This is a genomic window from Micromonospora sp. NPDC000089 (assembly GCF_042899365.1).
Lineage (GTDB): Bacteria > Actinomycetota > Actinomycetes > Mycobacteriales > Micromonosporaceae > Micromonospora.
The window spans coordinates 224,769-268,264 of sequence record NZ_JBIAZT010000008.1 but is presented as its reverse complement, the minus strand read 5'-3'; the positions used below and the strand labels follow the sequence as shown (position 1 = coordinate 268,264).

Annotated in this window: 43 protein-coding genes (1 of these 43 only partly in view); 11 read left to right on the top strand and 32 right to left on the bottom strand. The window is 73.9% G+C overall.

The genetic code is table 11. The features are described from left to right. Positions 1-121: 121 nt before the first annotated feature. The 20 genes from ACFY3U_RS17645 to mfd all read right to left on the bottom strand — a co-directional run bounded on the left by ACFY3U_RS17645 (position 122) and on the right by mfd (position 21,522). Positions 122-1,477, bottom strand: coding sequence for an NAD(P)/FAD-dependent oxidoreductase (locus tag ACFY3U_RS17645; RefSeq protein ID WP_387202244.1), 1,356 nt, complete (start codon positions 1,475-1,477; stop codon positions 122-124). Positions 1,478-1,580: 103 nt separating this feature from the next. Next, the gene (locus ACFY3U_RS17640) at positions 1,581-2,141 is read right to left on the bottom strand and encodes a hypothetical protein (protein WP_387202241.1); all 561 of its coding nucleotides are present in this window, start codon (positions 2,139-2,141) and stop codon (positions 1,581-1,583) included. Further along, complete coding sequence (locus tag ACFY3U_RS17635) at positions 2,138-3,511, bottom strand: DUF58 domain-containing protein (RefSeq protein ID WP_387202297.1); 1,374 nt, start codon at positions 3,509-3,511, stop codon at positions 2,138-2,140. Before ACFY3U_RS17635 ends, ACFY3U_RS17640 begins: the two co-directional genes overlap by 4 nt. Continuing rightward, complete coding sequence (locus tag ACFY3U_RS17630; protein WP_387202238.1) at positions 3,508-4,515, bottom strand: AAA family ATPase; 1,008 nt, start codon at positions 4,513-4,515, stop codon at positions 3,508-3,510. The genes ACFY3U_RS17635 and ACFY3U_RS17630 overlap by 4 nt, the downstream gene beginning before the upstream one ends. After that, complete coding sequence (locus ACFY3U_RS17625; RefSeq protein WP_387202235.1) at positions 4,515-5,102, bottom strand: hypothetical protein; 588 nt, start codon at positions 5,100-5,102, stop codon at positions 4,515-4,517. Before ACFY3U_RS17625 ends, ACFY3U_RS17630 begins: the two co-directional genes overlap by 1 nt. 43 nt (positions 5,103-5,145) lie before the next feature. Beyond that, positions 5,146-5,886: a DUF4129 domain-containing protein gene (locus ACFY3U_RS17620; protein WP_387202294.1), complete on the bottom strand. Its 741-nt coding sequence runs from the start codon at positions 5,884-5,886 to the stop codon at positions 5,146-5,148. A 20-nt stretch (positions 5,887-5,906) separates the two neighbouring features. Beyond that, positions 5,907-6,620, bottom strand: a complete 714-nt coding sequence (locus tag ACFY3U_RS17615; protein WP_387202291.1) for a uracil-DNA glycosylase — start codon at positions 6,618-6,620, stop codon at positions 5,907-5,909. 19 nt (positions 6,621-6,639) lie between these two features. Then, entirely contained in the window at positions 6,640-7,326 is a 687-nt protein-coding gene (locus ACFY3U_RS17610) for a dienelactone hydrolase family protein (protein ID WP_387202232.1), read from the bottom strand. A gap of 191 nt (positions 7,327-7,517) precedes the next feature. After that, positions 7,518-8,054 carry a hypothetical protein gene (locus ACFY3U_RS17605; RefSeq protein WP_387202229.1) on the bottom strand — a complete coding sequence of 179 codons (537 nt, stop codon included), beginning with the start codon at positions 8,052-8,054 and terminating at the stop codon, positions 7,518-7,520. Positions 8,055-8,162: 108 nt separating this feature from the next. Continuing rightward, complete coding sequence (locus ACFY3U_RS17600; protein WP_387202226.1) at positions 8,163-9,167, bottom strand: HAAS signaling domain-containing protein; 1,005 nt, start codon at positions 9,165-9,167, stop codon at positions 8,163-8,165. Further along, a complete protein-coding gene (locus tag ACFY3U_RS17595; protein ID WP_387202223.1) occupies positions 9,164-9,496 on the bottom strand; it encodes a PadR family transcriptional regulator in 333 nt (110 codons plus the stop codon). The genes ACFY3U_RS17600 and ACFY3U_RS17595 overlap by 4 nt, the downstream gene beginning before the upstream one ends. Before the next feature lie 83 nt (positions 9,497-9,579). After that, positions 9,580-10,518, bottom strand: coding sequence for an exopolyphosphatase (locus ACFY3U_RS17590; RefSeq protein WP_387202288.1), 939 nt, complete (start codon positions 10,516-10,518; stop codon positions 9,580-9,582). Positions 10,519-10,877: 359 nt separating this feature from the next. After that, positions 10,878-11,387, bottom strand: coding sequence for an amino-acid N-acetyltransferase (locus ACFY3U_RS17585; protein ID WP_387202220.1), 510 nt, complete (start codon positions 11,385-11,387; stop codon positions 10,878-10,880). Beyond that, entirely contained in the window at positions 11,384-11,941 is a 558-nt protein-coding gene (locus ACFY3U_RS17580) for a DUF501 domain-containing protein (protein WP_387202217.1), read from the bottom strand. The genes ACFY3U_RS17585 and ACFY3U_RS17580 overlap by 4 nt, the downstream gene beginning before the upstream one ends. A gap of 34 nt (positions 11,942-11,975) precedes the next feature. After that, positions 11,976-12,602 carry a septum formation initiator family protein gene (locus ACFY3U_RS17575; RefSeq protein ID WP_387202214.1) on the bottom strand — a complete coding sequence of 209 codons (627 nt, stop codon included), beginning with the start codon at positions 12,600-12,602 and terminating at the stop codon, positions 11,976-11,978. Positions 12,603-12,634: 32 nt separating this feature from the next. Then, the gene (gene eno, locus ACFY3U_RS17570; RefSeq protein WP_387202211.1) at positions 12,635-13,918 is read right to left on the bottom strand and encodes a phosphopyruvate hydratase; all 1,284 of its coding nucleotides are present in this window, start codon (positions 13,916-13,918) and stop codon (positions 12,635-12,637) included. A 144-nt stretch (positions 13,919-14,062) separates the two neighbouring features. Beyond that, complete coding sequence (locus ACFY3U_RS17565; protein WP_387202208.1) at positions 14,063-15,682, bottom strand: DUF885 domain-containing protein; 1,620 nt, start codon at positions 15,680-15,682, stop codon at positions 14,063-14,065. A 358-nt stretch (positions 15,683-16,040) separates the two neighbouring features. Beyond that, positions 16,041-17,051 (bottom strand): nucleoside triphosphate pyrophosphohydrolase, encoded by a 1,011-nt coding sequence (locus ACFY3U_RS17560; protein WP_387202205.1) that lies wholly within the window; start codon positions 17,049-17,051, stop codon positions 16,041-16,043. A gap of 2 nt (positions 17,052-17,053) precedes the next feature. Continuing rightward, a complete protein-coding gene (locus ACFY3U_RS17555; protein WP_387202202.1) occupies positions 17,054-17,839 on the bottom strand; it encodes a hypothetical protein in 786 nt (261 codons plus the stop codon). A 53-nt stretch (positions 17,840-17,892) separates the two neighbouring features. Continuing rightward, positions 17,893-21,522 (bottom strand): transcription-repair coupling factor, encoded by a 3,630-nt coding sequence (mfd, locus tag ACFY3U_RS17550; RefSeq protein ID WP_387202199.1) that lies wholly within the window; start codon positions 21,520-21,522, stop codon positions 17,893-17,895. 130 nt (positions 21,523-21,652) lie between these two features. Between mfd and ACFY3U_RS17545 the strand changes: the two genes are divergently transcribed. Both ACFY3U_RS17545 and ACFY3U_RS17540 read left to right on the top strand, forming a co-directional pair. Further along, positions 21,653-22,558, top strand: coding sequence for a helix-turn-helix domain-containing protein (locus tag ACFY3U_RS17545; RefSeq protein ID WP_387202196.1), 906 nt, complete (start codon positions 21,653-21,655; stop codon positions 22,556-22,558). Positions 22,559-22,843: 285 nt separating this feature from the next. After that, positions 22,844-23,755 carry a cyclase family protein gene (locus ACFY3U_RS17540; protein ID WP_387202193.1) on the top strand — a complete coding sequence of 304 codons (912 nt, stop codon included), beginning with the start codon at positions 22,844-22,846 and terminating at the stop codon, positions 23,753-23,755. A 28-nt stretch (positions 23,756-23,783) separates the two neighbouring features. On the opposite strand, the gene ACFY3U_RS17535 is transcribed toward ACFY3U_RS17540, so the two are convergent. Continuing rightward, on the bottom strand, positions 23,784-24,092 hold the full coding sequence (locus tag ACFY3U_RS17535) for a hypothetical protein (RefSeq protein WP_387202190.1): 309 nt from the start codon (positions 24,090-24,092) through the stop codon (positions 23,784-23,786). 208 nt (positions 24,093-24,300) lie between these two features. On the opposite strand from ACFY3U_RS17535, the gene ACFY3U_RS17530 reads away from it, so the two are divergent. Beyond that, positions 24,301-24,528 carry a winged helix-turn-helix domain-containing protein gene (locus ACFY3U_RS17530; RefSeq protein WP_387202187.1) on the top strand — a complete coding sequence of 76 codons (228 nt, stop codon included), beginning with the start codon at positions 24,301-24,303 and terminating at the stop codon, positions 24,526-24,528. On the opposite strand, the gene ACFY3U_RS17525 is transcribed toward ACFY3U_RS17530, so the two are convergent. Further along, complete coding sequence (locus ACFY3U_RS17525) at positions 24,522-25,562, bottom strand: S66 peptidase family protein (protein ID WP_387202286.1); 1,041 nt, start codon at positions 25,560-25,562, stop codon at positions 24,522-24,524. The genes ACFY3U_RS17530 and ACFY3U_RS17525 overlap by 7 nt on opposite strands. A gap of 31 nt (positions 25,563-25,593) precedes the next feature. Beyond that, positions 25,594-26,001 carry a VOC family protein gene (locus tag ACFY3U_RS17520; protein WP_387202184.1) on the bottom strand — a complete coding sequence of 136 codons (408 nt, stop codon included), beginning with the start codon at positions 25,999-26,001 and terminating at the stop codon, positions 25,594-25,596. Between the two features lie 80 nt (positions 26,002-26,081). Here ACFY3U_RS17520 and ACFY3U_RS17515 point away from each other — a divergent pair, with 80 nt between their 5' ends. Next, positions 26,082-27,101 (top strand): hypothetical protein, encoded by a 1,020-nt coding sequence (locus ACFY3U_RS17515; protein WP_387202181.1) that lies wholly within the window; start codon positions 26,082-26,084, stop codon positions 27,099-27,101. Positions 27,102-27,224: 123 nt separating this feature from the next. Continuing rightward, a complete protein-coding gene (gene ppc / locus ACFY3U_RS17510) occupies positions 27,225-30,011 on the top strand; it encodes a phosphoenolpyruvate carboxylase (RefSeq protein ID WP_387202178.1) in 2,787 nt (928 codons plus the stop codon). A gap of 71 nt (positions 30,012-30,082) precedes the next feature. On the opposite strand, the gene ACFY3U_RS17505 is transcribed toward ppc, so the two are convergent. Further along, entirely contained in the window at positions 30,083-30,877 is a 795-nt protein-coding gene (locus ACFY3U_RS17505; RefSeq protein WP_387202175.1) for a hypothetical protein, read from the bottom strand. A gap of 54 nt (positions 30,878-30,931) precedes the next feature. Here ACFY3U_RS17505 and ACFY3U_RS17500 point away from each other — a divergent pair, with 54 nt between their 5' ends. Beyond that, the gene (locus ACFY3U_RS17500) at positions 30,932-32,089 is read left to right on the top strand and encodes a DNA recombination protein RmuC (RefSeq protein WP_387202172.1); all 1,158 of its coding nucleotides are present in this window, start codon (positions 30,932-30,934) and stop codon (positions 32,087-32,089) included. Positions 32,090-32,098: 9 nt separating this feature from the next. Here the strand turns inward: ACFY3U_RS17500 and ACFY3U_RS17495 are convergent, their stop codons facing one another. Further along, positions 32,099-33,085, bottom strand: a complete 987-nt coding sequence (locus ACFY3U_RS17495) for a 4-hydroxy-3-methylbut-2-enyl diphosphate reductase (protein ID WP_387202169.1) — start codon at positions 33,083-33,085, stop codon at positions 32,099-32,101. A 94-nt stretch (positions 33,086-33,179) separates the two neighbouring features. Here ACFY3U_RS17495 and xseA point away from each other — a divergent pair, with 94 nt between their 5' ends. Together xseA and ACFY3U_RS17485 are read left to right on the top strand one after the other, a co-directional pair. Further along, entirely contained in the window at positions 33,180-34,394 is a 1,215-nt protein-coding gene (gene xseA / locus ACFY3U_RS17490; protein WP_387202166.1) for an exodeoxyribonuclease VII large subunit, read from the top strand. A gap of 22 nt (positions 34,395-34,416) precedes the next feature. Continuing rightward, positions 34,417-34,629 carry an exodeoxyribonuclease VII small subunit gene (locus ACFY3U_RS17485; RefSeq protein ID WP_387202163.1) on the top strand — a complete coding sequence of 71 codons (213 nt, stop codon included), beginning with the start codon at positions 34,417-34,419 and terminating at the stop codon, positions 34,627-34,629. Between the two features lie 101 nt (positions 34,630-34,730). Here ACFY3U_RS17485 and ACFY3U_RS17480 read toward each other — a convergent pair whose 3' ends face one another. The 3 genes from ACFY3U_RS17480 to ACFY3U_RS17470 all read right to left on the bottom strand — a co-directional run bounded on the left by ACFY3U_RS17480 (position 34,731) and on the right by ACFY3U_RS17470 (position 37,505). Then, positions 34,731-35,573: a hypothetical protein gene (locus ACFY3U_RS17480; RefSeq protein ID WP_387202160.1), complete on the bottom strand. Its 843-nt coding sequence runs from the start codon at positions 35,571-35,573 to the stop codon at positions 34,731-34,733. A gap of 176 nt (positions 35,574-35,749) precedes the next feature. Further along, positions 35,750-36,559: a hypothetical protein gene (locus ACFY3U_RS17475; RefSeq protein ID WP_387202157.1), complete on the bottom strand. Its 810-nt coding sequence runs from the start codon at positions 36,557-36,559 to the stop codon at positions 35,750-35,752. Between the two features lie 118 nt (positions 36,560-36,677). Continuing rightward, positions 36,678-37,505: a DUF4245 family protein gene (locus ACFY3U_RS17470; RefSeq protein WP_387202154.1), complete on the bottom strand. Its 828-nt coding sequence runs from the start codon at positions 37,503-37,505 to the stop codon at positions 36,678-36,680. A 158-nt stretch (positions 37,506-37,663) separates the two neighbouring features. On the opposite strand from ACFY3U_RS17470, the gene glpX reads away from it, so the two are divergent. Both glpX and ACFY3U_RS17460 read left to right on the top strand, forming a co-directional pair. Beyond that, on the top strand, positions 37,664-38,695 hold the full coding sequence (gene glpX / locus ACFY3U_RS17465; RefSeq protein ID WP_387202150.1) for a class II fructose-bisphosphatase: 1,032 nt from the start codon (positions 37,664-37,666) through the stop codon (positions 38,693-38,695). Beyond that, positions 38,692-39,699, top strand: a complete 1,008-nt coding sequence (locus ACFY3U_RS17460) for a DMT family transporter (RefSeq protein WP_387202147.1) — start codon at positions 38,692-38,694, stop codon at positions 39,697-39,699. The genes glpX and ACFY3U_RS17460 overlap by 4 nt, the downstream gene beginning before the upstream one ends. Positions 39,700-39,786: 87 nt before the next feature. Here the strand turns inward: ACFY3U_RS17460 and ACFY3U_RS17455 are convergent, their stop codons facing one another. Next, positions 39,787-40,704, bottom strand: coding sequence for an NAD-dependent epimerase/dehydratase family protein (locus ACFY3U_RS17455; protein ID WP_387202144.1), 918 nt, complete (start codon positions 40,702-40,704; stop codon positions 39,787-39,789). 140 nt (positions 40,705-40,844) lie between these two features. On the opposite strand from ACFY3U_RS17455, the gene ACFY3U_RS17450 reads away from it, so the two are divergent. Beyond that, positions 40,845-41,543 (top strand): TetR/AcrR family transcriptional regulator, encoded by a 699-nt coding sequence (locus ACFY3U_RS17450; protein ID WP_387202142.1) that lies wholly within the window; start codon positions 40,845-40,847, stop codon positions 41,541-41,543. A 54-nt stretch (positions 41,544-41,597) separates the two neighbouring features. Here the strand turns inward: ACFY3U_RS17450 and ACFY3U_RS17445 are convergent, their stop codons facing one another. From ACFY3U_RS17445 to ACFY3U_RS17435, 3 genes are all read right to left on the bottom strand, one after another. Then, positions 41,598-42,566 (bottom strand): NAD(P)/FAD-dependent oxidoreductase, encoded by a 969-nt coding sequence (locus tag ACFY3U_RS17445; RefSeq protein WP_387202139.1) that lies wholly within the window; start codon positions 42,564-42,566, stop codon positions 41,598-41,600. Between the two features lie 111 nt (positions 42,567-42,677). After that, complete coding sequence (locus ACFY3U_RS17440) at positions 42,678-43,331, bottom strand: rhomboid family intramembrane serine protease (protein ID WP_387202136.1); 654 nt, start codon at positions 43,329-43,331, stop codon at positions 42,678-42,680. A 103-nt stretch (positions 43,332-43,434) separates the two neighbouring features. Then, positions 43,435-43,496 carry the end of a lytic transglycosylase domain-containing protein gene (locus tag ACFY3U_RS17435; RefSeq protein WP_387202133.1) on the bottom strand. It continues 670 nt past the right edge of the window, so 62 of the gene's 732 nt are visible here — the last part of the coding sequence; the start codon falls outside the window, past its right edge; the stop codon is at positions 43,435-43,437.

The window sequence follows — 43,496 nt, the reverse complement described above, 5'->3', positions numbered from 1 at the left end:
ACGCTCGGCTGGCGAACCCCAGCCGAGCGCCTGCGTGATCTACTGACGACCACCTAAGCCATCAGGTGTTGCGAGGACCCCGAGAATCCGCCGACGGGAGGGGCCCTTCGACGCGTACGACTCAGGCGGCGCGGCTCACGCCGACCGGCTGCTGCACCGGCTGCTGCGGCTGCGAGGCCTCGGCGAACTCCTCGCGCGGGTCGTGCAGCTGGCCCAGCGAGACCACCTCACGCTTGAGGAAGAACGCCAGCGACCAGTCCACCACGACCCGGACCTTGCGGTTGAACGACGGGATCCGGGACATGTGGTACGTCCGGTGCATGAACCACGCCGGCCAGCCGGTCATCTTCACGCCGTACACCTGGGCCACGCCCTTGTGCAGGCCGAGGCTGGCCACGCTGCCGGCGTGCTTGTGCTTGTAGTCGACCGGCTCACGGCCCCGGATCACCAGCGCGATGTTGTCCGCCATGCGGGCGGCCTGGCGCACCGCGTGCTGGGCGCTCGGCGAGCAGTAGTTGCCCGGCTCCTTGGTCAGGTCCGGCACGGCGGCGCAGTCACCGGCGCTCCAGGCGCCCTCGACGATCTGGTCGCCGTCGACGATCTGCAGGGTCGGCAGGCAGGTGACCCGCCGGCGCTCGTCCCGGGGGAAGTCCGTCCGGTCGAGCATCGGCGACGGCTTGACGCCGGCGGTCCAGACGATGGTGTCGGAACGGAACGAGTCGCCGTCGGAGAGCTTGACCACCCCGTCGACGCAGGACTCGAGCCGGGTGTCCAGCCGGATGTCCATGTTCCGCTTCAGCAGCTGCTGCACGGTGTAGGCGCCCATGTCCCGGTCGACCTCGGGCAGCACCCGCTGGGTGGCCTCGACCAGGACCCAGCGCATGTCGTCCGGCTTCAGCTCCGGGTAGTAGCGCAGCGCGTCCCGGGCCATGTCCTCCATCTCGGCGAGCGCCTCGATGCCGGCGTAACCGCCGCCGACGAAGGTGAAGGTCAGCGCCGAGCGTCGGACGTCCGGGTCGGTGGTGGCGGCCGCCACGTCCAACCGGTCGAGGACGTGGTTGCGCAGGTAGATGGCCTCACCGATGGTCTTGAACCCGATGCCCTGCTCGTGCAGGCCCGGGATCGGCAGCGTCCGGGATACCGACCCGGGCGCGACCACCACGTGGTCGTAGGAGATCTCCCGGGTCGGGCCGACGATCGGCTGGACCACGGCGGTCTTCCGATCGTGGTCGATCCGCGTCACCGTGCCGGCCACGACCTTGCACCGGCGCAACTCGCGCCGCAGCGGCACCACCGAGTGCCGGGGCGAGATGTTGCCCGCCGCCGCCTCGGGGAGGAACGGCTGGTAGGTCATGTGCGGCTGTGGGTCGACGACGACGACCTCGGCCTCACGGGAGCTCAGCTTCTTGGACAGGCGCAGAGCAGCGTACAGGCCGACGTGCCCGGCACCCACGACAAGGATCCGCTTCGGGTTCACGCCGTCTATCTTTCCCCGGGGGGCTTCGGTAATCCCACTCGCGACCCCCATATGTGACGGAACACAACGGGTGTGAGCTGCGCAACTGTGTTCCGCCGTCCCGCTATCTGCGACGCAGGAGCCAGCCCAGCAATCCGCTCAAACCCACCGCGACCAGCAGTCCCGCCACCGTCGCGGCACGGAACCCGCCACCGCCCCCGAAGTCGCCCAACCAGCTCAACAGGACACCGAGCACGGCGCTCGCCAGCACCACCGCGCCGGCCCGGGTGAGCCAGCGCACCACCAGGTCCGGGTCGACCACCGCGTCGTACGGCAGCACCGCGGCCAGCGCGCACAAGGTGTGCCCGAGGTAGAGCAGCGCGGCCACCGCGATCAGCCGCCACAGCGCGATCGGCCGGCCGAAACCGGCCGACGCGAGCAGCCAACCAGCCACCGTGACCAGTGCGGCGACGGTGGGCCAGAACCGGCGCGGGCCGAGGGCCGGGGCCGCCGCGACCAGCGCCAGCGCCAGCAGCGGCCGCGGGGAGAAGACCTCCGCCGGGTACGCCACCAGCAGCCCGACCAGCACGGTGAGGAACACGCCGACGCGGACCAGCAGCGGGGTGAGGCTCACCCGCCCCACCGCCGCCCGCAGCCGCAGCACCCGCTCCACCACCGCATTCATCGCGCACCAACTCTCGGGGCCGTGGCCAGGCGGGCCACGTCGCGCAGCACCTGGTCGAGGCTGCCGGCGCCGGCCCAGGCCACCACCGGCACGCCGTGCTCGCGCAGCTGCGCGACCATCGTGTCCCGGTCCAGCCGCCACAGCCGGTACGCCACCTCGGCCCAGCCCTCGCCCTTCGGCGCCGGCAGGTCGGTGGGCAGGGTGTCCACCGCCACCACGAACCGGCCGCCCCGGGCCAGCCGGGCCAGCATCTGCGCGGACCGCTCGTCCAGCAGCGGGGTGAGCACCACCACCAGGGCGTCCGAGGAGAGCACCTGCGGCCCGAAGACCTGGTCGTACGGCTCGTGCGCGGAGGACTCGGCGCGCACGTCCAGCAACCACTCCAGCACGGTCAGGTACTGCCGACGCCCGGTGGCCGGGCGCAGCCGGCGCGCCGACGGGCCGTACTCCAACATGGACACCCGGTCGCCCCGGTGCAGGTAGTGCTCGGCGATCGCGGCGGCGGCCCGGACGGTGGTGTCCAGCACCGAGGCCGCGCCGCCCACCCCGCCCGGCCGGCCGGCCTCGGCGAGCAGGTCGAGCAGCACCACCACCTCGGCGTCCCGGTCGGAGAGGGTGGCCGCCACGTGCAACTGCCGGGTGCGCAGCGAGACCCGCCAGTCGATCCGGCGCAGCCGGTCGCCCGGGCCGAAGACGCGTACCCCGGCCAGCTCGCCGCCCTCCCCCGGCCGGCGCGAGCGGTGCCCGCCGACCAGCCCGGCGGCCCGCGGCATCGCCTCCACCGCCTCGAACGGCTCGGTCTTCGGGTACACCCGCAGGCGCGCCGGCTCCTCGATCACCGCACGGGACAGCAGCAGTCCGTCGGCGGCCGCGGCCCGGGCGCCGGCCGGGCCGATCGGGTGCCGCCCCCAGCGCAGCGCGGTCCCGGTGAGCGTCAGGTCGACGGCGGCGCCGCGCGGCACCGAGGTCACGAAGGGCCGGCCCGTGCCGCCGACCCGACGGACGTCCACCGCGGCGCCGCCGAACCCGACCCGCTCCACCCGCAGCCAGGGCGACATCCGGGTACGCACCACCGCCACGTCGTAGCCGACGGCGTCCGGATTGCCCACGGTGACCCGGCCGGTGAGCGCAGCGCCCTCGACCAGGTGCGCGTCGTCGGCGCCGATCTCCAGCACCGGCACGGCGACCGGCCGGCGGCGCAACCCGTACGCGGTGCCCAGCGCGAACGGCACGGCCAGCACCACCAGGTCGACCCGGCCGAGCAGGACGGCGCCGATCACCAGCAGCCCGGTCAGCAGCACCGCCCGGCCCAGCGCCCAGGTCGGCGCCCAGCCCCCCGCCGCCTCCTCGCGGTCGGCCACGGCCGTCAGCGCCCGGCCCGGCCGGCCGCGTGGCTGGGCAGCGCGCCGCTGGCCGGGGCGGGGGTCTGCTCCAACACCTCGCCGACCACGAAGGACGGGTCGACCCGGCGCAGCCACATCTCCGGCCGCAGGGTGATCCGGTGCGCGAGCGCCGGCGCTGCGACCGACTTCACGTCCTCCGGCACCACGTAGTCCCGGCCGGCCAGGACGGCGCGTACCCGGGCCAGCAGCAGCAGCGCCAGCGAGCCGCGCGGCGACGCCCCGACCAGCACCGACGGGTGTTCCCGGGTGGCCGCGGTGAGGTCCACGATGTACCGGCCGACGGAGTCCTCCACCGCCACGTCCTCCAGCGCGGCCTGCATCGAGCGCAGGGTGGCGGCGTCCACGACCGGCTTGATCTCGGCCTCCTCGCGGCGGCGGGCCATCCGCCGGCGCAGCACCTCCCACTCCTCCTCGCGCTGCGGGTAGCCGAACGACACCCGCAGCAGGAACCGGTCCAGCTGCGCCTCCGGCAGCGGGTACGTCCCCTCGTACTCGATCGGGTTGGCGGTGGCGAGCACGTGGAACGGCTCGTCCAGGCGGTACGTCACGCCCTCGACCGAGACCTGCTTCTCCTGCATCGCCTCCAGCAACGCCGACTGGGTCTTCGGCGGGGTGCGGTTGATCTCGTCGGCGAGCAGCAGGTTGGTGAAGAGCGGCCCGGCCCGGAAGGAGAAGTCGCCGCTGCGCTGGTCGTACAGGAAGGAGCCGGTGACGTCGGCGGGCAGCAGGTCGGGGGTGAACTGCAGCCGGCGGAAGTCCAGCCCGAGCGCCTGGGCGAAGGAGCGGGCGGTGAGCGTCTTGCCGAGCCCGGGCAGGTCCTCCAGCAGCACGTGGCCGCCGGCCAGGATGCCGGCGAGGACCAGCTCCAGCGCCTCCCGCTTGCCGACCACGACCGAGCCGACCGCGTCCAGCACCGCCCGGGCCAGGTGGCCCACCTCCGTGGCGGGAATGCGGCGCTCCACGTCGTTCATCAGATCTTCTCCAGTTCGGCGACGATCGCCGCGAGGTCGCGCGGCGACGGATTGCGACGGGCGGGAACGGTGAGGAAGGTCCACACCTGCTCACCGAGCAGGCTGCGGGCGCGGTCCGGGTCGGACTCGCGGGTGACGCCGTGCCGCAGCCGCAGTCGCTCGTCGGCCAGCTCGCCGAGCCGGGGCAGCACCCGCTCGGCGAACCGCTCGCGGTTGCCGGACGACCAGTCCAGCGGCCGCTCCCAGCCGTTGACCGCGGCGCGCAGCGCGTCCTGCGACCGCCAGTTCCAGCTGCCGGGCTCCTCCCCGGCGGGGGCGCGGACGCCGGCCCGCGGCGGCGGTGGTGGGGAGAGCGCGGCGGTGACCCGCCGCACGGCGAGCACCGCCAGCACCCCGGCCACCACGATCCAGACGGTGACCTGGAGGCCGACCGCACGCAGGCCGACCAGCACGACGGCGGTGACCGCAGCGGCGACCGCGAGGAACCGCAGCACGCCGCGGGCCCGCCCGGCGCGCCGACGGTCATCGGTCGGGGCCGCCTCCTCCCCGAAGCTGAGCAGGTCGTCGATGCCGGTCCGCTCGCTCATCGGGGCACCTCCCCGACCCGGCCCGGCCGGTCACCCGGCCGGCTCACGCCGGCACCTCGTCTGCGGTGGCCAGGGCGGTCAGCTCGCCGCGCAGCCGGCGCAGCGCCGACCGGGCCTGGTCGCGCATCCGCTCGTCCACCGTGCTGGTGGCGTACCGGGCCTGCCGGTAGACGTGGGCGAAGCCGTCCAGCACGTCGGCGCTGGCGATCGCGGGCACCCCGGCGGCCGGGTCGCCGCGCAGCAGCCGGGTCACCAGGTCGGTGGGGGTGTCGCCGGTACGCCGCGGCACCCCGGCCTCGGTGGCGGCCTCCTCCAGGCGTACCCAACAGGCGATCACCGCGGTCCGCGGATCGGTGTCGGCGTCGTCCAGCTCGACCAGGCCGGCGTCCAGCGCGGCGACCACCTCCCGGGCGGTGCCCTCGGCGGTGCGCCGGGCGCGGGTCACCGGCACCGCGCGGGTGGTCCGGCGCAGCGCACCGCGCAGCAGCGTCCAGGTCAGGTAGCCGACGGCGACCAGGATGGCGAGCACCAGCAGGCCGGCCACCGCCGTGCCGAGCCAGTGCGGCACGTCCGGCTGGACCTGCTGCCCGGCGTCGCGCGGCTCCACCGGGATCGAGGGGGACGGCTGGGCGGTCGGGTACTCCGGGACGTACGGGAGGTCCTTGGCGGCGGGCGGGATGCGGCTGGCGCCGATCGACGAGTGCCCGGCGGCCAGGGCCGCGGCGGCGAGCAGCAGGCTCACCGCGAGGACGGGCCACCACCTGCGCAGCACGCCGAAGTCCATCGCCACCGCCCCACGCAGCCTCAGTCCACCCCGGCGAGCTTCTTCGCCCGGGCGAACACGTCGTCCAGCATTCCCGGTGTCAGCCGTCCCGTGAACGTGTTCTGCTGGCTGACGTGGTAGCAACCGAGCAGCTCGGGGGCGGCCGTTCCGGACCAGTGTGCCCCATGACCGAACGCCGGTCGCGGGCTGGGCGGGCGGACGTCGTACACCTCGCGCAGCACCGGCCACCAGGCGGCCCAGGCGAACGCGCCGAGCGCGACCACCACCCGCAGGGTCGGCCGGATCAGCGCGACCTCGCGGTGCAGCCAGGGCGCGCAGGTGTCCCGCTCGGCCGGGGTGGGCTTGTTGTCCGGCGGCGCGCAGCGCACCGCCGCGAAGATCCGGGTGTCCCGCAGGGACAGTCCGTCGTCGGCGGACACGCTGGTCGGCTGGTTGGCCAGGCCGGCCCGGTGCAGCGCGGCGAAGAGCACGTCCCCGGAGCGGTCCCCGGTGAAGATCCGGCCGGTCCGGTTGCCGCCGTGCGCGGCCGGGGCCAGCCCGAGGATGCCGATCCGCGCGTCGGCGGCGCCGAAGCCGGGCACCGGCCGGCCCCAGTACTCCTGGTCGCGGAACGCGGCCCGCCGGGTGCGGGCCACCTCCTCCCGCCAGTCGACCAGCCGCGGGCAGGCGAAACACCCGCTGACCGCGGCGTCGAGGTCGGCCAGGTCGGTCGCCCGCGCAGCGCGGGCGACCACCTCGTCGGGGGTACGGGGCTCAGCCAAGCTTGGCCCGGAACAGCTCGAGGGTGCGGGCCCAGGCGGTGGCGGCGGCCCGCTGGTCGTAGTTCTCCGGCCGGTCCTCGTTGAAGAACGCGTGCGCGGTGCCCGGGTAGTCGTACGTCTGGCAGGTGCCGCCGGCCGCCTCGATGGCCCGGCGGGCGGCCCGCACGCCCTCGTGGTCGGAGAGGCCGTCGGCTTCGGCGCAGTGGATGACCGCCGCCTTGCCCGCGTAGTCGGGCCACTCCGGGCGCATCCCCTCCCAGGGCAGCCGGGGATAGAACGCCGCGGTGGCCACGATCCGCTCGGACCGGCTGGCCGCCCAGAGCGCCAGGCTGGCGCCGGCGCAGAACCCGGCGCAGCCCACCTTGCCGGTGACCTCGAGCCGGCCGGCCAGGTAGTCGGCCGCGGCGGCGACGTCGGTGGCCGCCTCGTCCAGCTGCGCGCTGTTGAGCATCTGCCGCGGCTCGTCCGGCCGGCTGGCCGGCTCACCGCGCCGGAGGTCCGGGGCGAGGGCGACGAACCCGGCCTCGGCGAAGCGGTCCACCACCGCCCGCACGTGCGGGGCCAGGCCCCACCAGTCCTGGATGACGATGACCGCCGGGTTGGCCGCGCCGCCGGACGGTATCGCGAGATACCCCTCGCCGGTCCCCCCAGTGCCGCGGTAGCTCACCATTTCGCCCATCGGCCGTCCTCCTAGCGGTCAGTCATCGTTGGCTGGTCGCCCAGTGGTCCTACGTGCCGGTAGCCTGCCACGCCGTGAGCGCGCCGGGAAGACGCCGGGGCAGTGGCATACACCTCCTGTTCACCATGCGGAGAACCGGCGTACGGCGACGGCGGCGCGGGATTCCCACGCCGCCGTCGTACCGCTGGCGGTCAGCCCTTCTTGGTCAGGCAGAGCAGGTAGCCCTTACCCCCGTCGGAGATGCTGTAGAAGACGTAGCCGTCCTCGCCCTCCTTGATGTACTGGTTGCAGGCCTCGCCGGACTTGGCCTGCGCCTCGGTCTGGCCGTCCACCCGACCGACCACGTTGTACGCGGCGTCGGTGGAGGTGCACGTCACCACCTTGGCGTCGTCGACCGACTGCGCCTCGGTGCCCTTGATCTCGGGCAGCTCGGCGATGCAGTCACCGGCCTTCGCCTCGGCCGTCTCGTCCTTGTTGAAGAAGCTGCCGATGGCCGCGCCGACGCCGAACTTGAGGGCGGCGACGACGAGGAACGCGACCACCGCGCCGACGATGCCGAGCGCCTTGCGGCCGGCGGACTTCCCCTGCGGCTGAGCCGGCGGCGGCGCCTGGACGGCCGGCGCGGGCGGCACGGGCGAGCCGGGCAGCGGCCCGAAGGACGGGCCGGGCTGCGGCGCGGCGGGTGGGCCTGGCTGCGGCGCGGGGGGCGGAGCGACCTGCTCTGACAACGGAGGATCCTTCCAGGGATGGATGAGCAGACGACACCGTAGCGATCAAGATCGGCGCCCGCCGCCCCGCTCACATCGTCCGTTCAGCCAATTCCCAGCGGGGATCGGTCAGCCGGTCGGCGTCGGCGCGGGCGCCGTGCTCGCCGGCCCGGCGGTGGGAGCGGTCGGGCCCGGGTCGGCGCCGGCGGTCGGGCCGCCCGGCGACGGGGCCGGGGTGGCCGGCGGCGAGGCACCGGGCGGCAGCGGAGCGGTGGGCGTCGGCCGCAGCCGGAACGGCGCGTTCTGCGGGCAGTACGGATAGGCGTGCGTCGGCGTGGTCGGCGGGACCGGGTCGTCGCACGCGGGCCAGCCGAGGTTGATCGGCGTCCCGTTCTGGTCGAACAGCCGGGCGTTCTCCACCAGCCTGCCCTCGCCGTCGTAGACGAAGACGTCCTGCACCTGGTCGTACGGGTTCTGCACGGCGGCCGGGCCGTAGCCGAAGTCGCCCTCCCAGCGGGCCCGGTCGTCGACGCCGACCACGACGACCAGCCCCCAGATCGCCAGGCCGACGGTGGTCAGCTGCACCGCGTGCCGCCGCCAGCCGCGCAGCGCTTCGACGCGTCGGCCGAGCCAGATCGAGGCCCAGACCAGCCCGGCCAGCATCACCAGCCCGGCGACGTCGTTGCCGTCCAGCCGGGGCAGCAGGCCGAAGCCGCCGGCCGTGGTCATCGCGGTGAGCAGCATGGCGGCCAGGTAGCCGCGCAGCACCCACCAGGCCGGGCGGAGCAGCCGGAGGAACTCGCTCGCCCTGGCGTACCCGAGGATCGGGCCGAGCGAGGCGTCCACCCCGGACAGCCGGGCGCGGGCCCGGCCCACGACGGCGCCGATCCGCTGCTCCACGCTCCGGCGCCCGCCGGACGGCACGGCCGGGCCCGCCGCGGCACGCAGCTCGGCCGCGTACGCCTCGGGCTCGCCCAGCCGCTCCACCAGGGTGCCCTCGCCCTCGGCGGCCACCTCGGCCAGGTGCTCCGGCAGCTCCTCGGTCAGCTCGTCCCGGGTCTGCGGCGGCAGGTCGGCCAGCGCGGCCCGAACCCGCTCCACGTACCGCGTGATCTCCTGCCCACTGACGGTCATGCCGCCATCCCCCGATCGTCGAGCAGTGCGTCCATGGTGGCGGCGAACGAGCGCCAGGTCTTGCCGGAGCGGGTGAGCTGATCCCGCCCGGCGGCGTTGAGCGCGTAGTACTTGCGGTGCGGGCCGGACTCGCTCGGCACCACGTACGTGGTGAGCAGGCCGGCGCCGAAGAGGCGACGGAGGGTGCCGTAGACCGAGGCGTCGCCGACCTCGTCCAGGCCGGCCTCGCGCAGGCGACGGAGGATGTCGTAGCCGTAGCCGTCGGCGTCCCTCAGGACGGCGAGGACGGCCAGGTCGAGCACACCCTTGAGCAGCTGTGTGGTGTCCACGCTCTGCACACTACTGCGCGATGCGTAATACCGTCAACAGCGTTGTACCGGCCCTGTCCGACGCAGGGGAAGATCCGTCCCAGTTAGGCGAGGCTCCAGGCGATGCCGTCGAGGATGTCGTGCTCGGAGGCGACCACCGAGGGCATGCCGGCCCGCTCCATGATCACCCGGAGCACCAGCGCACCAGCGCCGATCACGTCGGCCCGGCCCGGGTGCATGACCGGGATCTCCAGCCGCTCCCGCGCGCTCTTCGCCAGCAGGTCGGCGGTCACCTCGGCGACCCGCTCGTACGACACCCGGGCATGGTGGATGCGCTCGGGGTCGTACCCGGTCAGGCCCTGGGCGATGGCGACCACGGTGGTGACCGAACCGGCCAGCCCGACCAGGGTGGCCGCCGCGCGGCCCGGGACGGCCGCCAGCGCCCGGTCCACCGCGGCGGCAATGTCGGCCTCGGCGGCGGCGACCTCGTCCGGCGTCGGCGGATCGCCGTGCAGGTGCCGCTCGGTCATCCGGACGCAGCCGATGTCCATCGAGATCGCCGCCCGGACCCCGCCGTTGCGGCTGCCGACCACGAACTCCGTCGAGCCGCCGCCGATGTCCACCACCAGGTACGGCGGGTCGGCGTCGCCGGGCAGGCCACGCACCGCACCGGTGAAGGAGAGCCGGGCCTCCTCGTCGCCGGTGACCACCTCGGGCGCGACGCCGAGGGTGCGCTCGACCATGGCCCGGAAGTCGTCGGCGTTGCTGGCGTCCCGACTGGCCGAGGTGGCGACCATACGCACCCGCTCGGCGCCGGATTTCTCGATCTCGGCGGCGTAGTCGGCGAGCGCCACCCGGGTCCGCTCGATCGCCTCGGGGGCCAGCCGGCCGGTCCGGTCGACGCCCTGCCCGAGCCGGACGATCTCCATCCGGCGGGACACGTCGACCAGCGGCACCTCCGGCGCCTCCGGCCCGGCGGTGGGGTCGGGCAGGTCGGCGATGAGCAGTCGGATCGAGTTGGTCCCGCAGTCGATGGCGGCCACGCGCGTCGTCACGCCCGCAACCCTACGGCAGGCCGAACCGCCACGTCCCGATCACGCTCCGCAACCAAGGCGACGGATCACTCATCGTCACCGCCGCGCGGGCTGCCCGCCGGCCTGCTGCCACCCTTTGCTCTGCTGCCATGGAGGCAACACCGCGCCGACCTGCAACTCCTTGGCCGGCGGATCGACCTCCGGTCGGAGCAGCCATGACCGAACGTCACTGTCGCGCCGGTGGCAGCAGAGCAAAGGGGCCGCACGGCAGTGCTGGCGGCCGCGCGGCGGCCACGGTAAGTGATGACAACAGTCGATGCCGGCCCCAGCCCCGACGCGGATGGCCGGAGCACCGGAGGACGGGGCGGTCAGAGTCGCAGCAGCATGCGGACGTTGCCCAGGGTGTTCGGCTTGACCCGTTCCAGATCGAGGAACTCGGCGACGCCCTCGTCGTACGAGCGCAGCAGCTGCTCGTAGACCGACTGGGGAACCGGTGCGCCGTCGATCTCGGCGAAGCCGAACGAACCGAAGAACCCGGTCTCGAAGGTGAGCACGAAGATCCGGGCGACGCCCAGCTCGCGGGCGGCGTCGATCAGCTCGCCGACGATCCGGTGGCCGATCCGCTGCCCACGGCAGGCCGGGTCGACCGCCACGGTCCGGATCTCGGCCAGGTCCTCCCACATCACGTGCAGCGCGCCGCAGCCCACCACCGTGCCGTCCGGCGTGACCGCGACCCGGAACTCCTGCACGTCCTCGTAGAGCGTCACGGTCGCCTTGCTGAGCAGCCGCCGGTCGTCGGTGTAGGTGTCCACCAACCGGCGGATCCCGCGTACGTCGCCGGTGCGGGCGCGCCGGACGACGATCTCGCCGGCGCTCACGACTGGGCCGGCACGTCCACGCACGGGCCGGCCGTCCACCACTTCTCCACCAGGGCCAGCGTCTCGTCACCGAACGGGTTGACGCCCGGCCCGGCGCCCAGCGCATGCCCGAGGTGCACGTGCAGGCACTTCACCCGGCCGGGCATGCCACCGGCCGAGATGCCGGCGATCTCCGGCACCGCACCGATCGCCTCGCGGCGGGTCAGGTAGTCCTCGTGCGCCGCCCGGTAGCGGGCGGCCAGCTCCGGGTCCTCGGCGAGCCGGTCGGCCATCTCCTTCATCAACCCGGCCGACTCCAGCCGGCTGCACGCCGCGGTCGCTCGCGGGCAGGTCAGGTAGAACAGCGTCGGGAACGGGGTGCCGTCGGCCAGCCGCGGGGTCGTCTCCACCACGTCGGGCAGGCCGCAGGGGCAGCGGTGGGCGACCGCACGGGTGCCGCGGGGTGGGCGTCCGAGCTGGGCGGCCACCGCGGCCAGGTCGGCCTCGGTGGCCGGTTCCCGCTCCGGCGGGGGTACGGAATCCGCCGCCGGCTCCTGCGGGGGTACGACGCTCAACGGTGTTGCCTCTCGTTCCGACCGGGGGTGGTGCTCACTTGCCCGGGGTGTCGCCGTTCGCCGCCTGGACGCTCGACCACAGGGTGTCGTACCAGGCGTCGGAGGTCTTCGGCGGCGTCGCCGGCTTGGCCGGGCCGGCGTCCCGGGCCGCGCCGGCCGGGTCGTGCAGGACGATCACCGGCACCTCGCCGGGCGGCACCATGTAGAACCGCTCCCGGGCCTGGATCTTGATGTATTCCTTGTCCTGCCACTTCGCGGCCTGGGCCCCTAGGTCGGAGATCCGCTGCCGCTGGGCGGCCTGGGACGCCTCCATCCGCTCGATGTCGACCTGCTGGTCGAGATAGACCCGGACCGGATAGGTGTACGCCAGGGCGAGCGCGATCAGCACCGCGAACAGCACGGTGGCCCGCCCGGTGAAGCGTCGGGGGTGGGGTGCGGCGAGCCGCCGGATGGTGCCGCCGGCCGCCGACCGCCGGCCCGCGGCGGGCCGGTTTCCGGCGCGTACGGCGTCGGCGCCCCGGGCCCGCGCGGTGCCGGCGCGCGTCTCGGCGCGTACCCCGCCGTCGCGGACCGTCGCCCGGGCGGCGCCGCGGGCCCCGCCCGGCCGACCGGTCGGTCGGCGGGCGGGACGCTGGCCACCCGGTGTGCGGCGCTGCTGCATCGTCACACCCCTCCCCCGGAGCCTCTCGCGGCTCAGGCCGAACGGTAACGCGGGAACGCGCCGGCACCGGCGTACCGCGCCGCGTCGGCCAGCTCCTCCTCGATCCGCAGGAGCTGGTTGTACTTGGCCACCCGGTCCGAGCGGGCCGGGGCGCCGGTCTTGATCTGGCCGCAGCCGGTGGCGACCGCCAGGTCGGCGATGGTGGTGTCCTCGGTCTCGCCGGAGCGGTGGCTCATCATGCACTTGAAGCCGGCCCGGTGGGCCAGGTCCACCGCGTCCAGCGTCTCGGTCAGCGAGCCGATCTGGTTGACCTTCACCAGCACGGCGTTGGCGGCCCGCTCGGTGATGCCGCGGGCGATCCGCTGCGGGTTGGTGACGAACAGGTCGTCGCCGACGATCTGGATCCGGTCGCCGACGGCGGCGGTCAGGGTGGCCCAGCCGCTCCAGTCGTCCTCGGACAGCGGGTCCTCGATGGACACGATCGGGTAGTCGCCGATGAGCTTGGTGTAGTAGTTGCTCATCTCCTCGGCGGACTTGGCGCTGCCCTCGAAGGTGTAGCTGCCGTTGTCGAAGAACTCGGTGGCCGCCACGTCCAGCGCGAAGACGATGTCGGTGCCCAGCCGGTAGCCGGCCTTCTCCACCGCCTCGGCGATCAGGTCGAGCGCGGCGGCGTTGCTCGGCAGGTTCGGCGCGAAGCCGCCCTCGTCGCCCAGCCCGGTGGACAGGTCCTTCTTCTTCAGCACCGACTTGAGCGCGTGGTAGACCTCGGCGCCGGAGCGCAGCGCCTCGCGGAAGCTGGGCGCCCCGATCGGGGCGATCATGAACTCCTGGACGTCGACGTTGGAGTCGGCGTGCGCGCCACCGTTGAGGATGTTCATCATCGGCACCGGCAGCAGGTGCGCGTTCGGGCCGCCCAGGTAGCGGAAGAGGCTCAGCTCGGCGCTGCCGGCGGCGGCCTTGGCGACCGCCAGCGAGACGCCGAGGATGGCGTTCGCGCCCAGCTCGCCCTTGTTGTCCGAGCCGTCGAGGTCGAGCATCTTCTGGTCGATCAGCCGCTGCTCGCTGGCCTCGTAGCCGATCAGCTGGTCGACGATCTTGTCTTCGATGTTGGCGACCGCGTTTTCCACGCCCTTGCCCAGGTAGCGGCCCTTGTCACCGTCGCGCAGCTCGACCGCCTCGAAGGCGCCGGTGGAGGCGCCGGAGGGTACGGCGGCGCGGGCGATCGTGCCGTCGTCCAGCCCTACCTCGACCTCGACCGTCGGGTTGCCCCGCGAGTCGAGAATCTCCCGGGCGACGATTCCCTCGATGGTTGCCACTGAGTCGCTCCTCGTTCGTGTGTGCGAATCCGGTCTGGCCGCGACGGTGCGGCTGGGGCAGCTGTTGAACGCAGCGTATCGGTCGGCGGCCGTCCGCACGCCGCCGGCCGGCGGACCGCCCGGGCGGCGCCGCCCCGCCCCGGGTCAGATCCCGAGCAGGGTACGCAGGTGGCGCGGCGGCGGGCAGTCGTGCGCCAGCATCGCGTCGTGCCAATGCCGCGTCGGCACGTCGGCGGGGCGGGCCGCGGCGATGCCGGCCATCTCGCTGTACCCGACGAAGTACGTCGACAGCTGGGTGGAGGTGAGCAGCGCCCGGCGCCACTTGCCGGCCGCCTCGCCCTCCTCCTGGAAGCCGCGCCCGGTCATCAGCGCCATCGCGTCCGCCTCGGCCAGGTCGTCGCAGTGCACCAGCTGGTCGAGCAGCGCGTTGATGCTCATCCGCAGCTGCATCTTGAGCTGCTGCAGGCGCACCGGCAGGCCGCCGAAGCCGAGGCCGACCATCAGCTCCTCGGCATACACCGCCCAGCCCTCGATGAACACCCCGGACTCGGTGAGCGGGCGGACCCGGGTCGGGCCCAGGTAGCGGCGCGCGTGCGCGAGCTGGAGGAAGTGCCCGGGCATCGCCTCGTGCACGGTGAGGTTGCGGATCATGTGGTCGTTGTACTCGCGGTAGAACGACTCCACCCGGTGCGCCGGCCAGTCCGCCGGGGTGGGCGCGATGCAGTAGAAGGTGGGCAGCGCCGCGGTCTCCAGCGGGCCGGGCGAGTCGCAGTAGGCGACCGCCACGCCCCGGGCGAACTCCGGCATCTCCTGGATCACGCACGGGTCGTCGACCAGGCTGACCAGGTCGTGCGCCCGGACGAAGTCGGACGCCTCGTCCAGCGTCACCGAGGCCAGCTCCACGATGGTCCGGTCGTCCGGGTGCTCGGCGGCGAGCAGGTCCAGCGCCCGGCGTACCGTCGCGTCGTCGGCCGGACCACCGACCAGCTCGACGGCCGCCTCGCGGATCTCCGCGGTGGCCCGGTCCAGGTTGGCCCAGGCGCGGCGCTGCACCTCGGCGGCGCCCAGCTCGGTGTCCAGGGTGTGCCAGAGCCGCGCCTCCCAGCGGCGCCGGCCCAGCCGGGGGTCGCGGCCCGGCCCGGCGTCGGCCGCGAGCCCGGCGCGCAGCCAGGCGACGAACTCGTCCAGCGCGGCGACCGCCGCGGCGGCGGCCGGCGCGACCCGGTCGTGCAGCGCCGGGGCCTGCGCCAGCAGCGCCGGGACCTCGTCCCGGACCAGCGCCGCGGTGCCGGCGAACTGGCCGACCGCCGTCTCGGCGTGGATCCGCGGCATGTCCCGCAGCGTCGCGCGCGCGGTCGCCAACGCGTCCGGTACGGCCGACAGCCGCCCGGCGAGGTGGGCCAGCCGCTCCGGAACCGGGGCGTACGGGCGGGCGAGCAGGGCGTGCAGCAGCGGGCCGGGGTTGTGCCGCAGCGGGTCCCACTCGTGCGAGCGGATCTCGGTCAGCTCGAACAGCTCCCGGTCGACCCGGGCGGCGAGCAGCGCGTGGTCGACCTGCTCGTCGACGTCGAGCGCGTCCGGGTCGAGCTCGGAGAGCGCGTCGGCGGCCTCCTTGAGCATCCCCTGGTCGGCGGCGATCGCGTCGGCGGAGAGGTCGGGCAGCCGGTCGTCGTACCGGTGGTCGCCGGCGGAGGTGGCCAGCCCGGGTCGGCTCTCCAGCAGGGCTTCGACGATGCGCTCCGCGAGCGGCACGAACTCTTCCACCCCCCGACCCTACCCATGCGTCGGGCGGCCGGCGCGCCTCGTGGAACCGCGCGAGGCCGTTACTCGGCGTGTCGGCCGCGGCGCCCGCGACGGACCCGGCGCGCCCCCTTTGCTCTGCCGCCACCCACGCACCAGGCACGGTCGGTCACCGCCGGGTGTCGGCCGCGCCGCCCGCGCCCAGCCCCGACGCCAGCCTTTGCTCTGCCGCCACCCACGCATCAGTCACGGTCGGTCGCCGCCGGGCGGTCCGCAACGCGCCGGCCAATGCAGAAATCCGCTGTTCAGCGCGGTGATGCGTCGATGGCAGCAGAGCAAAGGGGCGAAGCCGTTCGCCGGGCCTCCGCCGGGCTGGTGACTTTCAGTGATCGCTAGCGGATGACTCCGCAGCGTCACCGGCGCCCTTACGCTCGGCGGCGCGGACGGCGTCGGCGTACGCCAGGGCGGCCCGGCGCAGCGCGGCCTCGGGGTCGACCCCGGCCGCGCGGGCCTCGGCGACCGTGCCCAGCAGGCCGGCGCCCAGCCGCGCCTCGGCATCCACCCGCGGCTCCTCCAGGGCCGGCGGCACGGCCAGCCCGATCCGGCCGGCGCGGTCGAGGATCTTGGCGGCCAGGGCGAGCGCGGGCTGGCTCAGCGCGATGCCGTCCAGCACCGAGTCGCGGGCCTTCTCGGCGCGCTTGATCCGCTCCCAGTTCGCCTCGATCTCCTCCAACGTGCCGGTCTCGGCGCCGGCGAAGACGTGTGGGTTGCGGCGGACCATCTTGTCCACCAGCCCACCGGCCACGTCGTCGACGGTCCACCGCTCACCCTCGGGCAGGTTCTCCGCCAGCCGGGCGTGCAGCAGCACCTGCAACAGCACGTCGCCCAGCTCCTCGCGCAGCGCGTCGGTGTCGTCGGCGCTGATCGCGTCGTACGCCTCGTAGCACTCCTCCAGCAGGAAGCCGGCCAGGCTGCGATGGGTCTGCGCGAGCTTCCACGGGTCGCCGCCGGGCGAGGCCAACCGGTCCATCACCTCGACCGCGTCCAGCAGCCGGGCGCCCGGCGGGTCCCACGAGCCGTACATCAGCTCCAGCTCGGCCAGCCCCGGCTCCCGGGCCAGCCGCAGGCCCAACTCGCGGGCCAGCGACTCGTCGCCGGCCGGGCCGGCCAACCAGACCGCCGTGCCGTGCGCGGCCACCGCGTCCAGCAGCGCCTGCGTCGCACCGCCGTCGACCACCGTGACCTCGGCGCCCGCCGACCGCACGGCCGCGGTCAACGCGCTCTCCGCACCGGCCAGCACCGGGCTCGCGCGTACGACGTCCCAGGCGGCCGCGGTCAGCAGGCCGGCCGGCAGCCGGGGCGAGGTGACCAGCAGGACGATCCGGTTGGTCATGCTCAGGGGACCACCGGCCCGGCCGACGGCTCGGCGGGCGCGGCCGGCTCCGGGGTGGACACGTCGGTCACCGGGCCGCTGGCATCGATGTACGGCAGCGCGTAGAAGACCAGCTCCTGGCCCTTGTTGACCCAGGACGGCACGCCCAGCGGGCGGTAGTGCGGGTTGACCGAGACGTCGACCTTGTCGGCCTCGGTCTTCAGCGCGGCGCTCAGCGCGGAGGCGCTGCGGACGAAGCCGGCCTCGCCGAAGAGCTGCTTCACCTGAGACACCGACAGCCCGGGGTCGATCCCGCCGGTCTTCTCGATGGCGTGGTAGACGGCCATCACCGACTCGTCGCTCAGGTCGGCCGGGGGCAGCTTCTGGCTGAGCACCAGCGAGATGTCCGCCCACTCCCCCCAGAGCTTCGCGTACTCCGCCTGCGGCGGCATCCGCAGCTGCTGGGCGAGCTGGTCCGGGGTGACCTGGTCGGGCACCTGGAGCTTCTCGGCCGCCACGATCCGCCGGCCCAGGTCGATGCTGACCAGCAGGTTCACCACGTCCTGCCGGGTCACCGACGAACGCAGCTGCTCCGCCGAGGGGGTGGCGCCGGCCTGGGTGGCGCCCTGGCGCACCGCCTCGGCGTACTGCGCCTGCGCGTCCTCGTAGATCGAGTCCACCCGGTCGACCGAGTAGGTCCGGTCGCCGACGTAGGCGGCCACGTCCGGGTTGGCCCGGCCGCAGCCGGCGAGGGAGAGGACACCGAGGGCCGCGACGCTGGCGGCGGCGATGAGACGGCGTACGCGCATGACGGTCACTCTCTCATGCCCGGTACGCCGGTGTGACGCCCCCCACCATGGGCTCACGCACCCGCCCCCACCAACGGCGCCGGCTCACCCAGGACGTCCTTGAGGAGCTGGGCGCACCACTCCAGCAGCGCCTGGTCGCGCAGCGGCTCGCCGCCGATCCGGCGGGTGGCCGGCCGGGGCACGCTGACCTGGTCGGTTGCCTGCTTGTAGACCGAGTCCGGGTGGTAGCGCTTGAGCCGCAGCTGCTTCGAGTCGGGCAGCGGCAGCGGGCCGAACCGCAGGTGCTTGCCCTGCATGCTGACGTCGGTGAGGCCGTACCGGCGGGCCAGCAGCCGGAACCGGGCCACCGCCACCAGGTTCTGCACCGGGGCGGGCGGCTCGCCGTACCGGTCGGTCATCTCGGCGACCACCTCGCGCAGCCGCTCCTCGTCGCGGGCCTCGGCGAGCTTGCGGTACATCTCCAGGCGCAGCCGCTCCACGGCGACGTAGTCGTGCGGCAGGTGCGCGTCGATCGGGAGGTCGATCTTGACGTCGGCCTCCTCCTCGGCGCTCTCCCCCTTGAACGCGGACACCGCCTCGCCGACCATCCGGACGTACAGGTCGAAGCCGACGCCCTCGATGTGCCCGGACTGCTCGCCGCCGAGCAGGTTGCCGGCGCCCCGGATCTCCAGGTCCTTCATCGCCACGTACATGCCGGCGCCCAGCTCGGTGTGCTGGGCGATGGTGGCCAGCCGCTCGTGGGCGTGCTCGGTGAGCGGCTTCTCCGGCGGGTAGAGGAAGTACGCGTACGCCCGCTCCCGGCCCCGACCGACCCGGCCGCGGATCTGGTGCAGCTGGGCCAGGCCGAGCAGGTCGGCCCGCTCCACGATCAGCGTGTTGGCGTTCGGGATGTCGATGCCGGACTCCACGATGGTGGTGCAGACCAGGACGTCGAACTCCTTCTCCCAGAAGCCGACCATCACCTTCTCCAGGGCCTCCTCGCCCATCTGGCCGTGCGCCACCGCGACCCGCGCCTCGGGCACCAGCTCGCGGATCCGGCGGGCCGCCTTGTCGATCGACTCGACCCGGTTGTGCAGGTAGAAGACCTGACCGTCGCGCAGCAGCTCGCGGTGGATGGAGGCGGCCACCTGCCGGTCGTCGTACGCACCGACGAAGGTGAGCACCGGGTGCCGCTCCTCCGGCGGGGTGGCGATGGTGGACATCTCCCGGATGCCGGTGATCGCCATCTCCAGTGTCCGCGGGATCGGGGTGGCCGACATGCTGAGCACGTCGACCGAGGCGCGCAGCGTCTTGAGGTGCTCCTTGTGCTCGACGCCGAACCGCTGCTCCTCGTCGATGATCACCATGCCGAGTTGCTTGAACCGGGTGGCGGTCTGCAACAGCCGGTGGGTGCCGATCACGATGTCGACGGTGCCGTCGGCGACCATCTCCAGGGTCCGCTCGGACTCCTTCGCGGTCTGGAACCGGGACAGCTGCCGGATGGTCACCGGGAACTGGCCCATCCGCTCGGCGAACGTGTTGTAGTGCTGCTGCACCAGCAGGGTGGTGGGCACCAGCACGGCCACCTGCTTGCCGTCCTGCACCGCCTTGAACGCCGCGCGGACCGCGATCTCGGTCTTGCCGTACCCGACGTCGCCGCAGATCAGCCGGTCCATCGGGACGGTCTGCTCCATGTCCCGCTTGACCTCCTCGATGGCGGCCAGCTGGTCCGGGGTCTCCTGCCAGGGGAAGGCGTCCTCCAGCTCCCGCTGCCACGGGGTGTCCGGACCGAAGCTGTGCCCCTTGGACGCCTTGCGGGCGGCGTAGAGCTGGATCAGCTGGGCGGCGATCTCCCTGACCGCCTTGCGGGCCCGGGCCTTGGACTTCTGCCAGTCCGAGCCGCCCATCTTGTGCAGGGTGGGCTGCTCGCCGCCGACGTACCGGCTGAGCTGGTCGAGCTGGTCGGTGGGGACGAAGAGCCGGTCGCCGGGCTGGCCGCGCTTGCTGGCGGCGTACTCGATGACCAGGTACTCCCGAGACGCGCCGTTGACGGTGCGCTGCACCAGCTCGACGTACCGGCCGATGCCGTGCTGCTCGTGCACCACGAAGTCGCCGGCCTTGAGCTCCAGCGGGTCGATGGTGTTGCGCCGCCGGCTGGGCATCTTGCGCATGTCCCGGGTGGAGGTGCCCCGGCCGCCGGTGACGTCGTTGCCGGTGAGCAGCACGAACTTCGACGCCTCGTCGACGAAGCCGGCGGTCAGGCAGCCGCAGGAGACCAGCACCTCGCCGGGGGCGGGCGCGGTCGGCACCTCGTCGGTGAGCCGGGCGCCGAGGCCGGCGTCGCGGAGCACCTCGACGGCCCGCTGGGCGGGGCCGTGGCCCTCGAAGACCAGCGCGACCGCCCAGCCCTCGCCGGCCCAGCGCTTCAGGTCGTCGACCACCCGCCCGGTCTCGCCGTGGTAGAGCGGGGCCGGCTGCGCGGCCAGGCTCACCGCGATCGCGTCGTCCGGGGTGACGTCGACCTCGGTCGGCGCGTCCTCCCAGGGCTGCCGCTCGGCCGCCCCCTCGGCCTCGACCAGGCCGAACGGGGCGAGCGTCCACCAGGGCTGACGCAGGGCGCGGGCGGTGGCGCGTACCTCGGCCAGGGTCTTGAAGGCGGCGGCGCCGAGGTCCACCGGGGCCTGGCCGCCGACGGCGGCCGCGGCCCAGCTGGCCTGGAGGAACTCCTCCGAGGTACGGACCAGGTCGTGCGCCCGGGTGCGGATCCGCTCCGGGTCGCAGAGCAGCACGTGGGTGCCGGCCGGCATGCAGTTCAGCAGCAGCTCCAGACTCTCGTCGCCGAGCAGCGCCGGGACCAGCGACTCCATCCCCTCGACCGGGATGCCCTCGGCCAGCTTGTCCAGGATCTCGGCCAGCTCGGGGTGCGCGGCGGCCAGCGCGGCGGCCCGCTCGCGGACCGCCGGAGTGAGCAGCAGCTCCCGGCAGGGCGGCGCCCAGAGCGTCGGCACGCCCTCGATGGTCCGCTGGTCGGCGACGGCGAAGGTGCGGATCTCCTCCACCTCGTCGCCCCAGAACTCGACCCGGGACGGGTGCTCGTCGGTGGGCGGGAAGACGTCCAGGATGCCGCCGCGCACGGCGAACTCGCCGCGCTTGGTGACCAGGTCGACCCGGGCGTACGCCATGTCGGTGAGCCGGCGGGCGACCTCCTCCAGGTCCGCCTCGTCGCCGGCGGCGAGCTGCACCGGCTCCAGGTCGCCGAGGCCCTTGAGCTGCGGCTGGAGCAGCGACCGGACGGGCGCGACGACCACTCGCAGCGGCCCGGTGCGGCCGTGCGCGTCGGCCGACTCCGGGTGGGCGAGCCGGCGCAGCACTGCCAGCCGGCGCCCGACGGTGTCGGAGCGGGGCGACAGGCGCTCGTGCGGCAGCGTCTCCCAGGACGGGAAGACCGCGACCTGCTCGGCCGGCAGCAGGCTGCCCAGCGCGGAGGCCAGGTCGTCGGCCTCCCGGCTGGTGGCGGTCACCGCGAGCACCGGGCGGCCGGCCCCGTGCTCGTCGGCGGCCACCGCGGCCACCGCGAACGGGCGCAGCGCGGCCGGCGCGGTGAGGTCCAGCCCGTCCACCTGGGCGGCGCCGGAGCGCGCCAGGTCACGGGCCCGGGCCAGACCGGGGTCGACCAGGGCGGCGGTGAACAGTCCGGTGAGCATGCGCGATCAACTCCGAGACAGCACGACGAGCACCCCGCGTCCGGCCTGGACGGGGGGTTTCCGAGTCGACACTATCTCTCCAGGGAGACATCGGTCGCCGGCGGCCGAGAGCAGCACCTGGGGGAGATCGATGCCCACTGAGGGAACCGGCAGTGACCCACGCCGCAGGACCACGCCCGCCCGCTGGCGGGTGCTCGGTCACCCGGACGGGATGCTGGCCTACCAGGTGCGCTGCATCGTGGAGGACCACGGCTGGACGGAGCCGGTCGCCGAGGACCGGCACAAGATCACGCTGGGCCGCTCCGGCGCGTACCGGTACCGGCTGAACGGCCGGGCCGGCGTCTCCGACCCCACCTCGGTGATGTTCACCCGCCCGGGTGACGAGTTGGCGGCGGCCCACCCGTTCGGCTGCGGCGACTCGTACACCTGCCTGGAGATCGACCCCGCGGTGCTGGCCGACCGCCCGGACGCCGCCCGGTGGCTGGACCGGGCCGGTTGGGAGGGCAGCTCGGACCCCGCCCTGGACCTGGCGCACGGGCTGCTGGTCGCCGAGTTCCGGCGCGGGCTGGACGGCTTCGAGATGGCCGAGCGGCTGCACCGCTTCCTGGCCCGGCTGCTGCGACACAGCGCGCTCGCCGACGACGTCGGCGGGGACGACCGGGCGGTGCGGCGGCGCCCGGCGACCCTGGCGGCGCACCGGCGGCTCGCCGACCGGGCCCGGGAGGTGCTCGCCGGTTCCGACTTCACCCTCGGGCTGGACGAGGTGGCCCGGGAGGTGGGCGCCTCGCCGCACCACCTGAGCCGGGTGTTTCAGCGGATGACCGGCAGCAGCCTCACCGCGTACCGGAACCGGCTGCGGGTCCGCGCGGTGCTGGACACCCTCGCCGAGCCGGACGCGCGCCCATTGGGCGTGCTGGCCAGCGAGTACGGCTTCGCCGACCAGGCCCACCTGACCCGGGTGGTCCGCGCCCAGGTCGGTCATCCGCCGGCCCGGCTGCGCCGGCTGCTCGGGCCGACGGAGCCGGCCGCCGGGTGAGCGCGGATCCGCGCACATTTTTACAAGAGCGCGGGCCGACCCGGAGGTGAGGATTGATCGCGTCAGCCCGGAACGGGCCGCCGGGGAGGCGGCCGGACGGGGTACGCGGGCCTTTTCGGGGAGGCCCGACACCCCGCGTCCAACCTCCCCCGGACGCCCACCTCGTGGCACCGGCGACGGTGCCGTGCACCCCCCTGCACGGCACCGTCCTCATTCCGCCCGCCGGGCCGCCGGGCCGCCGGGCCGGATCTTGACGGGGTACGGCGGGCGTGGTGCGGTGGAGCGATGGCGGGGCGGCAGTACCGGGCGCAGTTCGACGCGGAGATCAGCTTCGCCAACGGCGGCGGGTTGCGGACCGACGGATTCCGGCTGGACATCCCGGGGCCGGACATCGCCGACGACGAGTTGGCCGCACTGCTGGTCCGGCACCTGGGCCTGCTGATGGTGGCCGAGGTACGGATCAGCGGAAAGACGATCATCGAGGAGCCGCACAAGGGCGGCCGGGGCGTGACCACCGCCGCTCCCGACCCACGGCGGCTGGTCGAGTTGAGTCACGTGATCACCGACGGGATGGTCACCCTGCCCGGCTGGCCGGCGCCCCGGATCACCGACTGGCTGACCCGGGAGGCGTCCCGGGCGAACTACGCCCCCGGCGTCGAGTTCCACGTCGCCCGGATCGACATGATCGCCAATACCGGCACGTACCTGGACACCCCCGCCCACCGTTGGGCGGACGGGGCCGACCTCGCCGGCGTGCCGCTGGACCGCCTCGCCGACCTGCCCGGGGTGCTGGTCCGGGTGCCGGCCGACACCCGCGCGGTGGATCCCCTCCTGCTGGCGCCGTACGAGGTGGCCGGGCGGGCGGTGCTGCTGCACACGGGCTGGGACACGCACTTCGGCACCGACCGGTACGCGTCCCCCGAGGCCCCCTACCTGACGGGGGCCGGCGCGCGGTGGCTGGTCGAGGCGGGTGCCGCCCTGGTCGGCATCGACTCGATCAACATCGACGACATGAGCCTGGCCGCCGCCGGTGAGCGGCCGGCGCACAGCGCCCTGCTGGCCGCCGGCATCCCGATCGTGGAGCACCTGACCGGCCTGGCCGCGCTGCCGCCGACCGGCTTCCGGTTCACCGCCGCCCCACCCCGGGTGGCCGGCATGGGGACCTTCCCGGTCCGCGCCTTCGCCACCGTCGACTGACCCGGATACGCCGGCACCGACGGACCGCTCAGGCGGCTCGGATCGTGGGCGGTCCCAACCGGCGCACCAGCCGCCGGGACAGGTGAGCCAGCGAACGGGACTGAGCCAGATCGATCGGCCAGCGTTCCACCTCCGAGCCGACCGAAAGCTCGAGCAGCAGCCCCGACGGCGGATTCGGGCTGAGGTCCATCCGCCACAGGCCGATCCCGACCTGGATCACCTCGTCACCGCGGACGGCCGTGCCGACGAGGCGGGACAGGTGCAGGTCGTTGCTTCCGGCGCAGTCCGGGCCGCGCAGGCACCACGGGGGATGGCCGAGGTTCGGTAGGTTGCTCATGGGCTGGGGCCTTTCCGGTCAAGGCCCGGGGATCGGAGTGCCACCTCCACCCCGGGCCGCCCAATCTGACGCGGACGAACCTGCCACGGTCGCCCACCAACAAGCTATGACTACCTGTCATGCCAGGTCAATACCTGGGCGCACTTTTGATTGACGCTCTGCCGACCGCCGTGATCACATGGGCATTACCTGCCACGGAAGTCTGCACATGCCTGCCTACACCAAGAAACAGCAAGTCATCGACGCCCTGACCCAGCGCATCGAGTCGGGCGACTATCCGCCGGGAAGCAAGCTGCCCTCCGGCACGGAACTGTGCGCGGAGTTCGACGTGTCGCGCCAGGTCGTGCGGTCGGCGATCGACTGGCTCAAGGCACGAGGCCTGGTCGAGGGCGCACCGGGCGCCGGCGTGTTCGTCCGGGAGCGGCCCGGTCAGTAGCGGACGCTGATCCGCCGCTCCACCGCGTCCACCAGGATCTCCCCGCCGTACGGGATGATCAGCTGCGGGTCGGTGTGGCCGAGGTCGACGTCGAAGACCACCACCGGGTCGTCGGCGTAGTCGGCGAGCGCCCGGCTGACCGCCTCCCGCTGCGCCTCGCCCCAGGCCAGCCGCTCCGGCACCGACAGCGGCTTGTCGAAGTCCCACGCCTTGGGCCGGCCGACCACGATCGCGGGGAACCCGGCGAGCAGGCCGCGCTCCCCCATGTTGCGCAGGATCCGGAACACCTCCTGGGCGGTGGGCAGCTCGTTGGAGGTCTCGAAGACCAGCACCGACCCGGCCAGCTCCGCCGCCGACGGCACCCGGTCGGTGGCCATCAGCCACTCGATGATCTCCAGGCAGCCGCCCCAGGTCCGGCCCCGCACCACCCGCGCGGGCCCCTGCCAACGCCAGCCCTCGCCGGGCAGCATCGGCGGCTCCACCCCGAGCAGCGCCGGATCGCGCCAGTCACCGGGCTGGTCGCCCCACTCGGTGGCGGGCGTCAGGTCGTACCAGTCGGAGCTGAAGAGGGCGGCGCGCAGCGAGTCGAAGGTCAGCGGGTGCGGCGAGCCCGGCCGGCCGAGGTGCACCAGCACCGATCCCCCGTGGTACGCCACCACGCCCAGCCGGTACAGGTGGTTGAGCACGTTGGTGTTGTCCGAGTACCCGAAGTACGGCTTCGGGTTGGCCCGCAGCACCGCGTCGTCCAGGTGCGGGGTGACCGTGATCAGGTCGTCCCCGCCGACGGCGGCGAGCACCGCGGTGATCGTCGGGTCGGCGAAGGCGGCGGTCAGGTCCCGGGCGCGGTCCCGCGGGTCGGCACCGAACACCCGGGTGGTCGGATACTCCACCGGCTCCAGGCCGAGCTCCTCGCGCAGCCGGCGCAGGCCCAGCTCGTACACGTGCGGGAAGATCGCCGGCAGCCCGGCGGACGGCGAGACCACCGCGACCCGGTCGCCCGGTCGCGGCTTGCGGGGATAGCTGGGCACCACGATCGAACGATATCGACCCCGGCAACCCGTTTCGTCAGTGCGACTGGCCGACCTCGATCAGGTGCCCGTCCGGGTCCCGCAGGTAGCAGCGGATCTCCGGCCCCCGGTCGATCGGCCGGGTCAGGAACCGGGCCCCGCGGGAGCGCCAGTCCTCGTACACGGCCTGGATGTCGGCCACCCGGATGTTGAGGAACGCGCTGGTCCGGTTCTCCTCGGGCGGGGTGGTCAGCACCACGTCCGGCTTGTCCTCGGTCGGGCCGCCGCCCAGGTTGACGATGATCCAGCTGTTGGCGAGCCGGACCATCGTCGGCTCGCCGGGCCGGACCACGGTGCCGCCGAGCACGTCGCGGTAGAAGGCGACCGAGCGGGCGATGTCGGCGGTGACCAGGAAGTGGGTGAGCAGGATGCCCTCGGCGGGGATCGGCAGGTCGTCCGTGGCCATGCGACCAGCGTGGCATCCGGGCCTAACCCCGACCGGCGAATTACCGCAACTCGGGCGGAATGCCCGCCTAGGCTGAACGGGTGGACGAGGACCCCCAGCTGCGCGACTGGTTGCCGCGGACCGCGGCGCTGCTGGTCGGCACCCTGGCCCTGGCCACCGCGTTCATCGCCGCCTACGTGGGCGCCCTGCACCAGCCGAACCCGCGTGACCTGCCGGTCGGCGTGGTGCGCGCCGACCAGCGCGCCCAGGCGGTCACCACCGCCGTACGCCAGCGCACCGACTCGATCAAGGCCGTCGGGTACGACACCCGCGACGCGGCGATCGACGCGCTGGAGTCCCGCGAGGTGTACGCGGTGCTCACCTCCACGGAGCAGGGCGGGCTGGTGCTCACCACCGCCTCGGCCTCCGCGCCGGCCGCCACCGAGGTGGTCACCCGGCTGCTCACCACCGCCGCCCAGCAGGGCCAGGTGCCGATCGAGGTCACCGACGCGGTGCCGGTCTCCCCCGACGACCCACGCGGGCTGGTGCCGTTCTACCTGGCCGTGGGGCTGGTGCTCGGCGGCTACCTGGCCTCCACCGCGCTCGGCATCTCACTCGGCACCGCGCCGCGCGACCTGCGCCGGGCCGGTCTGCGGATCGCCTCGCTGGCGGTGCACGGGGTGCTGCTCGGGATCATCGGCGCCGTGCTGGTCGGCCCGGTGCTCGGCGTCTGGGACCACGACCTGGTGGCGGTCGCCGCCGTCGGCGCGCTGACCGTGTTCGCCGCCGGCATGGTGGCCGCCGCGGTGCAGGGCTGGCTCGGGCTGCTCGGCACCGGGCTGGTGATCCTGCTGCTGGTGGTGCTCGGCAACCCCGGCTCGGGCGGCATCTACGCACCCGAGTTCCTGCCCGCCTTCCTGCGCGGCATGCACCGGTGGAACGTGCCAGGGCTCGGCACCGACCTGCTCAAGTCGGCGGTCTACTTCGACTGGCGGTCCGCCCGGTGGCCGCTGGTGGGCCTGGTGCTGTGGGCGGTGCTCGGGGTGGTCGGCCTGCTCACTGCCAGTCTGGTCCGCGGTCGGCGGGCCGTCGACCGGCGGGCGGCGCGGGCGCCGCGCTGAGCCGTACCCCCGGATGGTGGTGAAGGTGACATCCAGGGCCCCCTCCTTTCCCAGCGGCCCGCGCGGATACCATCCAGGGAAGTCGGACAGCGCTGTCCTTCGTACTCACGTGAGGAGCGCACCGTGACCGACCAGTACGATCACGACGGGCCCGACGCCGCCCTGCGGGCCGACATCCGCCGCCTCGGCACGCTGCTCGGGCAGACCCTCGCCCGCCAGGAGGGCCGCCCGCTGCTCGACCTGGTCGAGGAGATCCGCGCCCAGGTCCGCGCCGACGCCCCGGCGGCCGCCCAGCGGCTCGGCGGCCTCGACGTGACCACCGGCACCAAGCTGGCCCGGGCGTTCTCCACCTACTTCCACCTGGCCAACATCACCGAGCAGGTGCACCGGGCGCGGGACCTGCGCCGACGCCGCGCCACCGACGGCGGCTGGCTGGACCAGGCGGCCAAGATGATCGCCGAGCGCGGGGTGCCGGCCGAGGAGATCGCCGCGGCGGCCCGCCGGCTGGCGGTACGCCCCGTCTTCACCGCCCACCCCACCGAGGCGGCCCGCCGGTCGATCCTGTCGAAGCTGCGCGCGATCGCCGACGAGCTGGACAACGAGACCGCCAACGCGATCCTCTACGGCGCCAGCGACGAGGGCCCGGCCAACCGGCGGCTGGCCGAGCTGCTGGACCTGATGTGGCAGACCGACGAGCTGCGGCTGGACCGGCCGGACCCGACCGACGAGGCCCGCAACGCCATCTTCTACCTGCGCGACCTGTACGCCGAGGCCGCCCCGCAGGTGCTCGACGACCTCGCCGACACGCTGCGCACCCTGGGCGTGGAGACCTCACCGACGTCCCGCCCGCTGACCTTCGGCAGCTGGATCGGCGGCGACCGGGACGGCAACCCGTTCGTGACCCCGGCGGTCACCCGCGAGGTGCTGCAGATCCAGCACGAGCACGGGATCGCCGCCACCGAGCAGGCGATGGACCACCTGATCGACGAGGTGTCCGTCTCCCGCCGGCTGCGCGGCGTCTCGCTGGACCTGTCCGCCAGCCTCGCCGCCGACCTGGACGCGCTGCCCGAGGTGGCGGCCCGGTTCCGCCGGGTCAACGCCGAGGAGCCGTACCGGCTCAAGGCCCGGTGCGTGAAGGCCAAGCTGGCCAACAGCCGGGAGCGGCTGCGCACCGGCACCCCGCACGTGCCCGGCCGGGACTACCGTGGCTCGGCCGAGCTGATCGCCGACCTGGAGCTGCTGCGCGCCTCGCTGGCCCGCAACGCCGGCCAGCTCACCGCCGTCGGCCGGCTCGCCTCCACCATCCGTACGGTCTCCGCGTTCGGGCTGCACCTGGCCACCCTGGACGTCCGGGAGCACGCCGAGAAGCACCACGAGGTGCTGGCCCAGCTCTACGGCTCGGTGGGCGAGGTCGACGACTACCCGACGCTGACCCGGCTGGAGCGCACCAAGCTGCTCGCCGACGAGCTGACCGGCCGGCGCCCGCTCGCCGCGCTGGACACCCCGTTGACCGAGAGCGCGCGCAAGACGTTCGACGTGTTCAACGCCGTCCGCGAGGCGCAGGACCGGTTCGGCGGCGACGTGATCGAGTCGTACATCATCTCGATGACCCTCGGGGTGGACGACGTGCTCGCCGCGGTGGTGCTGGCCCGCGAGGCCGGCCTGGTGGACGTGCACACCGGCCGCGCCCGGATCGGCATCGTGCCGCTGCTGGAGACCCCGGCCGAGCTGAACGCCGGCGGTGAGCTGCTGGACGAGCTGCTGTCGCTGCCCGCGTACCGGGCGCTGGTCGCGGCCCGGGGCGACGTGCAGGAGGTGATGCTGGGCTACTCCGACTCGAACAAGGAGGCCGGGATCACCACCAGCCAGTGGTCGATCCACCGGGCCCAGCGCGCGCTGCGGGACGTGGCCGCCCGGCACGGGGTGCACCTGCGGCTGTTCCACGGCCGGGGCGGCACTGTCGGTCGCGGCGGCGGGCCCACCCACGACGCGATCCTGGCCCAGCCGTACGGGACGCTGGACGGCGCGATCAAGGTCACCGAGCAGGGCGAGGTAATCTCCGACAAGTACACCCTGCCCGCGCTGGCCAGGGAGAACCTGGAGCTGACCGTCGCGGCGGTGCTGCAGGCGACGCTGCTGCACACCGCGCCCCGGCAGCCGGCCGAGCAGCTGGACCGCTGGGACGCCGCGATGGACGTGGTGTCCGAGTCGGCCTTCCGGTCGTACCGGGGGCTGGTGGAGGATCCGGACCTGCCGGCGTACTTCTGGGCGTCCACCCCCACGGAGCTGCTCGGCGCGTTGAACATCGGCTCCCGGCCGGCGAAGCGGCCGAACACCGGGGCCGGCCTGGCCGGCCTGCGGGCCATCCCGTGGGTCTTCGGCTGGACCCAGACCCGGCAGATCGTGCCGGGCTGGTTCGGGGTCGGCTCGGGCCTGGCGGCGGCCCGCGAGGCCGGCCTGGAGGACGTGCTCGCCGAGATGCACCGCAACTGGCACTTCTTCCGCACGTTCCTGTCGAACGTCGAGATGATGCTGACCAAGACCGACCTGAGCATCGCCCGCCGCTACGTCGAGACGCTGGTGCCGAAGAAGCTGCACCCGATCTTCGACACCATCGAGCGGGAGTACGAGCTGACCAAGCAGGAGGTGCTGGCGATCACCGGCTCGCCGGCCCTGCTGGAGAACTCCCCGGTGCTGCAGCGCACCCTCGCGGTGCGGGACACCTACCTCGAGCCGCTGCACCACCTGCAGGTGGCGCTGCTGCGCCAGTACCGCGACTCCGGCGCCGCCGGGCGGGCGGTGGCGACCGCGCCGGGCGGCCGCCGCGCCCCGAGCGACGGTACGGCGCTGGAGCGGGCCCTGCTGACCACGGTCAACGGCATCGCCGCGGGAATGCGTAACACCGGCTGACCGCGGGCGGACGTCAAGGGGCCCCGGTCGCGCCGCGACCGGGGCCCTCGTCGGATGTCACCGGGTGGTGCTCAGAAGTCCCCGCCGCCGAAGTCGCCACCACCGAAGTCGCCACCGCCGAAGTCCCCGCCGCCGCCGAAGTCGCCGGCCTGGTCGCCCGCGAAGTCGCCGCCCTGGTCGCCGGGGTCGCCGCCGCCCTGGTCGTCGCCGTAGTCCGCGCCGTCGCCGAAGCCCTCCTGGTAGCCGGCCTCGTAGCCCGGGTCTCCGAAGGCCGGCGAGAAGAGCGCGTCGGCGATCAGCATGCCGCCGATCACCCCGGCGCCGGCGCCCAGCGCGGTCTTCCACCACGGCGTGGAGTACCAGCCGGACGGCACCGGCCGGCCCTGGTAGCGCCCGCCCGGGTAGTAGTAGGGGGTGTCCCGGCCGGGCTGCGGGCCGGCCCGGAACGTCTGGCCCTGCACCTGCACCTGCCGCTCCACGGTGAGCTCGCCGGTGTCCTTGGCCGCGGCCAGCTTGGGCAGCTCGGGGCCCGGGCCCAGGCCGAGCGCCACCCGGGCGGCCCGGATGTACATCAGCCCCTCGACCGCGGTCTCCCGGGCCAGGCGGTACTGGTGGATGGTCTGCGCCTGCTCCAGCTGGCTGCCGGCGGCGTTGTAGCGCTCGGCGGCGTCGACCAGCGCCTGCCGTACCGCGGGCTCGTCACCGTGCAGGTTCATCACCTGCCCGCCGAGCCGTTCGTACCAGCGTTGGGCGTCGGAGCGGACGTCGGCGAGGCTGCGCGCGTCCCGGGCGGCCTGTTCACGCCGCCACCAGACGAACCCGCCGCCCAGCATGACGACGAGGGCCCCCACGAGAGCAAGTTCCATGGCCAAGAACGTACCCGGCGGGTTCACGTCGTATCCCTTTGGCATGCTCTGGGAATGGATCTGGCAACGGTGACCGTGGTGGTGCTCTGCCTCGTCGCCGGGGGCGCCGCCGGGTGGTACGCGGCCCGCGCCCGGTCGGCGACCGAGATCGCCCGGCTGGAGGCCACACTGGAGGCCAACCGGGCGGGCGAGGGCCGGCTGGAGCAGTCCATGCGGGCGCTCAGCTACGAGGCGACCGCCCAGTCCCAGGAGGCGGTGGCCCGGGCGGTCGCCCCGCTGCACGAGACCCTGCGCCGCTACGAGACCCGGGTGGCGCAGCTGGAGCACGACCGGGTCGACGCGTACGCCGAGCTGCGCGAGCAGGTCCGCTCGATGAGCGCGGTCTCCGGTGAGCTGCGCACCGAGACCAAGCAGCTGGTCGCCGCGCTACGCGCGCCCCAGGTGCGCGGCCGGTGGGGCGAGCACCAGCTCCGCCGGATCGTCGAGGCGGCCGGCATGCTGGAGCACTGCGACTTCTCCGAGCAGGTCACCGCCGCCACCGACCACCAGGGGGTACGCCCCGACCTGGTGGTCCGGCTGCACGGTGGCCGGACGGTGGTGGTCGACGCGAAGGCGCCGTTCGACGCGTACCTCACCGCGATGGAGGCGCGCGACGAGCGCGGCCGCGACCACCACCTCGACGCGCACGCGAAGCACCTGCGCGGGCACGTGGACGCGCTGGCCGCCAAGACGTACTGGGCGGCGTTCGACTCGACACCCGAGTTCGTGGTGCTCTTCGTGCCCGCCGACCCGTTCCTCGACGTGGCGTTGCAGCGCGACCCGACGCTGCTGGAGCACGCCTTCGCCCGCAACGTGGTGCTGGCCACCCCGGCCACCCTGGTGGCGCTGCTGCGCACGGTCGCCTACTCGTGGCGGCAGGAGGCGCTGGCCCGCAACGCGGTGGCGGTGCACACGCTGGCCCGCGAGCTCTACAGCCGACTGTCCACCCTGGGCGATCACGTCGGCAAGTTGGGCGCGTCGCTGGGCGGGGCGGTGACCGCGTACAACCGGGCGGTGGGGTCGCTGGAGGCCCGGGTGCTGGTCAGCGCCCGCAAGCTCGCCGAGCTCGGGGTGTCGGACGACGAGCTGGCCGCGCCGGCCCAGGTGGAGCTGACGCCCCGCCAGCCGCAGGCCCCGGAGCTGCTCGAACCGTCCACTCCGGCCGGCGAGTGACGGCCGCGGTCAACGCCGGGCGGCTGCGGCCTTCATGTCCCGCTTGAGCTCCTGCGGCAGCGAGAAGGTCAGCCGCTCGTTGGCGGTGGTGATCTCGTCCACGTCGGTGAAGCCCCGCTCGGCGAGGTACGCCAGCACGTCCTGCACCAGCTCGTCCGGGACGCTGGCGCCGGAGGTGACGCCGACCGTGCCGGCGCCGGCCAGCCAGGCGTCGTCGATCTCGGAGGCGAAGTCGACCAGGTGCCCGGCGCGCGCCCCGGCGTCCAGCGCCACCTCGACCAGCCGGACGGAGTTCGAGGAGTTCCGCGAGCCGACCACGATCACCACGTCGCACTCCGGGGCGATCTCCTTGACCACGTGCTGGCGGTTGGAGGTGGCGTAGCAGATGTCGTCGCTGGGCGGCGACTGGAGCAGCGGCAGCCGGGTCTTCAGCCGGGCCACCGTCTCCAGCGTCTCGTCCACCGACAGGGTGGTCTGGGAGAGCCAGACGACCTTGGCCGGATCCCGTACGGTGATCTTGTCGGCGTCGTCCGGGCCGTCCACCAGCTGGATGTGCGCGGGGGCCTCGCCGGCGGTGCCGATGACCTCCTCGTGCCCCTCGTGGCCGATCAGCAGGATGTCGTAGTCCTCGGCGGCGAACCGCTTCGCCTCCTGGTGCACCTTGGTGACCAGCGGGCAGGTGGCGTCGATCGCCTTGAGCGAGCGCGCCCTGGCCTGCTCGTACACCTCGGGGGCCACGCCGTGCGCGGAGAAGATGACGGTGGCGCCCTCCGGCACCTCCTCGTTCTCCTCCACGAAGATCGCGCCCTGGGCCTCCAGCGTCCGCACCACGTGCTTGTTGTGCACGATCTGCTTGCGGACGTAGATCGGGGCGCCGTAGAGCTTCAACGCCTCCTCGACGGTCTGCACCGCCCGGTCGACGCCCGCGCAGTAGCCGCGGGGCTTGGCCAGGAGCACGCGCTTGCCGGTCCGGGGAGTCGTCTCAGCGTGAGTCACCCGCCCATCGTACGTGCCGCTCTCCCGCCCGACACCGCCTGCGACCCGTACCACAGCCGGGGCACGCGTCAGGGGGTGACCGTAGGGTGGGCGGGTGAGTGACGTGGGGCGCAGCAGCGCGGAGGAGCCCTGGCCGGTCCGGGTGGTCAGCCAGAAGGTGGGCGCCTGGATCGCCAAGCTGGGCTGGGTCTGGGTGGACGGGCAGGTGGCGCAGATCAGCCGGCGCCCCGGGGCCAGCACCGTCTTCCTCACCCTGCGTGACCCGTCCGCCGACCTGAGCCTGACCGTCACCACCAACCGGGACGTGCTCGACCTCGGCGCGCCGGAGCTGCGCGAGGGCGCCCGGGTGGTGCTGCACGCCAAGCCCGAGTTCTACGCCGCGCGCGGCACGCTGAGCCTGCGCGCCGACGAGATCCGCCAGGTGGGCCTGGGTGAGCTGCTGGCCCGACTGGAGAAGCTCAAGAAGCTGCTCGCCGCCGAGGGGCTGTTCGACCGGGCCCGCAAGCGCCGGCTGCCGTTCCTGCCGCAGCGGATCGGCCTGATCACCGGGCGTGCCTCGGCCGCCGAGCGGGACGTGCTGACCAACGCCCGACGGCGCTGGCCCGCGGTCGAGTTCCGCACGGTCAACGTGGCGGTGCAGGGCGCGGGCGCGGTGCCGCAGATCGTGGACGCGCTGAAGGTGCTCGACGCCGACCCGAGCATCGACGTGATCATCATCGCCCGGGGTGGCGGCGGCATCGAGGACCTGCTGCCCTTCTCCGACGAGGCGCTCTGCCGGGCGGTCTTCGCCTGCAGTACGCCGGTGGTCAGCGCGATCGGCCACGAGACGGACGCGCCGCTGGTCGACTACGTCGCCGACCTGCGCGCCTCCACCCCGACGGACGCGGCCAAGCGGGTCGTGCCCGACCTGGCCGAGGAGGTACGCCTGATCGGGCAGGCCCGCTCCCGGCTGGAGCGCGCGGTGCGTCAACTGGTGGACCGGGAGTCCCACCGGCTCGACCTGCTGCGCTCCCGCCCGGTGCTGGCCCGCCCGCAGGTGATGGTGGACCAGCGGGCCGCCGAGGCGACCGCGCTGCGGCAGCGGGCCGGCCGCTGCCTGGACCACCGGCTCGGCGCGGCGGCCGACGACCTGCGGCACACCCTGGCCCGGCTGCGGGCGCTCTCCCCCGCCGCCACCCTCGACCGGGGGTACGCGATCGTGCAGCGCGCCGACGGGCACGTCGTCCGCGCCGCGTCCGAGGTGGCCAAGGGCGATCCGCTGCGGGTACGCCTCGCCGACGGCGAGCTGGCCGCCACCGTCGACGGCTGAGACCTGTGGTGGGATGGGTGCGATGACTGACGACAAGAAGGCCGAGCCGCTCAGCTACGAGCAGGCTCGCGCGGAGCTGGCCCAGGTGGTGGAGCGGCTGGAGGCCGGCGGCACCTCGCTGGAGGAGTCGCTGGCGCTGTGGGAGCGCGGCGAGCAGCTCGCCGAGGTCTGCCAGCGCTGGCTGGACGGCGCCCGGGCCCGGATCGACGCCGCCCGGCAGTCCGCCGACTCCTGACCCACCCCGGCCGCGCCGGGCGCACCGCACCGACGGCCCTGCGGACGGGGCCGGACCCGCCGATGGCGGGGCGGCCTCGGCCACCCCGCCATCGGAAGAGCTCAGTTGAACAGGTTGTAGAACTCCTGCGGGGCCTCGACGACCTGATCGGCCGAGGGCTTCTGGGCGGCCGTGGCGTTGCCGTAGTCCGAGTAGGTGATCTTCATGTCCTGGGCGGCGGTCTGGCCGGCGGCCGGGATCTTGAGCACCAGCTCGCTGAGCCGGCCCTGCGGGTCGAGCTTCGCGGTGAACGGCACCGACTTGGCCTGCGGGCCGAGCGCGGTGATCAGCGTCTGGTCCAGCGAGCCGGCCTGGGCCGCCTTGGTCACGTCCAGGGTGCCGGAGTACGCGCCCTCGCCGGTCTGCTGCGCCTCGGTGATGCCCTGGGTGAGCACCGCGCTGCCGGCCGGGTCGATCTTGTCGAAGTCGAAGCCGAGCGCCTTGTTGCCCTTGATCCGGCTCTGGTCGAGGTGCTGGTACTTGCCGAGGTTGAGCTTTTGCGCGCCGGGGATCTGGCTGGCCGACTTGCCGCCCAGATCGAGCTTGACCCAGCTGTCCGGCTTGGCGTGGATCAGGTCGAGGTTCAGCATCAGGTCCGACGACGCGTCACCGATGGTCAGCTTCATCTGGGCGCTCTGGCTCGGCTCGTGCACCATGCCCTCGGCGGTCGAGCCGACGCCGGCCAGGGTGAAGCGGAAGTTGCCGTTGCGGATCTCGTTGGTCGAGTTGAGCAGCGCCTGCTTCGCGTCGGCGGTGCCGCTCGGGGCGATGGCCGAGGCGGACGCGGCCGGCGTGGCGGACCCGGAGGCGGCGGGGTCGGTCGACCCGTTGGCGTTGCAGGCTACCAGGCCGGGCGTGAGGATGGCCGCGGTGAACGCGGCGGCACTCCAGCGTCGAATGGTCACGGGAATCTCCAGCGGGCTCGTCCGGCGACCGGGCGCCGGATCGGTGGTGTCGGATGCGAGGTGTCCCCTCTTGTTCCCCGACGGCCCGTTCGGCAACCCCGCACCACCCCATCGGGCGAGACGCCGGGCGACGGCGGTGGGACGGGAGACCGGTGGCCTCCCGCCCCGCCGGCCGGTCAGCTGTTGAACATCTGGTACACCTGGTCGGACGCCTCGACGACCTTCGCCGCCGGCGGCTGCTGCACCGGGGTGGCGGCGCCGTAGTCGGCGTACTTCACCACCATGGTGTACGCCTTGACGTCGCCGGCGGTCGGCACGTCCACCGCGATCTGGGACAGCCGGCCCTGGTCGTCGACCGTCGCGGTGAACGGGACGACCGAGGCCTTGGCGCCCATCTTCTTGACGTCGTCGGCGTCCAGCACGTCCGAGTCGGTCAGCTTGGTGACGTCCAGGGTGCCCGCGTACGCACCCGGGCCGGTCTGCCGGATCTCGGTCGCGGTCCTGAGCAGCTTGTCGCTGCCGGCCGGGTCGACGTCGGTGAAGTCGAAGTCCAGCTCCCCGCCGTTCTTCAGCTTCGCGCGGTCGAGGTGCTGGTACTTGCCCTTCATCGCCTTCAGCGTGGGAACGCTGTCCGCCATGTTCCCGAAGTCCATCAGCACCCAGCTGTCGTCGCCGATGTAGACCAGGTGCATCTTCATCGACAGGTCGTCGGCGCTCTTCGCCTCGCTGGCCAGCGTCACTTCGGCGCTCTTGCTGGGCAGGTGCACCTTGCCGCCACCGTTGAGCTCAGGGCCACCGGCCATGCTGAAGGTGAAGTTGCCCTTGCTGATCTCCTTCGTGGAGGCGAGCAGGGCGGTCTTCGGGTCGGCCGGCGTGGTTGGCGCCGCGGCGGCGTCGTCGGTGGCGGAATCCGTCTTGCAGGCGGTCAGGCCGGGGACGAGCAGGGCGGCGGCGAGGAGCCCGAGGCTCCACCGTCGAACGTTCACGTGGTTCTCTTTCCAGTGATACGGGCGCTCCCGGCGGCGACGGCCGATCGGGAGCAGAGCCGGGGCAGCCTAACGGAAGGCCGGCCGCCGCGGTGCCCCTCGCGCCGCCGCGGTGCCCCTAGCGCAGCGAGGTGGCGAGCGTGCGCAGCTCGTTCTCCCGGGCGTCGCCGACCACGATCACCGTACGGTTCGGTTCGAGCAGCACCAGGGCCTGCTCGTTGCCCCGGCCGGTGTACTTCTGCCAGTTGCCGCCGGGAAGGTCGGCCGGCCCCTGCGGCTGGCCCTGGTCGGTCAGCTCGGCGGGGATCAGCTGCTGCGGCGGCACGTTGCTCTCCACCAGCTGGGCGGCGCCGCCCTCCGGCGAGAGGTAGCCGACCCGCAGCGTGGCGCCGCCGTTCTCGGTCCGGTAGCCGGCGCTGACCGTACGCCAGCCGGAGCCGAGCCCGGCCGGCTGGCTGACCGGGAAGGCACCCGCCGAGCGGGCCTGCTCGTAGGCGGGGGTCGCGTCCACCGTGGTGGGCTGCTCCCCGCCGAGGAAGCCGCGGTAGAACGCCACGATCAGGGCGATCGGCACCAGCAGCACCAGCAGCGAGAGCGCCATGTCCTTCGACGACCGCTCCGACCGGGACTTTCCGCCGCCGGCCGCCGGTGGCCGGGCGGCCCGCGCGGGCGGCCCGGCCACCGGCGGCACGTCCGGATCGGGTTCCACCCCTGCGGGCAGGTCCGGGTCGGGCTCGACGGCCGCGGGCACCATCGGGTCGGGCTCCACCGCCGCGGGCACGTCCGGATCGGGCGCCACGGCAGCGGGTACGGCCCGGTCGGGCTCGACGGCCGCGGGCGCGGCCGGGGCGGGCTCGGCCGGCACGCCGGTCGAGGTCACCGGCGGCTGGCCGTCCGGTGGGGTGCGGTCGGCGGGTACGCGGTCGGCGGGCTGCGCGGGTTCCACCGGTCCATTCTCGCAGCCGTCCGGGTGACCGATCCCGCCCACCACCGCCCCGACCCGCCCGTGGACCTGTCATCGTGTGAGGATCAGCGACAAAGCCGGCAGCGGCGACGGCCGCACCCTGCCGGTCCACCCCGCAACGTCGCGAGGAGGAAGCCGTCATGACGAACACCAGGACGCGGATCCCCCAGGATCTCGACCGCAACCTTGCCCTCGATCTGGTCCGGGTCACCGAGGCCGCGGCGATGGCCGCCGGCCGGTGGGTCGGCCGGGGCGACAAGGAGGGCGGCGACGGGGCGGCCGTCGACGCGATGCGCAAGCTGATCAACTCGATCCAGATGCGCGGGATCGTGGTGATCGGCGAGGGCGAGAAGGACAACGCGCCGATGCTCTTCAACGGCGAAGAGGTGGGCGACGGCACCGGGCCCGAGGTGGACGTGGCGGTGGACCCGGTCGACGGCACCACGCTGATGAGCAAGGGCATGCCGAACGCCCTCGCGGTGCTCGCGGTCTCCGAGCGCGGCGCCATGTTCGACCCGAGCGCGGTCTTCTACATGGAGAAGCTCGCGGTCGGCCCGGAGTACGCGGACGTGGTGGACATCAACGCCGGCCCGGCGGAGAACATCCGGCGGATCGCGAAGGCCAAGGGCACCGAGGTCTCCGACGTGACGGTCTGCGTGCTGGACCGCTCCCGGCACGACGACCTGGTGTCGCAGATCCGGCGGGCCGGGGCGGGCATCCGGTTCATCTCCGACGGTGACATCGCCGGCTCGATCGCCGCGGCGCGCGGTGAGTCCGGCGTCGACGTGCTGATGGGCATCGGCGGCACCCCCGAGGGGATCATCTCGGCCTGCGCCCTGAAGTGCATGGGCGGCGCGATGCAGGCCAAGCTCTGGCCGCGCGACGAGCAGGAGCGGGAGAAGGCGCTGGCCGCCGGGCACGACCTGGACCGGGTGCTGCTCACCGACGACCTGGTCACCGGGGACAACTGCTTCTTCGTGGCCACCGGGGTAACCTCCGGCGACCTGCTGCGCGGGGTGCGGTACCGGGAGGGTGGGGCGTACACCCAGTCGATCGTGATGCGCTCCAAGAGCGGCACGATCCGGGTGATCGACTCGTACCACCGGCTGGAGAAGCTGGCCCTCTACTCAGCCGTGGACTTCGACGGCCGGCCGCTGGCCGAGCAGGAGTGAGCACCACCGCGACGGCGCCGCCGCCCACCGTCCCGGAGTCCCGGCGGGCCACCGGCGTCGCGCTGGCGACCGCCTCCGGCCTCGCCGTGGCGGTGCAGTCCCGGATCAACGGCGAACTGGGGGTACGCCTCGCCGACGGCATCGCCGCCGCGGTGGTCTCGTTCGGGCTGGGCCTGCTGGTGCTGTTGGTGCTGGTGCCGGCCACCCCAGCCGGGCGGCGGGGGCTGGGCCGGCTGCGGTCGGCGCTGCGCGGTGGTGCGCTGCGGCCCTGGCAGTGCCTGGGCGGGGTGTGCGGCGCCTTCCTGGTCGCCACCCAGGGCCTGACCATCGGCACCCTCGGCGTCGCCGTGTTCACCGTGGCGGTGGTGGCCGGTCAGTCGGCCAGCAGCCTGGCGGTGGACCGGGCCGGGATCGGCCCGACCGGCCGGCAGCCGGTCACCCCGGCGCGGCTGGCCGGCGCGGTGCTCACCGTGCTGGCCGTGCTGCTGGCCGTGGGCGACCGGCTCGGCGACCCGGGCACCCTGGCGCTGGCCCTGCTGCCGCTGCTGGCCGGCGTGGGCATCGCCTGGCAGCAGGCGGTCAACGGCCGGGTCCGCGGCGCCTCGGACAGCACACTCGCCGCCACCCTGGTCAACTTCGTCGTCGGCACCACCGCGCTGCTGGTCACCTTCGCCGTCGACGTGGCCGTGCGGGGCTGGCCGTCCGGGGCCCTGCCGGCGCAGCCGTGGCTCTACCTGGGCGGCCCGATCGGCATCGTGTTCATCGCGATCGCGGCGGCCATCGTCCGGTTCACCGGCGTACTGCTGCTCGGCCTGGCCACCATCGCCGGGCAGATCATCGGCGCCGTACTGCTGGACGTGCTGCTGCCGACGGCGGCCTCGCACCCGGGGCCGGCGACCCTGGCCGGCGCGGCGCTGACGCTGGTCGCGGTGCTGGTCGCCGCGCTCGGCCCGGCACCACGCCGACGCCCGGCCGGCGCCCCCGGCCCCAACGACGCCAACTGACGCCGGCGCCGCGCCCCGGGCCGGTGGGGCCGGGGCGGGTCCCGGCGCCGCCCGGCCCGCGGAGCAGGGTCCCGCCGGGGCCGGCGGTCAGCCGCGCAGCGCGTGGATGGTCTCCTTGAGCGCCCGGTCCAGCGGCGTCGCCTCGATGCCGAGGGTCGCGGTGGCCGCGGCGGAGTCCATCAGGTACGGCCGGCGGAACTGGTAGGCGGTCTCCCGCAGCTCCCGGGCGAACGGATTGACCACCCCGGCGAGCCAGAGCGCCGGGTACGGCAACCGGGCCAGCTTCGGCGCGGGGGCGCCGGCCAGCGCGGCCACCCGCTCCGCCAGCTCCCGCACGGTGACGGCGGGCGGGCTGGGCACGTGCCAGGCCCGCCCCCAGGCGCGCTCGTCGGTGGCCGCCGCGATCACGGTGCGGGCGACGTCCTCGACGTAGGTGAAGGTGTGCGGGACGTCCAGCGGGGCGGGCAGCACCACCTTCCGGCCGGCCAGCACCCCGGGCACCACCATGCTGGTCAGCGAGGTGCTGCCGGCGCCGAGGTAGTCCGAGCCGCGGACCTCGGTGATCCGGGCCCGCCCGGCCTGGTGGGCGGCGAGCGCGTCGGCCCACATCCGGTTGCGGACCCGCCCCTTGGTGCCCGTCGCGGCGAGCGGGGTCCGCTCGGTCATCGGGCCGTCGACCGGGCCGTACCCGTAGAGGTTGCCGACGGTGGCGAGCACCGCGCCGGTCCGCTCGGCGGCGGTGAGCAGGGCTGCGGCCAGCGGCGGCCAGTCGGTCGCCCAGCGGTGGTAGGCCGGGTTCGCGCAGTTGTGGAGGGCTACGGCACCGGCGCTGAGGGCGGTGAGCCGCTCGGCGTCGGCCGCGTCGGCGGCCACCCTCTCGACCGCCGGGTGGTCGGGGCCGGTGCCGCGACGGGTGATGACGCGGACCCGCTCCCCCCGCTCGGCGAGGAGGCGGGCGGTGGCGGTGCCGACCGGGCCGGAACCGACGATGACGTGCAGCGACATGGGAACGCCTTCCGAAGCGGGGATCCGATACGAGAGCAGTGCTCTCGCCGACGGGTTCCAGCATGACGCGGCACCGGAGCGCCGTCAAGAGCAGTGCTCTCTGTTTTGATTGCCGATCCAATTCGTGGCAGAGTCGAAGTGTGCCCGCTTCCTCGATCCGTGCCCGGGTCCGCGCCGAGATGATCGACGAGATCAAGGCGGTGGCCCGCCGCCACCTGGCCACCGACGGCGCCGACCTGTCGCTGCGCGCCGTCGCACGGGACATGGGCATGGTCTCGTCGGCGATCTACCGCTACTTCCCGAGCCGGGACGAGCTGCTCACCGCGCTGATCCTGGAGGCGTACGACGCCCTGGGCGACGCGGTGGAGGCGGCCGACGCCGCCGTCGACCGGGCCGACCTGCGCGGGCGCTGGCACGCGGCCTGCCGCGCGGCCCGCGACTGGGCGCTGTCCCACCCCGCCGAGTACGCCCTGCTCTACGGCAGCCCGGTCCCCGGCTACGCGGCCCCGGACGACACCGTGCTGCCCGCCCAGCGGCCGCCGCTGACCCTGGTCGGCATCCTGCGCGACGGGCTGGCCGACGGGCGGCTCACCGCGCCCGGGGGCGACGGGCTGCCCGACGAGGTGCGCGCCGATCTCGCCGAGATCGCCGCCGCGTTCTTCCCCGACGTGCCCGAGGCGCTGCTGGCCCGGGGGATGGCCGGCTGGACGCAGCTTTTCGGCCTGATCAGCTTCGAGCTGTTCGGCCGGCTGAACCGCGCCGTCGCGCACCGCGACGCGTACTTCGACCACCAGACCGCCCTGATGGCCGACCTGATCGGCCTGCCCCGCACCGACTGACGCACGCCGGGACCTGCCGACGGCTTCCGGACGGCCGCGAGGCCGGCCGGCCGCTCAGGGTGCGTCGGAGGAGTGGCCCGGGAAGAGGTGGGCGGTGGGGTCGATGGCGACCGCGGCGTTGTTGACCGCGGTGGCCGCCTCGCCGAAGCCGGTGGCGATCAGCCGCACCTTGCCCGGATATTCGGTGATGTCGCCGGCGGCGAAGACCCGCGGCAGGTTGGTCGCCATCGCGCTGTCCACCACCACGTGCCGGTGGTCCAGCCGCAGCCCCCACTCCGCCAGCGGGCCGAGGTCGGCGGTGAAGCCGAGCGCCGCGACCACCGTGTCCACCGGGACGGTCTCCACCCCGCCGCCGCGCACGGTGATCTCAGCGGCGGTGACAGCGTCCTCGCCGTACAGCCGGGTGACCTCGGCGTTCACGATCACCCGGACCGGCAGCCCCCGCACCCGGGCGACCGTGCCGGCGTGCGCCCGGAACCGGTCGCGCCGGTGCACCACGGTCACCGAGCGGGCCAGCGGCTGCAGGGTCAGCGCCCAGTCGAAGGCCGAGTCCCCGCCGCCGACGATCAGCACATCCCGGCCGGTCAGCGCGGCCGGCTCGGGCACGAAGTAGACGATCCCGCCGCCGAGGAAGCTGTCGGCCACCGGCAGCGGTCGCGGGGTGAAGCTGCCCAGGCCGCCGGTGATCAGCACCGCCCCGCAGGCGAGCTGATCGCCGCCGGCCAGCCCGAGCACCGGGCGGCCGTCGGCGTAGGAGAGCTTCTCGGCGCGGGTGCCGAGCAGGTACCGGGGGGAGTAGGGCGCGGCCTGGGCGACCAGGTTGGCCACCAGGTCGCGGCCCTTCACGGCCGGGAAGCCGGCGACGTCGAGGATCAGCTTCTCCGGGTACATCGCGGTGATCTGCCCGCCCGGCTCGGGCAGCGCGTCCAGCACCGCGACGGAGAGCCCCCGGAAGCCGGCGTAGTACGTGGCGAACAGCCCCGCCGGGCCGGCCCCGATCACGGCGACATCTACCTCGCGCATGGGCGTACCGTCGCTTTCCGCTGGCGGATCAACGCGTGCTGATCCCGACGGTAGGCGTGCCGCCCCGCCCGGGCAAGCACGTCCCGCAAGCGCGCGGCGGGTCGCGCCGGCTCAGCGCAGGCCGAGCGTCGACTCGGAGCGGTACGGCTCGTGCGGCTCGGCGCGGCGGCGGAACAGGATCGCCGCGACCACCCCGCCGAGCAGCCCGAACAGGTGCCCCTGCCAGGAGATCCGCTCGTCGGTGGGGAGGATGCCGAGCAGTTGCCAGCCGTAGAGCAGGCCGACCAGCAGCACCACCGCGAAGTTCCACCAGCTCCGCTCCACGATGCCCCGGGTGAGCAGGATGCCGAGATAACCGAAGATCACCCCGCTGGCGCCGACCACCACCGAGTTGGGTGACCCGGTGAACCAGACGCCGAGCCCGCTGACCAGCACGATGATCAGCGTGGACCAGAGGAACCGCCGGGTGCCGGCGGCGAGCACGAAGGTGCCGAGCAGGATCAGCGGGATGCTGTTGCTGTAGAGGTGGTCGAAGCCGTGGTGCAGGAAGGGCGAGAAGAAGACCCCGTCCAGCCCCTGGATGCGGTGCGGGATGATGCCGGCCGAGACGTCCAGGCCGAAGTTGAGCCCCTGGTCGACGGCCTCGATCAGGAAGAGGAAGGGCACCACGGCGCACATCGCCACGAAGGCGCGGCCGAGCGCGGCGTAGAACGCCTCGGTGCCGAACCGGTTCGGGTCGCCGGCGCCAGCGGGGTGCGGGTTCACCTGCACAGGGGTACCAGCAATCGGCGCCGATCGCCACCCGGGCCACCCGTACGACGACGGCGGGGCGGATGGTCGCCCATCCGCCCCGCCGCACGTTCGTCGATCAGTACCAGCCGCTGCTCTGGCTGTGTGCCCAGGCACCACACGGGTCGTCGTACCGGCCCT

Excerpts from the sequence above, each read along its gene's own strand:
- ACFY3U_RS17500 (WP_387202172.1), top strand. The coding sequence starts at position 30,932 with ATGGATCTGGCAACGGTGACCGTGGTGGTGCTCTGCCTCGTCGCCGGG.
- ACFY3U_RS17640 (WP_387202241.1), bottom strand. The coding sequence starts at position 2,141 with ATGAATGCGGTGGTGGAGCGGGTGCTGCGGCTGCGGGCGGCGGTGGGG.
- ACFY3U_RS17555 (WP_387202202.1), bottom strand. The coding sequence starts at position 17,839 with ATGCGCGTACGCCGTCTCATCGCCGCCGCCAGCGTCGCGGCCCTCGGT.
- ACFY3U_RS17505 (WP_387202175.1), bottom strand. The coding sequence starts at position 30,877 with ATGGAACTTGCTCTCGTGGGGGCCCTCGTCGTCATGCTGGGCGGCGGG.
- ACFY3U_RS17540 (WP_387202193.1), top strand. The coding sequence starts at position 22,844 with ATGGCGGGGCGGCAGTACCGGGCGCAGTTCGACGCGGAGATCAGCTTC.
- ACFY3U_RS17485 (WP_387202163.1), top strand. The coding sequence starts at position 34,417 with ATGACTGACGACAAGAAGGCCGAGCCGCTCAGCTACGAGCAGGCTCGC.
- ACFY3U_RS17620 (WP_387202294.1), bottom strand. The coding sequence starts at position 5,886 with ATGGACTTCGGCGTGCTGCGCAGGTGGTGGCCCGTCCTCGCGGTGAGC.
- mfd (WP_387202199.1), bottom strand. The coding sequence starts at position 21,522 with ATGCTCACCGGACTGTTCACCGCCGCCCTGGTCGACCCCGGTCTGGCC.
- ACFY3U_RS17575 (WP_387202214.1), bottom strand. The coding sequence starts at position 12,602 with ATGCAGCAGCGCCGCACACCGGGTGGCCAGCGTCCCGCCCGCCGACCG.
- ACFY3U_RS17630 (WP_387202238.1), bottom strand. The coding sequence starts at position 4,515 with ATGAACGACGTGGAGCGCCGCATTCCCGCCACGGAGGTGGGCCACCTG.
- ACFY3U_RS17610 (WP_387202232.1), bottom strand. The coding sequence starts at position 7,326 with ATGGGCGAAATGGTGAGCTACCGCGGCACTGGGGGGACCGGCGAGGGG.
- ACFY3U_RS17545 (WP_387202196.1), top strand. The coding sequence starts at position 21,653 with ATGCCCACTGAGGGAACCGGCAGTGACCCACGCCGCAGGACCACGCCC.
- ACFY3U_RS17445 (WP_387202139.1), bottom strand. The coding sequence starts at position 42,566 with ATGCGCGAGGTAGATGTCGCCGTGATCGGGGCCGGCCCGGCGGGGCTG.
- ACFY3U_RS17600 (WP_387202226.1), bottom strand. The coding sequence starts at position 9,167 with ATGACCGTCAGTGGGCAGGAGATCACGCGGTACGTGGAGCGGGTTCGG.
- ACFY3U_RS17625 (WP_387202235.1), bottom strand. The coding sequence starts at position 5,102 with ATGAGCGAGCGGACCGGCATCGACGACCTGCTCAGCTTCGGGGAGGAG.
- ACFY3U_RS17560 (WP_387202205.1), bottom strand. The coding sequence starts at position 17,051 with ATGACCAACCGGATCGTCCTGCTGGTCACCTCGCCCCGGCTGCCGGCC.
- ACFY3U_RS17535 (WP_387202190.1), bottom strand. The coding sequence starts at position 24,092 with ATGAGCAACCTACCGAACCTCGGCCATCCCCCGTGGTGCCTGCGCGGC.
- ACFY3U_RS17520 (WP_387202184.1), bottom strand. The coding sequence starts at position 26,001 with ATGGCCACGGACGACCTGCCGATCCCCGCCGAGGGCATCCTGCTCACC.
- ACFY3U_RS17530 (WP_387202187.1), top strand. The coding sequence starts at position 24,301 with ATGCCTGCCTACACCAAGAAACAGCAAGTCATCGACGCCCTGACCCAG.
- ACFY3U_RS17455 (WP_387202144.1), bottom strand. The coding sequence starts at position 40,704 with ATGTCGCTGCACGTCATCGTCGGTTCCGGCCCGGTCGGCACCGCCACC.
- glpX (WP_387202150.1), top strand. The coding sequence starts at position 37,664 with ATGACGAACACCAGGACGCGGATCCCCCAGGATCTCGACCGCAACCTT.